This is a genomic window from Agromyces ramosus (assembly GCF_030817175.1).
In the GTDB taxonomy this organism is placed as follows: Bacteria; Actinomycetota; Actinomycetes; order Actinomycetales; family Microbacteriaceae; genus Agromyces; species Agromyces ramosus_A.
On record NZ_JAUSYY010000001.1, the window covers coordinates 2,315,464 to 2,372,457 of the forward strand.

At 70.4% G+C, this 56,994-nt stretch carries 50 protein-coding genes, 3 tRNA genes and 2 pseudogenes (2 of these 55 cut by a window edge); 45 read left to right on the top strand and 10 right to left on the bottom strand.

Going from position 1 to position 56,994, the window contains the following annotated elements; all coding sequences use genetic code 11:
* The 5 genes and pseudogenes from QFZ26_RS10880 to QFZ26_RS10905 form a co-directional block, all read left to right on the top strand.
* Positions 1-1,136, top strand: the 3' portion of a protein-coding gene (locus QFZ26_RS10880) for a CpaF family protein (RefSeq protein ID WP_307041977.1). The gene continues 430 nt to the left of window position 1, outside the view; the window shows 1,136 of its 1,566 coding nt (coding positions 431-1,566); its start codon lies off the left edge, out of view; its stop codon occupies positions 1,134-1,136.
* Complete coding sequence (locus tag QFZ26_RS10885) at positions 1,133-2,089, top strand: type II secretion system F family protein (RefSeq protein ID WP_307041979.1); 957 nt, start codon at positions 1,133-1,135, stop codon at positions 2,087-2,089. Before QFZ26_RS10880 ends, QFZ26_RS10885 begins: the two co-directional genes overlap by 4 nt.
* A gap of 15 nt (positions 2,090-2,104) precedes the next feature.
* Entirely contained in the window at positions 2,105-2,977 is an 873-nt protein-coding gene (locus QFZ26_RS10890) for a type II secretion system F family protein (RefSeq protein WP_307041981.1), read from the top strand.
* 78 nt (positions 2,978-3,055) lie between these two features.
* Positions 3,056-4,070: pseudogene (locus tag QFZ26_RS10895) on the top strand (alpha/beta hydrolase).
* A 184-nt stretch (positions 4,071-4,254) separates the two neighbouring features.
* Positions 4,255-5,277 (top strand): hypothetical protein, encoded by a 1,023-nt coding sequence (locus QFZ26_RS10905; RefSeq protein ID WP_307041987.1) that lies wholly within the window; start codon positions 4,255-4,257, stop codon positions 5,275-5,277.
* Positions 5,278-5,405: 128 nt separating this feature from the next.
* Here QFZ26_RS10905 and QFZ26_RS10910 read toward each other — a convergent pair whose 3' ends face one another.
* The 3 genes from QFZ26_RS10910 to QFZ26_RS10920 form a co-directional block, all read right to left on the bottom strand.
* Positions 5,406-6,107, bottom strand: a complete 702-nt coding sequence (locus tag QFZ26_RS10910; protein ID WP_307041989.1) for an NUDIX domain-containing protein — start codon at positions 6,105-6,107, stop codon at positions 5,406-5,408.
* A gap of 5 nt (positions 6,108-6,112) precedes the next feature.
* Entirely contained in the window at positions 6,113-6,601 is a 489-nt protein-coding gene (locus tag QFZ26_RS10915) for a YajQ family cyclic di-GMP-binding protein (RefSeq protein ID WP_307041991.1), read from the bottom strand.
* Between the two features lie 64 nt (positions 6,602-6,665).
* A complete protein-coding gene (locus tag QFZ26_RS10920) occupies positions 6,666-7,682 on the bottom strand; it encodes a LacI family DNA-binding transcriptional regulator (protein ID WP_307041993.1) in 1,017 nt (338 codons plus the stop codon).
* Positions 7,683-7,898: 216 nt separating this feature from the next.
* On the opposite strand from QFZ26_RS10920, the gene QFZ26_RS10925 reads away from it, so the two are divergent.
* The 6 genes from QFZ26_RS10925 to QFZ26_RS10950 all read left to right on the top strand — a co-directional run bounded on the left by QFZ26_RS10925 (position 7,899) and on the right by QFZ26_RS10950 (position 13,040).
* On the top strand, positions 7,899-8,063 hold the full coding sequence (locus QFZ26_RS10925; RefSeq protein ID WP_307041994.1) for a hypothetical protein: 165 nt from the start codon (positions 7,899-7,901) through the stop codon (positions 8,061-8,063).
* Positions 8,064-8,067: 4 nt separating this feature from the next.
* Complete coding sequence (locus QFZ26_RS10930) at positions 8,068-8,649, top strand: PH domain-containing protein (RefSeq protein WP_307041995.1); 582 nt, start codon at positions 8,068-8,070, stop codon at positions 8,647-8,649.
* A gap of 111 nt (positions 8,650-8,760) precedes the next feature.
* A tRNA-Tyr gene (locus QFZ26_RS10935) sits at positions 8,761-8,842 on the top strand.
* A gap of 115 nt (positions 8,843-8,957) precedes the next feature.
* Positions 8,958-9,857, top strand: a complete 900-nt coding sequence (locus QFZ26_RS10940) for an inositol monophosphatase family protein (RefSeq protein WP_307041997.1) — start codon at positions 8,958-8,960, stop codon at positions 9,855-9,857.
* Between the two features lie 154 nt (positions 9,858-10,011).
* The gene (locus QFZ26_RS10945; protein WP_307041999.1) at positions 10,012-11,865 is read left to right on the top strand and encodes a M23 family metallopeptidase; all 1,854 of its coding nucleotides are present in this window, start codon (positions 10,012-10,014) and stop codon (positions 11,863-11,865) included.
* 209 nt (positions 11,866-12,074) lie between these two features.
* Positions 12,075-13,040 (top strand): endonuclease domain-containing protein, encoded by a 966-nt coding sequence (locus QFZ26_RS10950; protein WP_307042001.1) that lies wholly within the window; start codon positions 12,075-12,077, stop codon positions 13,038-13,040.
* 94 nt (positions 13,041-13,134) lie between these two features.
* Here QFZ26_RS10950 and QFZ26_RS10955 read toward each other — a convergent pair whose 3' ends face one another.
* Complete coding sequence (locus QFZ26_RS10955) at positions 13,135-14,817, bottom strand: glycoside hydrolase family 13 protein (protein WP_307042002.1); 1,683 nt, start codon at positions 14,815-14,817, stop codon at positions 13,135-13,137.
* A 270-nt stretch (positions 14,818-15,087) separates the two neighbouring features.
* On the opposite strand from QFZ26_RS10955, the gene QFZ26_RS10960 reads away from it, so the two are divergent.
* The 4 genes from QFZ26_RS10960 (at position 15,088) to QFZ26_RS10975 (ending at position 20,927) form a co-directional block, all read left to right on the top strand.
* On the top strand, positions 15,088-16,320 hold the full coding sequence (locus QFZ26_RS10960) for a sugar ABC transporter substrate-binding protein (RefSeq protein ID WP_307042004.1): 1,233 nt from the start codon (positions 15,088-15,090) through the stop codon (positions 16,318-16,320).
* A 77-nt stretch (positions 16,321-16,397) separates the two neighbouring features.
* Positions 16,398-18,017 carry an ABC transporter permease subunit gene (locus tag QFZ26_RS10965; RefSeq protein ID WP_307042006.1) on the top strand — a complete coding sequence of 540 codons (1,620 nt, stop codon included), beginning with the start codon at positions 16,398-16,400 and terminating at the stop codon, positions 18,015-18,017.
* A gap of 125 nt (positions 18,018-18,142) precedes the next feature.
* Positions 18,143-19,012 carry a sugar ABC transporter permease gene (locus tag QFZ26_RS10970; RefSeq protein ID WP_307045045.1) on the top strand — a complete coding sequence of 290 codons (870 nt, stop codon included), beginning with the start codon at positions 18,143-18,145 and terminating at the stop codon, positions 19,010-19,012.
* 37 nt (positions 19,013-19,049) lie between these two features.
* On the top strand, positions 19,050-20,927 hold the full coding sequence (locus QFZ26_RS10975; RefSeq protein ID WP_307042008.1) for a glycoside hydrolase family 13 protein: 1,878 nt from the start codon (positions 19,050-19,052) through the stop codon (positions 20,925-20,927).
* 305 nt (positions 20,928-21,232) lie between these two features.
* Here QFZ26_RS10975 and QFZ26_RS10980 read toward each other — a convergent pair whose 3' ends face one another.
* Both QFZ26_RS10980 and QFZ26_RS10985 read right to left on the bottom strand, forming a co-directional pair.
* Entirely contained in the window at positions 21,233-21,517 is a 285-nt protein-coding gene (locus QFZ26_RS10980; protein ID WP_307042009.1) for a PAAR domain-containing protein, read from the bottom strand.
* A 46-nt stretch (positions 21,518-21,563) separates the two neighbouring features.
* Positions 21,564-22,838 carry a COG1470 family protein gene (locus tag QFZ26_RS10985; RefSeq protein ID WP_307042011.1) on the bottom strand — a complete coding sequence of 425 codons (1,275 nt, stop codon included), beginning with the start codon at positions 22,836-22,838 and terminating at the stop codon, positions 21,564-21,566.
* 192 nt (positions 22,839-23,030) lie between these two features.
* On the opposite strand from QFZ26_RS10985, the gene QFZ26_RS10990 reads away from it, so the two are divergent.
* The 9 genes and pseudogenes from QFZ26_RS10990 (at position 23,031) to QFZ26_RS11025 (ending at position 32,937) form a co-directional block, all read left to right on the top strand.
* Positions 23,031-23,654 carry a response regulator transcription factor gene (locus QFZ26_RS10990; RefSeq protein WP_307042013.1) on the top strand — a complete coding sequence of 208 codons (624 nt, stop codon included), beginning with the start codon at positions 23,031-23,033 and terminating at the stop codon, positions 23,652-23,654.
* A 120-nt stretch (positions 23,655-23,774) separates the two neighbouring features.
* The gene (locus tag QFZ26_RS10995; RefSeq protein ID WP_307042015.1) at positions 23,775-26,030 is read left to right on the top strand and encodes a hypothetical protein; all 2,256 of its coding nucleotides are present in this window, start codon (positions 23,775-23,777) and stop codon (positions 26,028-26,030) included.
* Positions 26,027-26,665 (top strand): DUF4255 domain-containing protein, encoded by a 639-nt coding sequence (locus QFZ26_RS11000; protein WP_307042017.1) that lies wholly within the window; start codon positions 26,027-26,029, stop codon positions 26,663-26,665. The genes QFZ26_RS10995 and QFZ26_RS11000 overlap by 4 nt, the downstream gene beginning before the upstream one ends.
* Before the next feature lies 1 nt (position 26,666).
* Positions 26,667-27,213 (top strand): annotated as a pseudogene (locus QFZ26_RS18885) (ATP-binding protein); the annotation flags it as partial.
* Between the two features lie 879 nt (positions 27,214-28,092).
* Entirely contained in the window at positions 28,093-28,719 is a 627-nt protein-coding gene (locus QFZ26_RS18890; RefSeq protein ID WP_373460758.1) for an ATP-binding protein, read from the top strand.
* Between the two features lie 123 nt (positions 28,720-28,842).
* A complete protein-coding gene (locus QFZ26_RS11010) occupies positions 28,843-29,580 on the top strand; it encodes an eCIS core domain-containing protein (protein WP_307042021.1) in 738 nt (245 codons plus the stop codon).
* A 98-nt stretch (positions 29,581-29,678) separates the two neighbouring features.
* Positions 29,679-31,991 carry an SH3 domain-containing protein gene (locus QFZ26_RS11015; protein WP_307042024.1) on the top strand — a complete coding sequence of 771 codons (2,313 nt, stop codon included), beginning with the start codon at positions 29,679-29,681 and terminating at the stop codon, positions 31,989-31,991.
* 54 nt (positions 31,992-32,045) lie between these two features.
* Entirely contained in the window at positions 32,046-32,261 is a 216-nt protein-coding gene (locus tag QFZ26_RS11020) for a hypothetical protein (protein ID WP_307042026.1), read from the top strand.
* A gap of 520 nt (positions 32,262-32,781) precedes the next feature.
* Positions 32,782-32,937 (top strand): hypothetical protein, encoded by a 156-nt coding sequence (locus QFZ26_RS11025; RefSeq protein ID WP_307042028.1) that lies wholly within the window; start codon positions 32,782-32,784, stop codon positions 32,935-32,937.
* Between the two features lie 688 nt (positions 32,938-33,625).
* Here the strand turns inward: QFZ26_RS11025 and QFZ26_RS11030 are convergent.
* Together QFZ26_RS11030 and arfB are read right to left on the bottom strand one after the other, a co-directional pair.
* The gene (locus tag QFZ26_RS11030) at positions 33,626-34,114 is read right to left on the bottom strand and encodes a hypothetical protein (RefSeq protein ID WP_307042029.1); all 489 of its coding nucleotides are present in this window, start codon (positions 34,112-34,114) and stop codon (positions 33,626-33,628) included.
* A 432-nt stretch (positions 34,115-34,546) separates the two neighbouring features.
* Complete coding sequence (arfB, locus tag QFZ26_RS11035) at positions 34,547-34,984, bottom strand: alternative ribosome rescue aminoacyl-tRNA hydrolase ArfB (RefSeq protein WP_307042031.1); 438 nt, start codon at positions 34,982-34,984, stop codon at positions 34,547-34,549.
* Between the two features lie 144 nt (positions 34,985-35,128).
* On the opposite strand from arfB, the gene QFZ26_RS11040 reads away from it, so the two are divergent.
* Positions 35,129-37,030 carry a CocE/NonD family hydrolase gene (locus QFZ26_RS11040; protein WP_307042033.1) on the top strand — a complete coding sequence of 634 codons (1,902 nt, stop codon included), beginning with the start codon at positions 35,129-35,131 and terminating at the stop codon, positions 37,028-37,030.
* 104 nt (positions 37,031-37,134) lie between these two features.
* On the opposite strand, the gene QFZ26_RS11045 is transcribed toward QFZ26_RS11040, so the two are convergent.
* Positions 37,135-37,806: a hypothetical protein gene (locus QFZ26_RS11045; RefSeq protein WP_307042035.1), complete on the bottom strand. Its 672-nt coding sequence runs from the start codon at positions 37,804-37,806 to the stop codon at positions 37,135-37,137.
* A gap of 147 nt (positions 37,807-37,953) precedes the next feature.
* On the opposite strand from QFZ26_RS11045, the gene QFZ26_RS11050 reads away from it, so the two are divergent.
* The 15 genes from QFZ26_RS11050 to QFZ26_RS11120 all read left to right on the top strand — a co-directional run bounded on the left by QFZ26_RS11050 (position 37,954) and on the right by QFZ26_RS11120 (position 52,245).
* A complete protein-coding gene (locus tag QFZ26_RS11050) occupies positions 37,954-38,232 on the top strand; it encodes a hypothetical protein (RefSeq protein ID WP_307042037.1) in 279 nt (92 codons plus the stop codon).
* Between the two features lie 121 nt (positions 38,233-38,353).
* Positions 38,354-39,001: a LysE family translocator gene (locus QFZ26_RS11055; protein WP_307042039.1), complete on the top strand. Its 648-nt coding sequence runs from the start codon at positions 38,354-38,356 to the stop codon at positions 38,999-39,001.
* A 107-nt stretch (positions 39,002-39,108) separates the two neighbouring features.
* On the top strand, positions 39,109-39,975 hold the full coding sequence (locus tag QFZ26_RS11060) for an AraC family transcriptional regulator (RefSeq protein WP_307042040.1): 867 nt from the start codon (positions 39,109-39,111) through the stop codon (positions 39,973-39,975).
* 141 nt (positions 39,976-40,116) lie between these two features.
* Entirely contained in the window at positions 40,117-41,673 is a 1,557-nt protein-coding gene (locus QFZ26_RS11065) for a phage tail sheath family protein (RefSeq protein WP_307042042.1), read from the top strand.
* A gap of 48 nt (positions 41,674-41,721) precedes the next feature.
* A complete protein-coding gene (locus QFZ26_RS11070) occupies positions 41,722-42,165 on the top strand; it encodes a phage tail protein (RefSeq protein WP_307042044.1) in 444 nt (147 codons plus the stop codon).
* A complete protein-coding gene (locus QFZ26_RS11075; protein WP_307042045.1) occupies positions 42,165-42,596 on the top strand; it encodes a hypothetical protein in 432 nt (143 codons plus the stop codon). Before QFZ26_RS11070 ends, QFZ26_RS11075 begins: the two co-directional genes overlap by 1 nt.
* Positions 42,593-42,751 carry a DUF6760 family protein gene (locus QFZ26_RS11080; protein WP_307042048.1) on the top strand — a complete coding sequence of 53 codons (159 nt, stop codon included), beginning with the start codon at positions 42,593-42,595 and terminating at the stop codon, positions 42,749-42,751. The genes QFZ26_RS11075 and QFZ26_RS11080 overlap by 4 nt, the downstream gene beginning before the upstream one ends.
* Before the next feature lie 3 nt (positions 42,752-42,754).
* Entirely contained in the window at positions 42,755-44,890 is a 2,136-nt protein-coding gene (locus tag QFZ26_RS11085; protein ID WP_307042050.1) for a hypothetical protein, read from the top strand.
* Between the two features lie 20 nt (positions 44,891-44,910).
* A complete protein-coding gene (locus QFZ26_RS11090; RefSeq protein WP_307042052.1) occupies positions 44,911-45,354 on the top strand; it encodes a phage tail protein in 444 nt (147 codons plus the stop codon).
* Positions 45,355-45,364: 10 nt separating this feature from the next.
* On the top strand, positions 45,365-46,126 hold the full coding sequence (locus tag QFZ26_RS11095; protein WP_307042053.1) for a CIS tube protein: 762 nt from the start codon (positions 45,365-45,367) through the stop codon (positions 46,124-46,126).
* Positions 46,113-47,966 (top strand): VgrG-related protein, encoded by a 1,854-nt coding sequence (locus QFZ26_RS11100; protein ID WP_307042055.1) that lies wholly within the window; start codon positions 46,113-46,115, stop codon positions 47,964-47,966. The genes QFZ26_RS11095 and QFZ26_RS11100 overlap by 14 nt, the downstream gene beginning before the upstream one ends.
* Positions 47,967-47,977: 11 nt before the next feature.
* A complete protein-coding gene (locus QFZ26_RS11105; RefSeq protein WP_307042058.1) occupies positions 47,978-48,391 on the top strand; it encodes a GPW/gp25 family protein in 414 nt (137 codons plus the stop codon).
* Entirely contained in the window at positions 48,388-50,337 is a 1,950-nt protein-coding gene (locus tag QFZ26_RS11110) for a putative baseplate assembly protein (RefSeq protein WP_307042060.1), read from the top strand. Before QFZ26_RS11105 ends, QFZ26_RS11110 begins: the two co-directional genes overlap by 4 nt.
* A gap of 10 nt (positions 50,338-50,347) precedes the next feature.
* Entirely contained in the window at positions 50,348-50,899 is a 552-nt protein-coding gene (locus QFZ26_RS11115; protein ID WP_307042062.1) for a phage tail protein I, read from the top strand.
* Complete coding sequence (locus tag QFZ26_RS11120) at positions 50,896-52,245, top strand: NADase-type glycan-binding domain-containing protein (protein ID WP_307042064.1); 1,350 nt, start codon at positions 50,896-50,898, stop codon at positions 52,243-52,245. Before QFZ26_RS11115 ends, QFZ26_RS11120 begins: the two co-directional genes overlap by 4 nt.
* Before the next feature lie 159 nt (positions 52,246-52,404).
* Here QFZ26_RS11120 and QFZ26_RS11125 read toward each other — a convergent pair whose 3' ends face one another.
* A complete protein-coding gene (locus tag QFZ26_RS11125) occupies positions 52,405-54,903 on the bottom strand; it encodes a BTAD domain-containing putative transcriptional regulator (protein ID WP_307042066.1) in 2,499 nt (832 codons plus the stop codon).
* A 191-nt stretch (positions 54,904-55,094) separates the two neighbouring features.
* Here QFZ26_RS11125 and QFZ26_RS11130 point away from each other — a divergent pair.
* The 5 genes from QFZ26_RS11130 to QFZ26_RS11150 form a co-directional block, all read left to right on the top strand.
* Positions 55,095-55,166: transfer RNA gene (locus tag QFZ26_RS11130), tRNA-Thr, on the top strand.
* A 34-nt stretch (positions 55,167-55,200) separates the two neighbouring features.
* Positions 55,201-55,274: transfer RNA gene (locus tag QFZ26_RS11135), tRNA-Met, on the top strand.
* Between the two features lie 107 nt (positions 55,275-55,381).
* On the top strand, positions 55,382-55,888 hold the full coding sequence (locus QFZ26_RS11140; protein WP_307042068.1) for a class I SAM-dependent methyltransferase: 507 nt from the start codon (positions 55,382-55,384) through the stop codon (positions 55,886-55,888).
* Entirely contained in the window at positions 55,846-56,937 is a 1,092-nt protein-coding gene (locus QFZ26_RS11145; RefSeq protein ID WP_307042070.1) for a sensor histidine kinase, read from the top strand. The genes QFZ26_RS11140 and QFZ26_RS11145 overlap by 43 nt, the downstream gene beginning before the upstream one ends.
* Positions 56,934-56,994 carry the beginning of a response regulator transcription factor gene (locus QFZ26_RS11150; protein WP_307042072.1) on the top strand. It continues 578 nt past the right edge of the window, so the window shows 61 of its 639 coding nt (coding positions 1-61); its start codon is at positions 56,934-56,936; the stop codon falls past the right edge of the window. The genes QFZ26_RS11145 and QFZ26_RS11150 overlap by 4 nt, the downstream gene beginning before the upstream one ends.

Below are 56,994 nucleotides of genomic sequence, written 5' to 3' on the forward strand. Positions count from 1 at the left end.
CCACTGAGCGCACTCGACTGATCGAGGACATCGGCGCCGACGTGCTGGGCTACGGGCCGCTCGAGACGCTCCTCCACGATTCGAGCGTGAGCGAGATCATGGTGAATCGATACGACCGGATCTACGTCGAGCGCAACGGTCGACTGCAGGAGACGTCGCACCGATTCACCGGTGAGGCCCAGTTGAGGCGGGTCATCGAGCGCATCGTCGCCCGGGTCGGCCGGCGCATCGACGAATCGTCGCCACTCGTCGACGCGCGCCTCGACGACGGCTCACGTGTCAACGCCATCATCCCGCCGCTCGCGGTCGACGGCTCCTCCATGACCATCCGGAAATTCGCGGGCACGCCGTATACGAGTGCCGATCTCATCGAGTTCGGCACGTTCACTCCAGACGTCAGCGTGGTGCTCGACGCAGCGGTGCGCGCGAAGCTCAACATCCTCGTCTCCGGCGGCACGGGCACCGGCAAGACCACCATGCTCAACGTGCTGTCCGCGTTCATTCCGGGTGACGAACGCATCGTCACCATCGAGGACGCCGTCGAGCTGCAGTTGCAGCAGGCACATGTCGTTCGCCTCGAATCCCGCCCGCCGAACATCGAAGGACGCGGCGAGATCACGATCCGCGAACTGGTTCGCAACTCGCTGCGCATGCGGCCCGATCGCATCGTCGTCGGGGAGGTGCGCGGCCCTGAGTCCCTCGACATGCTGCAGGCGATGAACACCGGCCACGAGGGTTCCATCTCGACACTGCACGCCAACTCCCCGCGCGACGCGGTGTCGCGCATGGAGACACTCGTGCTGATGGCCGGAATGGACCTGCCGTTGCGCGCGATCCGCGAGCAGATCGCCTCGGCGATCGACCTGATCGTGCAGATCACCCGCCATAAGGACGGAGTGCGGCGCGTCACGCACATCACCGAAGTGCACGGCATGGAGGGCGACATCATCACCCTCCAGGACGCCTTCGCGTTCGATCACTCGGCGGGATACGACGCGGACGGCCGCCTGCTCGGTCGGATCGTGCCGACCGGCGTGCGGCCGCGGTTCGCCGAACGCGTCGCCGACTACGGCATCCCACTGCCCGCCTCACTGTTCCAACCGGGACCGCCGGCGATGCTCGGAGAGATACGGTGAACCCGGTCACACTCGTGGGCGGTATCGCGATCGCGCTGCTCGCGCTGCTCGTGTTCATCTTCCTCGTCGTGGCCCCACCGGCCCCGCGAGTCGCCCGCGATCGCCGGTTGGCGCCGGGCGTCGAACATATCTCGACCCTGTCGAGGGTCACCGGCAAGACCACGGCGGCGATCGAGTCTGCGACGGCGAAGCGTACGAGGCGCCTGTTCGGTCCGAGGGAACTCGAGTTGGCCGGGATCAAGACCGAGCCGTCTGGCTTCGTCATCCTCGTGGCGTCGGCCGCCTGCGTGCTCGCACTCATCGGCGCGGTGATCGGCTTCGCCAACGGGACTTCGTTCGTCTGGGCGATACTGCTCGCGCTGCTCGCGCCGGTGGGCGCCAAGTTCGTCGTGTCCGGCCGAACCTCGAGACGGAGGGCCAGGTTCCGCGACCAGATCGACGATACGGTGCAGATGATGGCCGGGAGCCTCCGTGCCGGGCATGGGCTCAGCCGCACCGTGGGCGCTGTAGCAAGCGAGGCCGAATCGCCGACGAGCGAGGAGCTCGCCCGGGTCGTGAACGAGGTGCGCCTCGGCCGCAGCCTCGCCGAATCCCTTTCCGTCACCGCCCAGCGCATGCAGAGCGAAGACTTCGAATGGGTCGCGCAGGCGGTCGCGATCAACCAGGAGACCGGCGGCAACCTCGCCGAGGTGCTCGATCAGGTCGGCAAGACCATCCGGGATCGCAATGAGATCCGTCGGCAAGTGAAGGCGCTCAGCGCCGAGGGGCGTCTCTCGGCGATCGTGCTCATCGCCCTGCCGATCGTCGTCTTCCTCTTCCTCATCATCGTGCAACCGACGTACTTCAATGCGTTCTTCAGCACGGTGGTCGGCGTGGTCGCGTTGATCCTCGCGGGGGTACTGCTCATCGTCGGGTCGATCTGGACCCTGCTGACGGTGCGAGTGAAGTTCTGAGATGGAGGTTCCACTGTGCTCATCAACATCGTGATCGGCGTGACCGCGCTCGCCCTCGGCGCCTTCGTGTTCCTGCTCTTCCCCGGCCGGCGCGTCGTCGCGGAACCCGCCGCAGAGGAACCGGCGCTCGGCGCCGTGCACCAGCAGACATCGCTCTCCGCGTCGCTCGTCGCGGCAGCGCCTCGCGGATATGTCCACTGGATCGAGAAGCAGCTCGTCTACGCGGGTCGCCCGTCCGGCTGGTCGCTCAACGGGCTGGTCGTCTGGAAGATCATGCTCGCGACCGCCGGGGTGCTCTTCGGGCTCATGTTCGTGTACAGCGGCGGGCCCGAACCGTGGAAGGTGCTGCTGGCAGTCGGAGCTGCCCTCATGCTGTTCTTCCTCCCCGATGTGCTGATCAACAGCCGTGCCCACGACCGGCAGCAAGCGATCCAGCGCTCGCTGCCCGACGTGCTCGACCAGATGACGATCGCCGTCGAGGCCGGGCTCGGATTCGACGCCGCGATGGCGAAGGCCGCCCGCAACGGCACCGGCCCCCTCGCCGAAGAGCTCATTCGAGTACTGCAGGACATGTCGATCGGCCGCACCCGTCGTGATTCGTTCATGGAACTGGAACGTCGCACGAAGATCGACGATCTGCGCCGCTTCATCCGGGCGGTCATCCAGGCCGATCAATACGGTGTCGCAATCGGCGACGTCCTGCGGGTGCAGGCGGGTGAGATGCGGCTGAAGCGGCGCCAACGTGCCGAAGAGCAGGCGATGAAGGTCAGCGTGAAGATCCTCTTCCCACTCATCTTCTGCCTCCTGCCGGTGCTCTTCATCGTGCTGCTGACCCCCGCCGCGATCGGCATGATGAGCTCCTTCAGCGGCGGCACCATCGGAGGGTAGTCGGGGAGTCCGGGACCGCCCATGGCGTGCCTCGATAGGCTGGCCACGCCATGAGGCGAGCACCGGGGAGGCAACGTGGTGGGGGATGCACGCACCGAACGCTGGCACCCCGACGTGCTCGGCGAGCGGTTCGAGCAACTGACCCTCCCGCTCGGCAGCGACGACGAGGGCGAACTCGTCGCGACGCTCGTGCGGCACCGGCCGGCGTGGCAGCTGCGGCTCACGCCGGGCGCGGCATCCGGAGCCGACGTGCTCTACGTGCACGGCTGGAGCGACTACTTCTTCAATCGAGGGCTCGCCGAGTTCTGGTCGAACGCGGGCGCGCGATTCTTCGCGCTCGACCTGCGCAAGTACGGGCGCAGCCTGCGACCCGGCCAGACGCCCGGGTACATCACCGACCTGGCCGACTACGACTCCGACATCGAGGCGGCGCTCAGTGCGATGGGGCACGGGCGATCGACGGATGCCGCCGGCGCGACATCCGGTCGCCCGCTGATCCTGCTCGGCCACTCGACCGGCGGGCTCACGCTGAGCCTCTGGGCGGCCCGGAACCCCGGGCGCGCAGCCGCGCTCGTGCTGAACAGCCCGTGGCTGGAGTTCCAGGCGAGCCGCATCGCTCGCGAGGCGCTCACACCGGTGATCAGTTGGGGCGCCAAGGTGAACCCCATGGGGCCGATGCCGAGCGTCGACCTCGGTTTCTACACGCGCACCGTCGCGAAGGAGCACGGCGGCGAGTGGGAGTACTCCCACGAGTGGCGGCCCGAACGCGGCTTCGCGATCTTCCCGGCCTGGCTGACCGCGATCCTCGCCGGGCATGCGACGGTCGCGGCGGGAATCGACGTCGGGGCCCCCGGTGCTCACGGTCTTGTCGGCGCGGTCGACGATCACGCCGCGGTGGGATGACTCGATGCTCTCGTCCGACATCGTGCTCGTCGTCGACGACATCGCCGAGCGAGTCCTGAAGCTCGGGCCGGAGGTATCAGTGGCGCGCGTCAACGGCGCGCTGCACGACGTCTTCCTCTCACGGCAGCCCGCGAGGGCGGCCGCCTATGCGGCGATCACGCGCTGGTTGCGAGGGTACGCCCCGAGCTGAGCGACCGCGGAGGGCATGTCGCCCGCGCCCGCGCGGAGTGAGTAGCGGGGGGCGGAGGCAACGGATTCGGTGGCTCCGCGCGAGGACGTGCACTCCTCCTCGACAGGGCGGATCTTGGCGCGTCCGCAATCGGCTCCGGCAACGGCATCGCACCGCCACGCGTGCAGCCCACAGGCTCATGAGCATGCCGCACCCATTTCCCGCTGACGCCCACGGCCTGATCCTCTTCGCGAACGTGCGCGACCTCGGCCGTCAGTCCGAGCTGTATGCCGCCGTTGCGGCGGGCGTGATCGAACGCGTGCGTCGCGGCGTCTACCGCGAGGTCGCCGGGCCGGCCGTCGACAGCGACCCGGGCGAATCTTTCGCCGAGCGCCACCGAGGTGCCTATCTCGCCACGATGCGGTCGCCCGTCTTCACGAGCTACTCGGCGGCTGCGATCTTCGGCCTTCCGATCATCGGACACTGGCCCGACGACGTCTACGTGATGTCGCGCGACCGGCACGGCAGTCGCCGGCCGGGCGTGATCTCGATCGCACGCACCCGCGAACACAACTTCGTCGCCATCAATGGGTGCGCGGTGACATCCGTCGAGTTCACCCTGCTGCAAATGGCGCGTCACGCACCGCTCGTCGCGGCGTTGACGGCGACGGATGCCGCATTGCACGTGCCGCGGTTCGGCACTGGCGGGGCGCTCACCACGCACGAGCTGCTGCGTGCCGAACATGAGCGGCTGAAGCCGTACCCCGGTAGTCGCCGCGCCGACGCCGTGCTGCGACGCGCCACGACGCTCGCCGACACGCCGTTGGAGACGGGGAGCCGGCTCCTCATCGAGGAACTCGGCTTCGCTCAGCCCCAACTCCAGCACGAGCTGTGGCTACCCGAGCTCGGAAAGCGGGCGTTCCTCGACTTCTACTGGCCCGAGGTCGACGCCGGCGCAGAAGCCGACGGCAGGGGCAAGTATCGCGGTGCCGCATCACGACTCCGCGCTTCCGGCGGGAGAGACGAGCGTGGCGCGGCGGCGGCAGCAGCTGCCGGCCGCGCCGCCGACATCGTCATCGCCGAGAAGGATCGCGAGAACGCGATTCGTCGACAGGTGGCCAGCTTCGATCGGTGGGACTGGGGCGAGATGGGCAGGAGACATCCGGTCGAGCAGCGCCTTCGCGCGATGGGTGTGCCGGTCATTCGGCGACCGTTCATCATCAGCTGATCCCAGGCCTCGCTCGAGCACCGCAGTGGAGGTCGTGCGTCGCGCCGGAGTGAGCGAATGTGCTCACTCCAGCGGAACGCGGTTGCTCCAGCGCGAGCGAACGGGCGGGCGGGCGGGCGATCAGCGGATCAGCCCAGCGGATGCCTCGGCGCGAACGGACCGCGCAGCGCCGCCCACTGCAGCAGCATGATCGTCTTCGCGTCGACGATGTCGCGGCCGATGCCGTCGAGCGCCCCGTCGAAGGGCAGCTCGAGCACCTCGATGTCTTCGCCCTCATGCGCGAGACCGCCGCCCGCGCCCGAGCGGGTGGCGCGGCTATAGGGCGCGGCGAAGAAGTGCAGCCGCTCGGTCACCGAGCCGGGGCTCATGTACGCGTCGAAGACGTGCTCGACCTCGCCGACCGCGTGACCGGTCTCCTCCTCGGCCTCACGGCGGATCGCCGTCTCGGGGTCGTCTTCGTCGAGCAGGCCCGCCGCGGTCTCGATGAGCAGGCCGTCGGGGTGCTCGTTCACGTACGCCGGGAACCGGAACTGGCGGGTGAGCAGCACGGTGCGCGCCTCGAGGTCGTAGAGCAGGATGCATGCCCCGTCGCCACGGTCGTAGGTCTCACGCTCTTCGGTGGTCCACCGGCCGTCGCGATGCTGGAAGTCGAACGTCGTCGTTCGCGTGACGTACCAGTTCGACGTGAGCACCCGCACGTCGCGCACGCGTACGCGCGGATTGCGATCGAGGTCGCGCCCCACGAGATCGAGGCCGGTGCGGCCGCGTCGGTCGGGCACGTCGACGCCGGGCTGCGGCACCCGCTCGCCCGTGATGTCAGCCTGCGGCATGCGGCTCAGCGGAAGTTCACGAACTGCAGGGCGACCTCGAGGTCTTTGCCCTTCAGCAGCGCCATCGTGGCCTGCAGGTCGTCGCGGCTCTTCGATGAGACGCGCAGTTCGTCGCCCTGGATCTGGCTCTTCACGCTCTTGGGCGCCTCGTCGCGGATGATCTTGTTGATCTTCTTCGCGTTCTCGGAGTCGATGCCGGCCTTCATGGAGGTCTCGATGCGGAACTCCTTGCCCGAGGCGTAGGGCTCGCCCGCGTCGAGCGACCGCAGCGAGATGCCGCGCTTGATGAGCTTCGCCTCGTAGACCTCGAGGATCGCCTTCGCGCGCTCTTCGCTGTTGGCCTTGATGAGCACCTTCTCGCCGGACTGCTCGATCGATGCGCCCACGTTCTTGAAGTCGTAGCGCTGGGCGACCTCTTTCTGCGCCTGGTGGAGGGCGTTGTCGGCCTCCATCTGGTCGACCTTGGAAACGATGTCGAACGTCGAATCTGCCATTCCGACAGTGTACCGAGCGGATGCTCCGGCCAGCAGTGTCGGCAGCGAGCCCGCCGCCCGTACGCTAGGGCGCGGGGCGGGCGGTGCTCGAGCGCACGCGCAACTCGTACGGCAGCGGGGTGGCGGCGGGCGCAGGGGCATCCGCGTCGGGCTCGAGCTGCTCCATCAGGATCTCGACCGCCTGCTCTCCTTGCACGCGAGGAAACTGCGCCACGGTGGAGAGGCCGAAGAAGTCGGCGAGGTCATGGTCGTCGATGCCGATGACCGAGACGTCGCGGGGCACGACGAGTCCGAGGTCGCGGGCGGCGAGGATCGAGCCGAAGGCCATCTCATCGGATGCCGCGAAGATCGCCGTGGGGCGGTTGTGCGGTGCACCGAGCAGCTGCTTCGTCGCGTGGTAGCCGCCCGCGATCGTGAAGTCGGCGGGAGCGAAGAGCCGCTGGTCGACCTCGAGCCCGGCGTCACGGAGCGCGCCTTCGTAGCCGATGCGGCGGTGCGTCGGCAGGTGGAAGTCGACGTCGAACTCGAGGTCGCCGCCGATGTGGGCGATGCGCGTGTGACCGAGGCCGATGAGGTGCTCGGTCGCGAGCCGGGCGACGGCGACGTCGTCGATCGTGAGGGTGCGCACTCCGGGGATCGGTCCGCCGACGCCGACGAGCGGCTTGCCGAGGTCGTGCAGTCGGGCGACCTCGGGCTCAGTGAGCTCGAGGGAGACCGCGATCACCGCGTCGACGCGCTGGCGCAAGAGGAAGTGCTCGAACACGCTCGAACGCTCTTGACCGTCGCCCGAGAGGTTGTAGAGGGTGAGGTCGTAGCCGCTGCGGAGCAGCGCCTGTTGCGCGCCCTCGAGCACCGAGGAGAAGAACCACCGGTTCAGGAACGGGATGACCACGCCGATGTTGCGCGTGCGGCCGGAGGCAAGGCTCGATGCGTTCGACGAGACGACGTAGCCGAGCCGGGCGGCCGCCTCGAGCACCTTCGCCTTGGACGCGGGCGAGACGTGGCCGCGGCCGCTGAGCGCGCGCGACACCGTCGCGGTGGAGACCCCCGCGAGCTTCGCGACCTCTTCGATGCCGGCCATGTGCCCCTCGTTTTCCCCGGCATCGCCGCGTCAGAGGAATCCTACCGCTCGGGCCCCGGCGCGGGCCCGAGCTCGGCCCGAGCGGTTCCGGCTCGCGTTGACGCCGCGCCGCGTGGCGCATTGCCTCATTCAGGGAGGTGCTGTAGAAATGGCCGAGTCTGGGCGCTCTCATCGAGGCGCGCACCCCCAGTTCGCCGCCTCGAAGGGAGCCTGCCCATGAAGTGGGTCAAACCGCTCGCCGTCGGCATCGTCGTGCTGTTCGCGCTGTTCTTCATGATCAGCCGTCCTGAGGACGCCGCCAACGCCGTGCAGGGCGCGGTCGACGCGGTGGCCACGGCCGGAGCGGCGATGGGCAGGTTCTTCACCTCGCTCGCCTCGTGACGCCATGAGCATCTTCGGGTTCGACCCCAGGGTCGAGCGCCACCTGATCGCCGACGAGGGCGAGGTGATCATCGACGAGGTGCGCAAGCACTGGGCGGCCACCGTCGGCCCGATGCTCGAGATGGCCGCCGCGATTCCCGTGCTGCTGCTGCTCGCCTGGCTGCCGAGCGGCGCCTACTGGCTTCCGCTGTTCCTCGCCCTGTTCCTCGTGCTGCACGGCATGTGGCGCATGCTCGCCGTGCAGATGGACCGCTTCGTCGTCACCAACATGCGGGTGTTCCGGGTGCATGGCATCCTGTCGCAGCGCATCGCCACGATGCCCATCGCGCGAATCCTCGACATCTCGGTGTACAAGCCGCTCATCGGCCGCGTCTTCGGCTACGGGCACTTCATCTTCGAATCGGCCGCGCAAGACCAGGGCCTGCGCGAGATCAGGTTCGTCGGCTCGCCGAACGAGCGCGGTGCGACGATCCAGCGGGTCATCCAGCGCTCGGGACTGCGCGGGCCGGCGCGGGCCGCACGCCCGGCGCCCACCGACTTCGACCCGAACGAGACGGCCGAGATGCCGTGGTGGCGCGCGGGTTGAGCCCGCAGCATCCGTCAATCTCCCGCGGGCGTGCGCTGATTTCTCGACACGCCATTCCATGGGTATCCTTGACAGGCCCCCGGTTGTGTGCAGAACGTGGTCGGGTGCGATGGCGAGTTACCCAAGCGGCCAAAGGGATCTGACTGTAAATCAGACTGCTCAGCATTCGGGGGTTCGAATCCCTCACTCGCCACGTATGAAGCCCCGGTTCGCCGGGGCTTTCGTCGTCTCCGGGGCTTTCGTCGTCGCCGGTGCTTTCGTCGTCTCCGGGGCGGGCGCGCGACGGGGCGGGGCGTAGCGTTATGGGAATGAGCGAGCGCGAGGCATCCGTCGAGAACCAGTCAGTCGCAGCGTCGGGTGGGGCTGAGGCATCCGGAACCACCGTCGGCCCCGAGGCATCCGCCGCACCGGCCGCCCTGCTGCAACTGGCCCGCCGCATCGCCGTGCAGGCTGCCGAGTTCGCGCTCGCAGCGCGCCGGGTCGGCGTGGCGGTCGCCGCGACCAAGTCGACGCCGACCGACATCGTCACCGCGACCGATCGGGAGACCGAGACGCTCATCCGCTCGCTGATCCTCGCCGCGCGCCCCGACGACGGCATCATCGGCGAAGAGGACATCGCGCACGTCGGCACGAGCGGACTCGACTGGGTCGTCGACCCCATCGACGGCACCGTGAACTTCCTCTACGGGATCCCGGCGTGGTCGGTCAGCATCGCCGTCGTCGAGGGCACCCCCGAGCCCGGCGGCTGGACCACGCTCGCCGGCGTCGTCGCGAACCCCGTGACAGGCGAGGTGTTCGAGGCCACCGCGGGAGGAGGGGCGCGACTCGGTGAGCTCTCGCTCGCGGTCAACACCGGCGTCGCACTGAGCCAGGCGCTCGTCGGTACCGGGTTCTCGTACTCGGCCGAGCGGCGGCGCGAGCAGGCGCAGGTGCTGCTCGAGCTGCTGCCGCGCGTACGCGACCTGCGCCGCGCGGGCTCGGCGGCGCTCGACCTCTGCGCGGTCGCCGCCGGACGGCTCGACGCCTTCTACGAGCGGGGCCTGAACCCGTGGGACCACGCTGCCGGCGCGCTCATCGCCCGCGAGGCGGGTGCCCGCGTCGGCGGGCTCGGCGGCGGGCCAGAGAGCTTCGAGCTCCTCGTCGCCGCGGCGCCGGCACTGTACGCGGAACTGGCGACTGCGCTCATCGACGCGGGCGTCGACGCGTGACCGGTTCGGGCCGATCTGCCCGGTACGAGCTGCCAGCCCGTACGGATGCCGCGGTCAGGGCATGTCCAGACTTCCGGGAATCTCCGTCTCACTTGGCACGGTCAGACGAGAACGGCTAGTCTTTACCAATCCGTTATCTCGGCGAAGTGCTGGGATGACCACCTCGATCCTCTTCCCGCCGCCCAAGCCGAGAGTTCTCCTCCACGTGCTCGAGTCCCCCCTCGTGCCCGACGGTTCAACGCCAGGCACCCAGGCTTCCCTGCCGCCCGAACGACCCCTCACCCGGCGTGAGCTGCGCGAGGCAGAGGCAACTGAAGCTCGACGCGCAGAACTCGCGAACGGTGCGGTAGCGGATGCCGCGGCGCAGCCGCCGGTGCATCAGCCCCCGTTCGAGGCATCCGCCCGGCGCCCTGCAACGCAGCCGAGCTTCGACGATCTCTTCGGCCCCAGGGGCGGGGCCGCGGCCGTGTATCCGCCGCCTCCGTCGCAGACGCACCAGGCCGCTCGGCCCGTTCACCAGCCGGCGCAGCCCTCGTATTCTTCCCAGGCCTCGCAGCCCTCGCAGCCCTCGTCTCCCTCGCATCCTGAAGCTCTCGCGATCGATGCCCTCCGGCCCCGCCGTGGCACCGCCCGCCCGCCCGTTCCCTCCGTTGAGGCCGAGCCGATCGACCATCACGTCGACCGCGACTCGGCCTTCGGTGCATCCGGCGCCCGGAGCGCGGCATCGACCGGATTCGACGACCTGTTCGCCGGACTCGGCGACGCCGCCGGCACCGAAGAGGTGACTCGCGGCGATCGCGCGACTCGAGGCGTTCGCGGTGCGAAGCCCACCAGGGCCGAGCGCAAAGCTGCGAAGTCCACCGGCCCGAAGCGAAGCGGCAACGCAACCGTGCCGCCTTCCCCCCGCGCAACCGCGCCTGGCGTGCTGCCCATCGGTGCTGCAACCGACGACTTCGCGGCGCTCATCGCCGCCGCAGCCGGCGCCGGTGCGGCTGCCTCGCCGGCTCCGACCGACGCGCCGGCCCCGCCGCGCTTCGACGCGCGACCCGCGGCTGCGGAGCTGCTTTCGCCGGCTTCCGGCGCGGGCGCCCTCCCGGCGTCCATCGCCGCCGCGCGGTCCACCGCCGCCGCCACCGCCAGCGCGGGCGCAGCCGCGCTTCCTCCCGCCGACGGCCGCGCCTCACGGCGCGCGTCGCACGCACCGCACTCGCGGCGGGCATCCGACTCGGCCTCACGCCCGGCATCCGCCTCGGCCTCACGCCCGGCATCCGTCACCGCACCTCGTACTGCGCAGCGCCGCTCCCGCGCCTCGACTCGGGTCGCGAGCATCGTGGCCATGAGTTTCGCCGCGCTGCTCGCCGTTGCGACATCCGTGCCCTCGCTCTCGCTGCTCTCGCCCGAAGACGTGCAGGCGATGGCGCTCGAGAGCACGAACCCGGGCATTCAAGGCGGCCAGCGCGTCGAGATCACCGGCGGCGTGCTCGCACAAGACGTCGCGCGCGAGGGCTACGCGACGCAGACCATCGACGAGTACGCGCGGGCCGCCGGCATCCGCCCGGAGGCGACCTTCACGAACAACCCGGCTGGCACGATCCAGTGGCCGTTCGCGGTCGGCGTGCACATCGGCGACCGCTTCGGCTACCGCGATTGCTCCGGATGCTCGAGCGACCACGGCGGGCAGGACTTCAACCCGGGGCTCGGCGCCGAGATCCAGGCGATCGCCGATGGCACCGTCTCGAACTCGACCGACTCGGGCGGCTCGCTCGGCGTGGTCATGATGATCGACCATGTCATCGACGGCCAGGTCGTGACGAGCGTGTACGCGCACATGGAGTACGACTCGCGGCGCTTCGAGGTCGGCGACACCGTCGCGGTCGGCGACGTCATCGGCTCGACCGGCGACACCGGCATGTCGACCGGCCCGCACCTCCACTTCGAGATCCGCCTCGGCGGCATCAACGGCACCAAGGTCGACCCGCTCGAGTGGTTGTACGCCAACACGAACTAGCGCGGCATCCGCTCGGCCGGCGGCGTACCGTCCGGGCCCCCGGTGCCGTCTCAGGAAAAGTGTGCGCACAGGCCGCCACAGCGGCGTGCGGGTCCCAATCTCCTGAATTGGCGGACCGACTGCTCCTCGACAGACGTTGATGCAGAGCAGTTGAGCGCTGTCGCGGGCGGATGCCCGCCCACCGATGTGACATCGGTGAGGCTCTCCGAATGTCGTCCTCGCACACGTCCCTGCTTGCGCTCGCCAATCGACATGGAGGGGCACTCTCGCTCCACGCATGCCGACACGCGGGCTTCTCGGCATCCGAGCTCGCCTCTGCAGTGGAGCAGGGGAGCCTGATTCGAGTGCGCCGTGGCTGGTTTGCGACCGAAGATGCGCCAAGTGATGTCATTCGTGCGGTTCGAGTCGGTGGAGCTCTCACCGCCGCATCGTCGGCGCGGTTGAGCGGCGTCTGGTTGCTCGAGGACGAGCTGCTGCATGTTCGCGTTCTGCCGAACGCGTCTCGACTCCGTTCGCCAGATGACCCCTCGGTCCTGCTCGAACGCGAGGAGCACCGCGTCTGTCTGCACTATCGCTCGGCAGGTCCGACACCGACGGATGCCTGGGCTCAAGAAGCGGCGCGCGACGGGCTCGCGGGCAGTATCGCGGAGATGTTCCGGTGCGCCGGGACGGTCCCTGCGATGGTGGCGCTGGAGTCCGCGCTCAACCGCGATCTCTTGTCGATGCAGTTGATCGAACTCATCCGTGGTCTGACGCCCGCCTGGGCACACCGCCCGCTCGAACTCGTGTCGCCCGACAGCGACTCGGGTCTGGAAACGATCGCGCGGCTACTGCTGCACCGGCACCGCGTCAGGGTGCAGACGCAGGTCTGGATGGCTGGTGTGCGCCGAGTCGACTTGCTCATCGGCGACCGGCTGATCCTCAAGCTCGATGGGCGCTCCTTTCACTCAGGAGGGGACTTCGAGCGCGACCGCGCGCAAGACCTTGAACTCGCGTTGCGCGGGTATCTCGTCGTGCGACTCTCCTACCGCATGGTGACCGCCGACTGGGACCGCACGCACCGCGCAGTTGTCGAGCTGGTCAGGCGCGGCCTGCACCGCTGGGGACGGCCGGCCCGCGAAGGCGCGTCCCTCCGCCTTGCCAACTCAGGAGATTGGGCGATGAGTGCGCTCTGAGGCGCGGGCGGCGCCCAGTTTCCTGCGCAAGAGAACGGAGGCGGGCGGATGCCGCGGCATCCGTCGCCCGTGAGGAGCGGATGCCGGACAGCGACTACGCGGCGAGCCAGACGGTCGTGTCGGCGGGCAGCGAGCGCCCGGTGAGCGCCTCGCTCGCGAGGAGCACGTCGCCGGCGGGCAGCTCGACGGGCGTGTCGCCCGTGTTCGCCACGACGATGACGGCGCCGTTGCGCAGCGCGACCACGGAGTCGGGGTAACCCGGCAGCCACTCGAGCGTGCCCGATCCGAGGTCGTGCTCGCGACGGAGTGCGAGGGCGGCACGGTAGAGCTCGAGCGTCGACCCCTCGACCCCGCGCTGGCGGTCGCGCGCGAGCTCGGCCCACTGTGCGGGCTGCGGCAGCCACGAGGCATCCGTCGGTCCGAAGCCGTAGGACGGCGCCGAGCCCTCCCAGGGCAGCGGCACGCGGCATCCGTCGCGGCCGTAGCGCTCGCCGTTCGTGCGGAACCAGGTGGGGTCTTCGCGAGCCTCGTCGGGCAGATCGATGACCTCGGGGAGGCCGAGCTCTTCGCCCTGGTAGAGGTACGAGGAGCCGGGCAGGGCGAGCATGAGCGAGGTCGCCGCACGTGCGCGGCGCAGGCCGGGCTCGTATGCGGGCAGGCCCTTCGAGCGAGCGCCGAGGCCGTGTCCCTGCGGGTTCGCCTCGGTCACCGAGAGGCGGGTCGCGTGGCGCACGACGTCGTGGTTGGAGAGCACCCACGTGGAGGGGGCGCCCACGGCGCCGAACGCGTCGAGCGACGCGTCGATGACCTTGCGGAGGGCCGGGCCGTTCCACGGCGTCTCGAGGTAGGCGAAGTTGAACGCCTGGTGCATCTCGTCGGGCCGCACCCACTTGGCGACGCGGGGGAGCGGGTCGACCCACGCCTCGGCGGCGAGGATTCGCTCGCCGGGGTACTCGTCGAGCAGCTTGCGCCAGTCGCGGTAGATGTCGTGCACGCCGTCTTGACCCCAGTAGGGCGCGCTGTCGCCGGGCTCGGTCGAGATCTCGGGTTCGAGGGCGACGCCGGATGCCGCGGACGCGCCGCCGCCCATGCTGCCGCCCTCGGCGGGCGGCGTGTAGTCGGGCAGCCCGTCGGCCTTGATCATGCCGTGCGCGACGTCGACGCGGAAGCCGTCGACTCCACGGTCGAGCCAGAAGCGCAGGATGCGGCGGAACTCCTCGCGCACGTCTTCGTTGGTCCAGTCGAAGTCGGGCTGCGAGCTGTCGAACAGGTGGAGGTACCACTGGCCGGGCGTGCCGTCGGGCTCGACGACGCGGGTCCACGCGGGGCCCCCGAAGACGGACTCCCAGTTGTTCGGCGGCTCGTCGCCGGCCGGGCCGCGGCCGTCGCGGAAGAGGTAGCGTGCGCGCTCGGCACTGCCGGCCGGCGCCGCGAGGGCGGCCTGGAACCACTCGTGCTCGTCGGACGAGTGGTTCGGCACGAGGTCGATGATGACGCGGATGCCACGAGCGCGGGCCTCGGCGACCATGTCGTCGAAGTCGGCGAGCGTGCCGAAGCGGGGGTCCACGTCGCAGTAGTCGGCGACGTCGTAGCCGGCGTCGCGCTGGGGCGAGGTGTAGAACGGGGAGAGCCAGATGGCGTCGATGCCGAGGTACTGGAGTTCTTCGAGGCGCGAGGTGATGCCGGCGAGATCGCCCATGCCGTCACCGTTCGCATCGGCGAACGACCGGGGGTAGATCTGGTAGATCGCGGCGGTGCGCCACCATTCGGAAGTCATGTCGGAAACTGTACGACATCTGGGCACCTGATGGAAACGCTTGCAGTATCCGCCCGTCACATCTTGGTTACAAACCTGTATCGATACGCGCTAGGCGGTTTGGTAATGGGCGTAACGCAGGGTATACCTGTAATCGCTTGCACATCGCGAGCATTCCATACGGAAGAACGGCCTTTCGAGCACGGTGCGGTTCCGCAAGTCGGAACGGGGAACACAGCTCCCTCACCAGGCGAAGGCGCCGAACTCACGCACACTGAGAAGGGCACACCAATGAGGGTGAACACGAAGAGCCTCCTCGCTGCCGGGGCCGTCGCGGTTGTCGCGACGCTCGGCCTCGCGAGCTGCTCCGCCGGCGACAGCGGCTCCGAGGGCGAAGCCTCGGCCAGCAGCACGCTGACGGTCTGGGTCGACGCCGAGCGCGTCGACGCGGTCCAGGGCGCAGCAGACGCCTACTCCGAGAAGACCGGAGTCAAGGTCGACATCGTCGGCAAGAGCGTCGACGACATCAAGGACGACTTCATCCAGCAGGTTCCGACCGGCAAGGGCCCCGACATCACGATGGGCGCCCACGACTGGCTCGGAGAGCTGTCGACCAACGGTGTCGTCGCTCCCATCGAGCTCGGCGACTCCGCCGGTGACTACCTCCCCGTCGCGGTCGACGCGTCGACCTACGAGGGCACCGTCTACATGCTCCCCTACGCGGTCGAGAACATCGCCGTGCTCCGCAACGCCGACCTCGTTCCCGAGGCCGCCACGAGCTTCGACGACATGATCGCCAAGGGCCAGGCCGCCGGCCTCACCCACCCGTTCGTGGTGGAGCAGGGCGCCGAGGGCAACCCGTACCACCTGTACCCGTTCCAGACCGCGTTCGGCGCGCCCGTCTTCGGCAGCGGTGCTGAGGGCTACGACCCGACCGACCTGCAGCTCGGCAACTCGGGCGGCGAGCAGTTCGCCGCGTGGCTCGGCAGCCAGGGCAAGAACGGCACCGGCGCCTTCAACACCGACATCGACGGCGAGATCGCCAAGCAGGCGTTCCTCGACGGCACCGCCGCCTTCTGGCTCACCGGCCCGTGGAACGTGGGCGCTGCACTCGACGGCGGCATCAACGTCGCGATCGACAGCGTTCCGAGCCCGACCGCAGAGGTCGCCTCGCCGTTCGCCGGCGTGAAGGGCTTCTTCGTCTCGGCCGAGTCGAAGAACCAGGTCGCCGCGAACGACTTCCTCGTCAACTACATCGGCACCGAAGACGTGCAGCTCGAGCTCTTCGAGGCGGGCAACGTCCTCCCCGCGCTCTCGGCTGCCGCTGAGGCCGCATCGAGCGACCCGATCGTCGCCGGCTTCGCCGCCGTCGGCGCCGAGGCCGTGCCGATGCCCGCCATCCCGGCAATGGGCTCCGTCTGGCAGTACTGGGGCATCGCCGAGGCCGACATCATCAACGGTGCCGACCCCGTCGCGACCTGGCAGAAGCTGGCCGCCGACGTGCAGACCGCGATCACCAAGTAACGACCGATTGCTCCGGGTCGGATGCCACTGCGGCATCCGGCCCGGAGCACTCACGTTCCACGAGAAGAGCGAGCAGGATGACCACCACGATCGACGACGAGGTCGCAGCAGGGGCCCCGAAGAAGCCCACGAAGCGACAGCGCCGGGCCGCAGGCATCGCCGAAGCGGCATCCGGCGGCGTGAAGATGCTCCTGCTCAAGATCCTCATGCTCGGCATCGTCGACGCGATCGCCGTCTTCGGGATCTTCATCCTCGTCGGGGGCGGGCAGTGGCTCGTCGCGACGGCCGTCGCCGTGGTGGCCGCGCTCGTCAACTGGATCTACTTCTCCCGCACCAAGCTCCCGGGCAAGTACCTCACGCCCGGCGTGATCTTCCTCGTCATCTTCCAGGTGTTCGTGCTCGTCTACACGGGCTACATCGCCTTCACGAACTACGGCACCGGCCACAACGGCTCGAAGGAGCAGGCGGTCTCGTCGCTCATGAGCTCGGCGCTCGAGCGCGTCGAGGACTCGCCGACCTACGCGGTCACCGTCGTCGACCAGCTCGGCACCCTCGGCCTGCTCGTCACCGACCCCGAGGGTGAGGCGAGCGTCGGCACGAACACCCAGCCCCTCGACGAGGTCGACGCCGAGATGGAGGGCGGCAAGGCCGTCGCCATCGACGGCTGGACCACCCTCAGCTTCGCCGACGTGCTCGCCCGCACCGACGAGATCACCGAGCTCGCGGTGCCGTTCTCCGACGACCCGAACGACGGCGCGATCCGCACGCCCGACGGCTCGAACGGATACCTCTACCTCTCGAACCTCGAGTACGACGAGGCCGCGGGCACGATGACCGACCTCCGGACCGGCACGGTGTACTCCGATATCGGCACCGGCGCCTTCACCTCCGAAGACGGTGAGGAGCTGCTGCCCGGCTGGCAGATCGTCGTCGGCTTCGACAACTTCGTGCGTGCCGTCACCGACGAGCGCCTCGCCGGCCCGCTCCTCTACGTCACCCTGTGGACGTTCCTCTTCGCCTTCGTGTCGGTGGCGTCGACGTTCTTCCTGGGGCTCTTCCTCGCGATCGTCTTCAACGACATGCGGATGCGCGGACGCAAGTACTACCGCGTGCTCATGATCCTCCCCTACGCCGTCCCGTCGTTCCTGTCCGCCCTCATCTGGGCGGGCATGATGAACGAGAGCTTCGGCTTCATCAACCAGGTGCTGCTCGGCGGGGCGGAGATCCCGTGGCTGACCGATCCCGTGCTGGCCAAGGTCTCGGTGCTCATCGTGAACCTGTGGCTCGGGTTCCCGTACATGTTCCTCGTGTGCACCGGCGCGTTGCAGTCGATCCCCGACGAACTGCAGGAGGCGGCCACCGTCGACGGGGCGAGACCCTGGGCGGTCTTCCGATTGATCAAGCTGCCGCTGCTGCTCGTGAGCGTCGCGCCGCTGCTCATCGCGTCGTTCGCGTTCAACTTCAACAACTTCAACGTGATCTACATGCTCACCGACGGCGGGCCGCGCGACTCCAACGCCCCGATTCCCGTGGGCTTCACCGACATCCTGATCACGATGGTCTACAAGGTCGCGTTCACCGGCCAGTCGCGTGACTACGGACTCGCGAGCGCGTACTCGATCATCATCTTCATCGTCGTGGCCGTGATCTCGATCATCGCGTTCCGACGCACCAAGTCCCTCGAGGAGCTGAACTGATGGCCACGCAGCAGCCCGTTCCCGGGACCCCGACCGGACTCATCGCGGGTGAGATCGACGAGTTCGCGGATGCCTCGACGCGCGCGAGCGCGACCGTCGCCGATGGCGCCGGCCCGCGTCCGGACATGCCGCGCCGTCCGTTCAACTTCGGCCGCTGGTTCCGGGCGACCGGATGGCGCCACATCGTGGGCGTCGTCATGATCGTGTTCTCCCTGTTCCCGATCGTGTTCGTCGTGTCGTCGTCGCTCAACCCGCGTGGCACGCTCACCGGCTCGAACGCCCTGTTCTCGCAGATCGGGCTCGAGAGCTACGTGCGGATCCTCTCCGATCCGCAGATCCCGTTCTCGACGTGGTTCGCGAACACGCTCATCATCGCGAGCATCACGGCGGTCGGCACCGTGTTCCTCGGTGCGCTCGCCGCGTACTCCTTCTCGCGCATGCGATTCACGGGCCGGCGCTTCGGGCTCATCTCGATCGTCGTCGTGCAGATGTTCCCGCAGCTGCTCGCCGTGGTCGCGATCTTCCTGCTCATGAGCGCGATCGGCGATTGGTTCCCGGCCATCGGCCTGAACACCCACATCGGCCTGATCATGGTCTACCTCGGGGGTGCACTCGGCGTGAACACGTACCTCATGTACGGCTTCTTCAACACGGTGCCCGCCTCGATCGACGAGGCGGCGAAGATCGACGGGGCGGGCCACGCGCGCATCTTCTTCACGATCATCCTGCGCCTCGCAGCCCCCATCCTCGCCGTCGTGGCGCTGCTCTCGTTCATCGGGTCGGTCAACGAGTTCGTCGTGGCATCCGTGCTGCTCATCGACAACGAGAACCAGACCCTCGCCGTGGGCCTCACGAAGCTCGTGGCGAACCCGCGCTACGCCGACTGGAGCGCCTTCTCGGCCGGCGCCGTGATCGCCGCGCTGCCGGTGGTCGCGCTGTTCCTGTTCCTGCAGAAGTACATCGTCGGTGGGCTGACTGCCGGCGCCGTGAAGTAGGGCCGCCACCGTCGGTGGACGATGAGAGGGTGAGGCCATGCCCTCGCGATTGACGCCGCACCACGATGGATCCCCCCTGTACGTCTCGACGCAGGCGCCCGAGCTCGGTGAGGTCGTGCGGGTGCGGCTTCGCGTTCCGGGCGACTTCGGCCCGCTCGCGTGGGTCGGCACGCGGTCGAACCCGAACCGGGAGCCGCGGTTCGACGAGGCATCCGTCATCGCCGCCGCCGATGGGTGGCAGTGGTGGGAGGCATCCGTCGAGGTCGAGAACCCCGTGCACGGCTACCGGTGGCTGCTCGTCGGTGTCGACGGCCGGCAGCACTGGCTGAACCAGCTCGGCCTGTTCACGACCGAGGTGCGCGACCACGACGACTTCCGGCTCGTCGCGCACGAGCCCGCGCCCGCGTGGGCGGCGTCGAGCATCCTGTACCAGGTGTTCCCCGACCGGTTCGCGCGGTCGGCGGCCGCAGGCTCGCGCCCGGCGCCCGAGTGGGCGATCCCGGCCGAGTGGAGCGACCCGCTCGACCCCGTGCCCCCCGCGCGCTCGACGCAGTTCTTCGGCGGCGACCTCGACGGCGTGCGCGAGCACCTCGACCACCTCGAGTCGTTCGGCGTCAACCTGCTGTACCTCACGCCCATGTTCCCGGCGCGCTCGAACCATCGCTACGACGCGTCGACGTTCGACGTGGTCGACCCGCTGCTCGGTGGCGATGAGGCGCTCGTGCGACTCGTCGAGGCGGCGCACGCCCGCGGCATCCGCGTCATCGGCGACCTCACCTCGAACCACTCGGGCGACGCGCACGAGTGGTTCCGCACGGCACAGGCCGACCCCGACTCGGTCGAGCGCGGCTTCTACTACTTCCGCGACGAGGCGCAGGGCGGCGGCTACGAGTCGTGGCTCGGCGTGCCGAGCCTGCCGAAGTTCGACTGGAGCTCGGCCGAGCTGCGCCGTCGCTTCATCGAGGGGCGCGACTCGGTCGTGGCGAGGTTCCTCGCGCCGCCGTTCAACCTCGACGGCTGGCGCATCGATGTCGCGAACATGACGGGCCGGCTCGGTGCCGAAGACCTGAACGCCGAGGTGCGACAGACCATCAGGCGCACGATGCTCGACGTCAACCCCGACACGATCCTGCTCGGCGAGTCGACGAACGACGCGGCGAGCGATGTGCAGGGCGACGCATGGCACGGCGCGATGACCTACACGCCGTTCACCCGGCCGCTCTGGAGCTGGCTGCTCGAACCCGGCAGTCCCGCCGGCGGCGGCATCGGCTTCCCGCTGGCCGCCGTGCCGAGCTACGACGGCCATGAATTCCTCGAGACGCACCTGCGGTTCGCGGCCGGGTTCCCCTGGCGCACCCGGCTCGCCACCATGAACGCACTCGACACGCACGACACTCCCCGCTTCGGCACGCACGCCCGACCGGGCACCCTCCCCGTGGCGCTCGGGCTCGCGGTGACGCTGCCTGGCATTCCAGTGGTGTGGGCGGGCGACGAGTTCGGGCTCACGGGGGTCGACGGCGAGGCGTCGCGCACGCCGATCCCGTGGGGGAGCGAGACCGCGTCCGAGGTCGCGCCCGTGCTCGACACGTACCGCGAGCTGCTCGGGCTGCGCCGCGCGCACCCGGTGCTCGCGACCGGCGGCCTGCGATGGCTCGCGGTGGGCGACGACGCGATCGCGTTCGTACGGGAGTCCGCCGACGAGCAGCTGCTCGTGTTCGCGGCGCGGGCGGCTGCGACGCTCGAGCTGCCCGCCGCCGCGATCGCGATGACGGATGCCGCGGCGCGCCTCACGGGCGACGCCGAGCTCGAGGCATCCGGCGATCTCCTGCGGTTGTCGTCGGGTGCGCCCGCGTTCGCGGTGTGGCGACTCGCCGGCGTCGCCGCTCCTGCCTGGTCGGGGCCGGCGCCCGCCTGACGGCCTGCGGCGAGGCATCCGCTGGCCCTCGTGCCGGATGGCGCGGAAGCGCCCTGCCCCTCGCGGGGGGTGTTGCCCAGCTCGGCTGATGCGGCCGGGTCGTCGTCCAACGGGGCATTCGCCTGCGGTCTGCAGGAAAAGAGGCGACAGACCGCTCCTGGTGAGGGTCAGTCGCCTATTTTCCTGAGTTGCTCGGGTGCGACGCGTGCTCGCGACAACCGCTCGCCGCTTGCGCAGGATGGGGGCCGCCATGCTGCAGGAGCGGTGTGTCGGCGCTCATCCTGCGGGAGCCGCGAGGGCGAGCGCTAGCCGCCGATGATCACGGTGGGCGCGCCCGGGCCCGGCGCGATCGGGGCGCCGTGCAGCGTGAGGTCGCCGACCCGCGCGGCGGGGAATCCGCCGATCAGCACGGTCATGCTGCCCTGCGCGATGCCGTTCGGCGCGGGTGAGACGCAGACGATGCCGCCCGGCATCGCGTTCGCGACCGCGGCGGGCATGTTCAGGATGAGCACCGTCGGCACCGCGGCCACCGGGGTTATCGGGCCGCCCACGTGGGGCACCACTCCGTCGACGAGGGCGCAGAGCGCCACATCGCCTGCGCGAAGGGCCGGGTCCCGTGGGCATGGGATGCCGCCGTCAGCCGGTCGTCACGACGGAGCCGGAGATGAGCACCGAGTCCGCACAGCTCGTGGGCGGCGGAGCGCTGCCACCGGGCAGGCCCGCCTCCTGGCAGAGGAGGTTCGCGAACAGCTCGTCGCCCTCTCGCAGTACGACCGGCGTCACGAAGTGGAAGTCGAGGTCGCGGGAGTTCTCGAGGCCGATGGTCACGATCGGCGCCGTGAGGTCCGCGTTCTCGAGGGTGAGGCTGCCGAAGTCGCCCTGCGGGTTGCTGAAGACCACGTCGGTGATGCGCAGCACCGAGTTCGGGGGCACCACGAAGCGGTCGCTCTCATCGGTGCCGCCACCCGGGCCGGCCGACACCGCCAACCGGATGTCGACGTCGGCCGTCGTCACCACCGGGGCGACCGGCTCGACCGGGGGCGGCGTCTGGCCCACCGCGGTGAGTGCCTCGTTCGCCGCCTCGGCGGCCTTGTCGGCCTGGGCGGCCGCCTCATCGGCCTGCTGCTGCGCCTCGGCGAGGGGCTCGGCGACGGCGTCGCGGGCGGCCGACTCGATCGCGGGCTTCAACAGGAGGAACCACAGCGCGAGGAGGAGCAGCAGGAGCGCGAACAGTCCGATGAGCGCCTTCCAGACCCATCGCGGGATGACGAGCTCCTGGGTGTAGGTGCCCGGCAGTACGATCGGCTCGGCACCTTCGGGCACGACCGAGACGCTGTACGAGTGGGTGACCGGCTTGCCCCGCCAGAGGCGCCTGCGCGGCCGGAGGTCGACATCGACGAAGAGCGCATGCCCGGGATCGACCAGCACATCGGGTGTCGGGGTCGAGAGGCCGAGCGCATCCGACGACATTCCGGCGATCGCCGCCATGACCGGCACGTTGCCGCGATTGTCGACGGCGACCCGCACGCGTGCCCGTCCTCGTCCGCGCGCGATGCGCGGCTGGAGCTCGGCCGTCGTCGTCGTGAAGGGGAGGATCGTGAGCGTCGTCTCGGCGACGGTCATGGCATCCGGTTGCTCGCTGCCCTGTGCCCTGATGCCGAGCGGCACCTCGCCGGTGATCGAGTCGGAGGTGCGCGGCGCGAGCACGGTCACGGTCGCCGTCTCTGACTTGCCCGGGTAGATCGTGAGCTGTGCCGGCTCGATCGTCGCCCACGGCGCGGCCGGACCGACCGCGCTGAGGGTGAACGACTCCACGAGCAGCGTGTCGTTCAGCACCGACACGGTGAAGACGACGGGGGTACCCGGCTCGACCGGCGCGGACGTCTGGTCGATGGTCGCAGTGGTGGCCATGCCGACAACGTACGAGGGCCCGGGGCGAGCCGGCCCGACCGCGCGGCCCGCCGACCGTGCACGGATCTTGCCCGTTGAGGGTGCGTTGAGTGCGCGAAGAGTGCACGGGAGCAGACTGTGGATCAACCCTCCCTGCGGACCCCCTGCGGAACCGAACCGAACATGTCTGCACGATTCATCTGGAGGAATCCCATGTCCCGAACGACGGTGCGCGTCTACGCGCGCGACCCGATCTCCGAGGCCGGCGTCTCGAGCGCGCTGCGACCGAGGCCGGAGGTCCGCGTCGTCGGCGTCGACGAGGAGGAGGCACCCGACGTGGTGCTCGTGATCGTCGACGCCGTCGACGACGAGGCCTTGAACACCCTGCGGTTCCTGCGCCGGAACGGCGATTCGCGCGTCATCCTCATCGCCTCGCGACTCGACGACAAGGACCTCGTGCGCGCCGTCGAGAGCGGGGTCGTCGGGCTGATCCGGCGATCGGATGCCACGACCGACCGCCTGCTGTCGGTGATCACCTCGGCGGCCGCCGGCGAGGGCACCGTGCCCCCCGATTTGCTCGGCCGGTTGCTCGACCAGGTCGGTCGCCTGCAGCGCACCGTGCTCGACCCGCGTGGCATCACCTTCACGGGGCTCGCCTCGCGCGAGGTCGAGGTGCTGAAGCTCGTCGCCGAGGGCTGGGACACCGCGCAGATCGCCACGAAGCTCGCCTACTCCGAGCGCACCGTGAAGAACGTGCTGCACGACGTGACCACGCGGCTGCAGCTGCGCAACCGCTCGCATGCGGTCGCGTATGCGATGCGCGAGGGCCTCATCTGAGCGGATGCCGCACGGCGGGCGTGCCCGTCGGGGCATCCGCCGCTGCACGAAACACTGCCCGCCGCCCGGCGCTCGCGCACGGGCCGCACTCGCACAGTGGAGCTGAGCCGAAGGAGCAGCGTGAACACACGGGCGATTCTCTCGCGCGGGATCGCGGCGGTCGCGGTCGCCGCGCTCGCCGTGACGACCGCGCTCGCCGGAGCGACGCCCGCCGTGGCCGACCACCAGCCTGGCCGGGAGTTCCCTGTGCACGTCGAGCTCGTGGGCGCGGTGGTGCCGGGCGGTCAGGTGACCGCGACGTTCGAGGTGGAGCACGCGGCAGTGCCAGGTGCGACCGCCCGAGACTCGACCTTCGTGCTCGCCGTCGCAGTCGACCAGCCCGGATACCTCGCGTACTCGAGCTCGACGTGCCCGTCATGGCAGGGCGTGTTCGTCGGCGACACTTGCCTGATCCCCGACCTCGACGCTCTCGGTACCGACGCGAGCTTCGAGGTCACCTACAACGTGGTCGTCCCGACGGTCCTGCAACCGCGCTTGTACTACTTCGGCGAGGTGACGGGGGAGGTGGTGCAGGGGTTCGTCAGCGATCCGGACGGGCAGATCGCGGTGCCGATTCCCGAGGCGGAGCGCGGCAGCGACGCGGCCCCGGCGGTTCTCGACGTGCAGGTCTTCGACATCGGGGTCAACGTGGAGCCCGACTACGGATTCCCCGGTGGTCCGCAGGCGACCGCGACGATCACGGTCGAGCACACGGGCGAGCTGCCGCCGTTCGTGGCCGTCGAGCTGGACCTCGGCATCACCTGGTCGCCGCTCCTCACGCTCGTGGAGGATCCGGCCACCGTCACTCCGTGCGTGGGTGGCCTCGTGGCCGGGGTCTGCACGCTCGCGGGCATGCTCGACGAGGACATCCCGCCCGGCGGGGTCACGATCACCTTGAATTTCGCGATACCCGAAACCGACACCGGCGTGGGCTGGGTGGAGGCCGAGGGCCTCGGGGGCCAGTATCAGCCACCTCCTCCACCGGTGATCGGCTTCGCTGCGGTCGACGCGGGTGCCGGCGATATCGTGCTCGCGGCCGACCCGGGCTGGGAGGACTTGCCACCCGAGTGGCTCGACAGCGACAGCGACAGCATGCTCATCGATGACGCGCTCGTGATTCTCGACGTCGAACTCGATCGCGACATGTCATGGCCGGGCGGGCCGGCGGTGACGGCGACGGTGCACGTCACGCAGATGCCGCGGCCCGACTTCGAGTTCGGCGACATCTGGGACGACCTCACGGTCGGCTTCGTGCTCACTTGGCCCGACTTCCTCACGGCGGCAGGACCGCCCGCGGAATGCACCGAACTCGACGGCGACGTGTGTCTCCTCGAGCTCGAACCGGGCGTGACGCTCGATGTCGTGTTCCCCTTCGAATCGCCGTCGGCCGGCGTGGGCACGGGCGACATCGCGGCCGAGGCGGAGCGACTCATCGACGGTCCGATCAACGACGGCACCGCGCTTCCGACCGAGTGGGTCGTGCCCGACGCGGAGCCGTTCACGGTGCAGGATGCCTCGGTCACGGTCGATCTCGTCCTCGACCGGGCCGAGGGCTACGCCGGCGGCAAGCAGCTCACCGCGACGACGACGGTGACGCACGTGGCGGCCACGCCCGTTGAGGACGCCGCCGACGGTGCGTTCCCGGACCTCACCGCCGAGCTGCGGTTCGACTGGCCGGGTTTCCTCACGATGACGACCGACAGCGGTTGCGACAGTTTCGACGTCGTCTCCCGAGTGTGCGTCGTCGACGGACTCGATGCGGTCGGGGCATCCGTCGTCATCACGATGACCTTCGCCATGCCGGGTGTCAGCACTCCGGCCGCGCCCGCGACCGAGGTCCCGCCGCGAACCGGTGACGTGATCGTCGACGGCGTGAAGCTCTCGTTCACACCGCCATCGCCCGCGCCAGTGCCGGGCGGGCCACCGCCGCCTGCGGCATCCGACGACCCGATATCACTTCCCACCGCGTGGCTCGGCGGCGACCGCGAACCCTTCACGGTGTACCAGCCCGCGGTGCGGGTCAGCCCCGGGATCGCGAAGCCGGGTGACGCCGTCGCCGTCTTCGTGAAGTACCTGCCGCCGGGTGAGCAGCTCGAGCTCTCATGGCAGATGGTGCACCCGCCGACCGCGGTGCCGGTTGCTGGCGTGTTCAGGGTGGACGCGGGCGCGACGGTCGACCGCTGGCCGATCCTGATCCTGCGGAACGAGAACCCGGGCCAGCGGGTGCTCGTCGTGCACAGCGTGAACGGGCTGTTCGGGGACATTCGTGCCCTGATCCCACTGCTGGTGGTGCCACGCACCGCCATGGCCCCCGACTTCATCGGGAGGGGCGGATGATCGGCGAGATCGACGACGCCATCAGGGCGCTCGTGCGGGAGTCCGACGGCATCGCCGCGGATGTCGACGTCGCGCTCGACGCGCCGACGACCGAGTGGGCGGCCCGGCGCAACGCGCCGACGGTCGACCTGTTCCTCTACGACATCCGCGAGGACACGAGGCGGCGCGAGTACGGGTTCTCGGAGCAGCGCAACGACCGCGGCATCATCACGCACCGGGTGCCCTCGCCGCGGTACTTCAAGCTCTCGTACCTCGTGACCGCGTGGACGCAACGACCCGACGACGAGCACCGCCTGCTCGACGCGCTGCTGCGCTGCTTCATCCGCTTCGACGCGATCCCCGACTCGTTCGTCATCGACACCCTCGCCGAGACCGGCCTGCCGTGCTCGCTGACGGTGGCGCAGCCGCCGCCGGAGGATCGGGCGTTCGCGGATGTCTGGTCATCGCTCGGCGGCGAGCTGAAGCCGTCGCTCGACGTCGTGATCTCGGCGCCGCTGACGCGCGGACTCAGCTACGAGGCCGGGCCGCCCGTCACCGCGGGCGTCGCCGCCGACGTCGAGGCTCTCGGGTTCGGCAGCAGCGAACGGTCGCTCGGCATGCGCGAGTCGCGCGAGTCGTCAGGGTCGGAGGAGTGAGATGGTCGACGACCCGAGCATCGTGCACCTGCTGGGGCGGGTCGGCGCGATCGAGGACCGCATCCGCCGCCTCGTCTCGGTGCGCCGCGCGGCCGATCCGCAGCCCGACGACCCCTTCCGCGGGCTCTACCTCAGCGACGAGATGGTCGATCGGCTGCTCGCGGGTGTACCGGGGATTCCGGACTGGTCGGATGCCTCGGCGCGCCTCGCGGCGTGCGAGCTGAGCGCCGACCTGGCCGAGGCTGCGGGGCATCCGTTGCGCCTTCGCCGCCTTGCCGACGCGTTCGGGCTGAGCTCCGTCGACCTCGACCTGCTCGTGATCGCGCTCGCCGCGGATCTCGACCCGCGGTTCGAGCGGTTCTTCGGCTACCTCAAACGACGACGTGGGGCGTCGGCGGCCGTCAGTCGCCCTCGCCCTCGAGCTCTGCGGCGTGCCGCTCACCTCGGCGGCCGACCGTTCGCGACTCATCTCGGGGCCGCTCGTCACCGGGGGACTCCTCATCGTCGACGACGACGAGCGTCCGCTCCCGGGGCGTGCGGTTCGCGTCCCGGACCGGGTCGTCGGGCACCTCCTCGGCGACGACACCCCCGATCGCGCGCTCGAGGGCGTGCTGCGGGAGCCGTCGGCGGTCGACTGGGGCGACGAGCGGCCCGTTCGCCAGGCGCTCGGCTCCGGCATCCGGCTGATGTACCTGCGCGAGCCCGCGACCGGCTCGGGGGAGGCGATCGCGGTGCGGGGCATCCACGCCCACGGCCTCGGGGCGCTGCACCTCGACCTCGCCCGGCTCGGGTCGCACCCCGAGGCGATCCCGCTCGCGCGGCTGGCGACTCGCGAGGCGCGGCTGCGCGGCTTCGGGCTCATCGCCTCGCCCGTCACGAAGGACGTGAGCGCCGCGCTCATCGAGGCGATCACGGAGTCCTCGCAGCCGACCGTCTTCGTGGGCGACTCGACGTGGGATCCGGAGTGGTGCCGCCGCCTGCCCGCGCTCGCGGAGGTGGAGGCGACGACGACCGAGGAGCGCTCGCAGCTCTGGCGCCGCTCGCTCGGGACGGCCGCCGAGGGGCTCGACGTGGCGGAGGCGACGGGGCAGTTCCGGCTGCGCCCCGAGCAGGTGCAGCGTGCCGCGGCGACCGCCCGCACCCAGGCCGCGCTCACCGCGTCGGGCGCGATCACCGCCGAGCATCTCGCGGTGGGTGCCCGGGCCGAGAACGCATCAGCCCTCGATCGGCTCGCGAGACGGGTGTCGCCGCGCGTCGGCTGGGACGACCTCGTGCTGCCACCGGGTCCGTTGAACGCGCTGCGCGAGATCGAGGTGCGCGCCCGCCACCGCGAGCAGGTGCTCGGCGACTGGGAGATGCGGCCCGGCGGCGGCCGCGGTCACGGCGTCGTCGCGCTCTTCGCGGGCGACTCGGGCACCGGCAAGACGATGTCGGCCGAGGTCGTCGCCGGAGGGCTCGGACTCGACCTGTACGTCGTCGACCTCTCGACGGTCGTCGACAAGTACATCGGCGAGACCGAGAAGAACCTCGAGCGCATCTTCCGCGCCGCGGCAGGGACGAACGCCGTGCTGCTCTTCGACGAGGCCGACGCGGTGTTCGGCAAGCGCTCGGAGGTGAAGGACTCGCACGACCGGTACGCGAACGTCGAGAGCGCCTACCTCCTGCAGCGCATGGAGACCTTCGACGGCCTGGCGATCCTGGCGACGAACCTGCGCGCGAACATCGACGAGGCGTTCACCCGCCGCCTCGACGTCATCGTCGACTTCCCGATGCCGGATGCCGCGCAGCGAACCCGGCTCTGGGACCGCAGCCTCGGCCGTCATCTGCGGCGGGCCGAGGACCTCGACCTGGAATTCCTCGGGCGTTCGTTCGAGCTCGCCGGCGGAGGCATCCGCTCGGCTGCCGTGACCGCCGCGTACCTCGCCGCCTCCGATCACGGCACCGTGCTCATGCGGCACCTCGTGATCGCGGTGCATCGCGAGTACCGCAAGCTCGGCCGGCTCCTCGTCGAGAGCGAGTTCGGCCGGTACTGGCCGGAGGTGGTGAGCGCATGAGCGGCGGTACGGACCTGCGGGCGGTTGCGCGATCGCGCACGACCTGCGGCCCGATCGGGCAGGAACCGGGTGGAACGGCCCGCCGCGCGGTGGAATGGAAGCGGTCGATCGTGGAGGTGGACCATGCACGCACATGACCTGGACGGCGTCGATATCGAGACGGCGCGCCGCGGATCCGATGGCGCACGCGAGGCGGAGACGCGAATCGAGTCGCACGGCATCGCCGAGCGGCGCCCCGACGTGCTCGGCCCGGCGGGCCTGCTGCGGTTGCAGCGCGATGCCGGCAACGGCGCGGTGTCCGAGCTCGTCGAGGAGCAGCAGCGTTCGCCCGTGCTCGACGTCGTGTCGTCGGGCGGATCGCCGCTCGAGCCGGCGGTTCGCACCGACATGGAGTCGCGCCTCGGCCACCACTTCAGCGACGTGAAGGTGCACACGGATGCCTCGGCGCATGCCTCGGCGAAGGCGGTCGGCGCGCACGCCTACACGGTCGGCAACAACGTGGTCTTCCAGCGTGACGCGTACGACCCGGGCTCGCTCGCCGGGCGCACGACGATCGCGCACGAGCTGACGCACGTGGTGCAGCAGCGCTCAGGCCCCGTCGACGGCACGCCCGCCGGTGGCGGCGTGAGCGTGAGCAACCCCGGTGACCGCTTCGAGCGGGCCGCCGCCGACAACGCGGCCCGGGTGATGAGCGACCCGGCGCCGGTGCAGCGCGATGCCGACGAGGCATCCGGCAGCGCTTCCGGCGGTGCAGCCGGCGGACTCGCCGTGCAGCGCGAGGAGGCCGAGGAGGACGAGACCGTGCAGGGGCTGTTCGTGCAGCGGGAGGGTGAGGAAGAGGAAGAGGAGAGTCCCGCGTGATGCCGCTCGCGGCGCGCGAACGGGACTCGCCTGCGCGCCGCGCAACGGTGGGGCGCGACGCCCGCCCGCCCCGCGCTCCGTCCACCCTCTCCGCTCGCATGCTCGCCCTGCAGCGGGTGGCCGGCAATCGCGCCGTCGCATCGCTCGTGCAGCGCCAGGTTGCGCCGCCGGTCGTGGCTCCGCCGGTGGTCGCCCCGCCCGGCGTCGCGCCGGCGACTCCCTTCCGGGACCCGGCCACCCTCACGACCCTCACCCTCGGCGCGCTCGACGACTACGCGCGCGAGCGCCCCGACTGGATGACCGACACAAAGCTGCCGGAGGCGACCCGCACGCAGCTGATGGCGCTGCTGCGCTGGGCCCGTGGGGGCTCCCCGCCGCCGCTCGACCCGTGCCGCGGGTTCACGGTGAGCGACCTGATCGCGCAGACCGCGCCGGCACGCCACGACCTCGAGGTGTTCGCCCGCGCCTCGCAGCAGGACGACTCCGCGGTGCCACCCGACGGCATCACCGATCTCGCCGAGGCCACCACGCTCGGCACCACGATCCGCGAGCTCGAAGCGCGGTTGCCGCGCGCCGACCTGCACCGCGGGCTCGGCCAGAACGACGAGGCGAAGGCGGAGCTGGCCGAGCTGGCGTCGAGCGGACTCGCTGTAGCCATGGGCGACTACTTCCGCCGTGCGCACGCTTACCTCGAAGCCGACAATGGGGGCGACTCGGCCTCGTATCGCCGCGTGCACGGAACGGTCGATCCGCTCAGCTACCTCGGCCGCGTCGACGACGTGCGCAACTTCCACCGGTTCCAGCCCGCGCTGCTCGAGCAGCTCATCACGAACCGGGGCGATCGCCGCAGACGGCTGCCACTCGTCGTCATCCTGCACACCGGCACCGACCACAACGCCGCGTTCCATGACGATTCGGGGCTGACCGCGGTCGTGAAGAACCCGCTCAACCTGACCCTCATGATCGAGGGTGCGACGACGATCGAGGCGGCCGGAGGACGCGTGTCCGCGCTCGCTCGCGCCTACGGCCAAGGACGGCGGATCCAGCAGGTGATGCTCGCCGGACACGGCGGCCCGACGAGCATCGACATCGCAGGGCGACCGGATGCCGCGCAATCACTCGACTCGTCGGGTGCACCCGGCAGCGCCGGACGGCGGCGTACCGAGCGGTTCCTTCGCCAGCTCGTCGCCGTGATGGTGCCCGGCCCCGACGCGCGGATCGTGCTGAACGCCTGCCTGACCGCGGCCGAGCCCGTCTCTGACTCGCTGCCGGCCAATCCCGCCCTCGCCCGCGCGGCGATCCTGCATCGCCTGACGACCGACCCGAGCATCGCGACGCTCATCCGGAACACCGCCGGCGGCCGAACCGTCGAGGGGAACGTGGCATCCGTCGGGGCCGGCACCTACATCGACCCGGCGACGGGGGTGCTGCACCAGGAGATCACCGGCGACGAGGCGGCGACCTCGAGCAACCCCGCCGACTACGTCGAACGGGGGCACGAGCCGGAGGGCGCCGCCCGGTCGCTCGTGGTGCTGTGGGCACGCGACCCCGCGGCGGCGACCGCCGCCATCGCCGCACGCCGCGGCCACGGCTTCACCTCGTGGGGCGACAAGGTGATCACCGAGATCTTCGCGGTCTTCGAATCGACGAGCGACATCGCCGCCCTCTCGCGGATCGCCGAGCGATCGGCCCGCGGGCTCAGCGAATTCGACAACCCGTCGCACCAGACGCCCGGCGAGATCGGCGGGCTGCAGCAGGACGACCCGAGCGAGTCGATGCTCGCCGCCCGGGTGCGCGCGTTCTCACCCGACACGGGCAAGATCGCCCTCGACCAGGTGCGCCTGCCCAAGGACGGGTCGCGGGTCGCCACCCTGCACACGCTGATCGGCGCCCAGACCTCGCTCGACCCGATTCGCCATCACCTGTCGAAGCCGTGGCTCGCGGTGCGCATCGCCGACCTGCTGCCCCTGGCGCAGGCGCCGACGCCGACGCGCGCCCACATCATGATCGGCGGCGCGACGTGGCTGCACGCCCACACCGACGCGTTCTTCAGGGCGAACGCCGGTGCCGCGACGAGGCTCACCCCGCCGGCCGGCTCGACGATCGACGACCTGACCGACAACGACCCGTCGGAGCGGGTGATCCTCGAGCACCTCGGCATCGTGCGCGCGGCACCGGCCGGTGGCGGCGGCGGCGCGGCCGGCCCGACGGTCGAGTCGATCTCCCGCGTCGGGCGTACGACCGATTGGCTGAACGTGCGCTCGGCCCCCGACCTCTCCGCCGGCCGCATCGACGTGCTCCGTCGCGGCGCACGCATCGACATCGTCGGCCAGAGCGGCCGCTGGTACGCGATCTTCCACGGGAACCAGATGCTCTTCGTCGTGAAGCGGTACGTACGGCTCATCGGCTGAGGTCGTTCGGGCTCCCCGGGTCTTGCGGGCAGCGGCCTCGATAGTGTGCATCACATGGCAAAGGACATCACGCTCTACATCGGCAGCACGGCCCCGAACTACGCGAAGTACCGCTTCAAGGATGCCCACGAGTGGGAGGGTGTCCGGTCGCAGATCATCACTGCGATGAACATGGGCAAGGGAACGATCGAGATCGACCGCAAGGGAGACAAGGTCGTCTACGTGTACAGCCCGTTCCTCGCGGTGAGTTGGGTCGAAACCGGCGTCTAGTCGCATGCGGATTCGTCGCACCTTGGGTCGAGGGCGATCTTCCGTCGAGCGCCCTGGTCCACTCCGGTGCCCAGTACGTGCACGGTTTCGACCTCGTGGGTGACTGGGCGGGCCGAGTTTGGAATGCACCCTCGATCAGCGACGACTACGTGAGGGACCGGCTCGAGCTGGAGTGATGGCGTGATCGCGTGCGTGATCAGCCAGGACTGCCGCCTCATATTCGGCGGATGGATCGTGGACGGCAAGCTGGCCTACTGGGCGCGTCGCTCGCCTTCATGGTCACGGACTCCGCGCCGAGCCCCCAGCCGGGCTACCCAGTAGACCCCCCAGATCACAAGCGCAAGGATCGCCACCACGCTCAGGATGATGAGCAAGTGCCAGCCGAGGAAACCAGAGACCATGCCGCCATTCTGTACCCTCCGGCGTCTTTCCCTCCCCAGAACGACTGAGAGCGTTCGTAAGAAGGATCCCTCAGCGCTCACATGCCCCGGCCGAGTTGATTGCCCGGTAGCGTCCTCGCATGGATATTCTCTTCGCCGGCCTCGTCGTCGTCTTCGTGCTCGCGACCATCAGCGTGACGGGCATGCTCCGCGCGATCCGGATTGCAGCCGAGCGAACGGCCGCCGCGACCGAGTCCCTCCTCGAACTCGAGCGTTCGCGACAACTGCACTCCTGAAGCGGTATCCGTGAGCGGACCCAGTTGAGAGCTCCGCATTGTTGCTAGCGTCGCTGGCGAATGAATGCCGCTGACCTTGCGACGAGATCAGATCGCGCCGCAATAGGCAAGCCAAGGCGTAATCGAACAGGGAGGCGGCCGGCCGATTCTCCGTGTGGAGAAACTGCTCCGGTAGTGACGGGCATGAGGTCGGATACCCTTTCGCCATGATTACACCCGGTGCAAGAACAGCGTGGCTCTTGATCTCGGTCATTGCGGCCATCGTCGCGATTGCCGCACTCGCCTTCGCTCTGGTTTTCGCGAGGCCCATAATCGCAGTGATCGTGGGAACCCCGGCGGTGCTGTGCTGGGCCGCGTACTTCTCCTTTTTTCGCTCGCCCCGGCAATCTCAAGAGTGAACAAGCATCCTTGGGTTTGGGGAACGCCCGCTGCACGATGCGTGGTACGCCGGTCAATGGCTGAAGGTCCCAGCCCTCCGAAGCGAGCCGAAGCGCGATCCCGTTCCGATGGCCGAGGCCGGTGACGAACGCAAGCGGTGAGGTCGCTGGAACAGTCTGACCCAGAGCATCGGTCGTACGCTGAGGAATCGAGAGCGCAGCCCAGTCTTTTCGAAGGGGTCACAAGCATCGTTTCTAACGCTGACCGTGTTCGAGGTCGTGCCACGCCCACCGAATGACGAGGGATCAATCTACCCAGTCTTGACCGAGATGTTCTCGGTCAGGTCCGTGTAGACGTCGGTGGGCAGGGGGGTGCCATCGGGGTGCACGTGGTACTCATGGGAGCCCGGGCCGCCCTTCGCCGCGACCCAGCCGCCGCCGCTGCAAGCCGCCGACACACCATCGTCCCCGGGACCATCAACGAGCAGGCAGACGACCATCCCATCGGTGCCCCTCGCGAGGTAGAGGCGGTCGCCCTCGTACTCGGTGGCGAAGCGAAGGCTGTCGACGTCGACGCCGTGGAGCTCCTGATCGGCAAGATCGGACGGAGGCGCGTCCGCCGGCTCCGCCTCCCGGTCGAAGATCGCGTAGTGCTCACCGAAGGTGCAGCCGCTGAGCAGCACCACGATCGCGATCGATGCCGATGACGCCAAGAGCGCCCATGCGCGCTGCCGACGAGTAGCCCGCCGCCCGCGTCGGCGGCTCATCACCGTGGTCGACTTGTCCTGCTGTCCGCTCACGCGGCCTCCTCGTCGCCGTGGAGCCGCAGCGAGGTCGCCGTCGGTACTCCGTGCAAGGCACATGCTGGCGGGAAACGTCCAACGGGGCAAGGACCACCGACGAGTCATGCCGCGGCCCAAGGACAGAGGTCGACCTGGAGGCGACGAACTCGTCGCTCGGCTTCGTTCGGCCTGGTCCGATGCTCAACACGATGTCACGTCGCGATATGCGGAACTTCGACGTCCCCGCTGTCGCGCAGCACCAGGCGCAAACCGACGACAGTTCTCGCAGCGGCCGCATCGTCAGCTCTCAGAGACACAACCGTGCGATCTGGGTCGAACTCGATCAGGAGCAAGACCGCCTCATGGGAGCACCATATTCGACGAGCGTGATACGGGCGAAGCCCGCTCAGGTCGATGGCATCCTCTCGTCGAGGAGTGCCACCTCGGCGATCAGTCGTGAGGTGGGCGACGCAGTCGCTTGACGTCGGTGCGCCGCTTCTTCGCTTCCAAGCGCCGTTCCTCGGCACCGCGACTCGGTCTCGTCGCTCGTCGTGACGGTGATGGCGGCCGCAGGGCGTCGGCCACGACGGCGGCGAGCCGTGCGCGCGCAGCATTTCTGTTGTGCAATTGCGAGCGGTGCTCGGACGCCGTGATCGTCAGTACTCCGTCGGCAAGGCGACTGCTCAGACGCTCGAGGAGTCGCTCCCGCTGGAGCGGAGAGAGGACGGCCGAGCCTGCAACATCCCACACGAGTTCCGCCCGGGAGTCGGCAGTGTTCACACCTTGCCCGCCTGGACCGGATGACCGCGAGAACCGCCAAGACAGCTCAGACTCGGGGATCGTGAGTGTCCGGTCGACCAGAAGACCGGGACGGTGGGCAGCGGGCATGGATCCATCATCCTCTTACGACGATTGTTGACCAATCTCGCCGGATTGTTGACCAATCTGCTCGAGCACCATAGGTTCCTTACTGACCGCGCAGATCCCGGAATCCACCGGAGCGGGGCGTTGTCCTCGGACGGAAGGACCCCAGTGAAATCCAGAATTCTCGCCTTTGCAGGCTCGGTGGCCATCGCGGCACCGCTGGCACTCGGCGCGGCGGGGGCGGCCAGCGCGGCCCCGACCGACAACCCACCGGTCACGCTCGTCGACAACGCCACTGCCCCGATCTACGACTACGCCGGCGCCATTCGGGAGACGGTGTGGGTCACCACCCCCGACCTCGACGGTGACGGTGTCGACGAGCGGATCGCAACCGACATCATCCGGCCCCGCGAGCTCGACGGCAACGCCCGGGTCCCGATCATCATGGACGCCAGCCCCTACTACCTGAGCTCCGGACGGGGGAACGAGGCGGAGCGCAAGGTCTATGACGCCGACGGCAACCTCGTCAAGTTCCCGCTCTACTACGACAACTACTTCGTCCCCCGGGGCTACGCATTCGTCGCCGTCGACATGGCCGGCACCGCCCGTTCGACCGGCTGCACCGACGAGGGCGGCCGGTCCGACATCGAGTCGGTCAAGGCCGTCGTCGAGTGGCTGGACGGCAAGGGGGTCGCCTATGACGCGAGCGGCTCGGTCGTCAGCGCAGACTGGAGCAACGGCAAGACCGGCATGATCGGAAAGTCCTATGACGGGACGTTGGCCAACGGTGTCGCTGCCACTGGCGTCGACGGCTTGAAGACGATCGTGCCGATCAGCGCGATCAGCTCGTGGTACGACTACAACCGCTGGCAGGGCGCGGTGAAGTCCATCAACTACCCGAGCAGCCTGTCCCGGTCGGTCGCGTCCAATCGGACTATCGAGACCGACTGCTCGGCGCGGCTGAACTGGATGAACGCCAACGACGGTGATGAGACCGGTGCCTACACCGACTTCTGGGCCGAGCGCGACTACCGTGAGGGCACGTACTACGACGTGTCCAAGGTCAAGGCCAGCGTGTTCATCATGCACGGACTGCAGGACAACAACGTCAAGACGATGAATGCCTCGAAGTGGTGGGATGACCTCGGCGAGCAGGGCGTCCTCCGCAAGATGTGGCTCACCCGCCTGGGGCACGTGGACCCCTTCGACTCCGAGCGCGCCCTGTGGGTCGAAACCCTCCACCGATGGTTCGACCACGAGCTCATGGACATCGACAACGGCATCGACCATGAGCCCGCCGTGAGCGTCGAGACCGCGCCGAACCAGTGGGAGCAGTCGCAGAGCTGGCCGATCTCGTCGGCCCGAACCCAGACGCTGAACCTGCACTCCGACGGCACGCTGATGCTTGGCAGGCAGGACCGCTCCACCGCCAGCTACATCAACTCCACGGCGCTGAGCGAGGCGAACGCAGTCAGGATCGGCGACAACCCCAACCGGCTGCAGTTCCTCACGGGCACGACCAAGCACGACGTCCGGATCTCGGGCACGCCGACCCTCGACCTCGACGTCACGCACACCGCCCCGGTCGGGCAGGTGTCGGTCATGCTCGTCGACTACGGCGTGATGGATCGCATCAGCGCGTCTGGTGACGGTGCGCAAACGCTGAGCACGGAGTCCTGCTGGGGCCCGGCGACCGCAACCGACGACGCCTGCTACAACGAGGTCGGCAAGCGCATCGCGAGCACCGAACTGCAGGTGCTCGCCCGGGGCTGGGCCCGCCTTGACGGGGCCGGCAACCACAAGGTCACCGTCGAGCTGGCTGCCAACGACGTCGTCGTGCCAGCAGGTCACCAGCTCGGCCTCGTGGTTAGCGGCAGCCGTAACGGTGTCCTGGCCGTCGACACCGCGGCGACCACCTACACGGTCAGCCTGAGCGGTTCGAAGCTGAACCTTCCTGTCTCGGGTCCGATGGCCGGCTTCGGCCCGGGTCACCTGACCGCGAAGGACACCGAGCACCTGAGCCCGGGTACCCTGCCCAACCTCGACGAAACGGTGTGGCCCGGCAACTGACACTGGCGGGCAGGCGCCCCGCCACGCGCCCGGCGACCGGGCACCGCTCAGCGAGTTCAGCGGCATACGGCCAGTTCCGTATGCCGCTGGGCTCGCTGCCGACTTCAGACACGCAGGGCGGCGGGGACATCCGCCGCCTCACCCGACGCGCCCACAAAGCGCGCCGTGTCCGACACGGCGGCGGTGAGCAGGGCGACGAGTCGATCGTCGGGATCCCCGACGCACGCCCGCGCGATCCCATCGACGGCGCCGGTCACGATGTCCCGGCACTGCCGCACGGTCATGCCCGGGCGGCCCGGGCCGACTTCCTCGATGAACTGGACGGCCCAGGCATCGGCGGCGGGGGCGGCGCGGAGGGCGGCCTCTGCGAGTTCGCGCGCGTGCACGGAGAGCTCGTCTTCGCGTTCCGCGAGGACCGTGAGGGCGACGCGGAGCCCCACAGCCTGCGAACGCTGGCGTTCCTCAGCGGCGAGAGGGAGGGCCGCGTCGGCGGCTCGCACGGCGAGCAGGACGTCGAGCCGCGGGTCGTCGCTCGTGAGGCCGATGACCGTCGGGATGAGCGGTGCGAGTCGGGCGCGACCGGCATCGCTCGTCAGGTCGTTCACCATCCGTGCGAGATGTGCGAGGGTGCCCTGGGTGCATGCGGGGTGGTCGCTCCAGCGCTCGCCCGCGAGGTACGACGCGAACTCCATGAAGCAGGCCCCGCGGCGTGGCGAGCGGTGCCGGCCGGGGGACAGAATCGGCATGACGTCTGGGTACGCCATCGCGTCGCGCATGGAACCTCCTCGCTCCTTCCACTTTGCGCCTGCCGCAGCCGCGATTCAAGTACCACGGCCGGATGTCCCTGAGACGCGCAACGGGGGCCTCTCCGCGATGCACGTTCCGATATCGTTGGTCCGCATCACGACCCGGAGGAGCAGCGCATGAAGATCGGCCTCGCAGCGATCATCATCGGGGCAGGGGCCCTCGCCGTTCTCGGGCTCGTCCTCATGCTGCTTCCGGGTCCGACTGATTCGTTCGGATGGTTCGCATATCAACCGGTGGGTGACTTCGGCTTCGTCGGCGGCGCGCCGCTCGTGCCCGCCTCGCGCCTCTGGGGCCTCGGTGTGCTTGCCGTTGCGGCAGCCATCGGCGCCTTCGTGGCGGGGTGGGTCCTCGGGAAGGGGCGGGGACGCCAAGAGCGCGAGCCGCGCTCGTCGTAGACCGCGAACCCGGCAACGACGCACGATCGGGGCAGTCGTCGAACGCACCTGGCTGGTCTACGGTGGAGAGACTGCGCGTCAACGGAGATGCCCGCTTCATCCGTCGCACGAAGGGGCCATCTTGATCTCGCTTGCCGCTGCCTTGGGCATCGCCCTGGTCGAGCTGGGGATGGCCCTCACCCCCGGGCCCAACATGGTCTACCTGGTGTCGCGCAGTGTGAGCCAGGGGTGGCGCGCCGGCATGGTGTCGATGGCCGGCACCGCAGTGGGGTTCGTGGTCTACATGACGATGGCGAACCTCGGGCTCGCCGCGGTGTTCATCGTGGTTCCCTGGCTCTACACCGCGCTCAAGGTGGCCGGTGCGATCTACTTGCTGTGGCTGGCGTACAAGACCCTCCGCCCGGGCGGCATGGCGCTGTTCGAGACCCGCGACCTTCCCCGAGATTCCGCCGGCAAGCTCTTTCGCATGGGGCTCGTGACGAACCTGCTGAATCCGAAGGCGGCGCTCATGTACCTGGCGCTGATCCCCCAGTTCGTGGATCAAGCCGCCGGCAACGTGGTCGCCCAGGGGTTCCAGCTGGGAGCCATCCAGATCGTCGTGGCCATGCTCGTGAATGGCGCGATCATCCTCGCTGCGGGGTCGATCGCGGTCTTTCTGCAGCGGAAGCCCACGTGGATCCGCTGGCAGCGGTGGGTCACCGGGACCCTTCTCGGCGCGGTGGGCGTGAAGCTGGCACTTGATGCGCCGGCGCCCCCGGCGGCCGCGTAGCTGCCGAGGAGGCCGGCGCGCCCGAACTGCAATGCGATTGAATCGGACCGCGATAGTCGGGTCCGGGCGGTGGTGGATGAGCAGGCTTGAGTTCGGAAGGGGGAACCGTGATCGCAGTTCTCAACCGGCTCGTCGAGTTCCTCGAGGGGCACCTCACCGAGGAGATCGACATCGCCGGCCTGTCGAGCAGTCTCGGCACGACGGAGTACCACCTCCGCCGGATGTTCTCGTCGCTGGCCGGCATGCCGTTGTCCGAGTACATCCGGCGACGCCGCATGGCCGTCGCCGCGGCCGACGTCCTCGGTGACGGTGACCTGTTGGGAATTGCGGTGCGGTACGGCTACGGCTCCACCGAGGCGTTCAGCCGAGCGTTCCGATCGGTGCACGGCGTCAGCCCTGGTGACGTGCGCCGAAACGGCGGTCCCCTTCGTACGCAACCGCAGCTCAGGTTCCGCCTGACCGTAGAAGGGAACACCACCATGGACACCCGCATCGCCGATCGACCGACGTTCCGGCTCGTCGGCCATTCGACCCGCGTGCCGCTCATCCACCACGGCGCCAATCCCCACATCGAGGCCCACATCGCCTCGCTGCCTCACGCCGAGCACGTTCGCCTCAAGGGATTGAGCGACACCGAGCCGGCCGGACTCCTCCAGGTGAGTGCCGACGTCGACCCCGACTACACGGAGGGCAGCGAGCTGACCTATCTCCACGGCGTCGCCGTCACCGAGTCGACGCCGGTGCCAGACGACCTCGACGCGATCGAGGTTCCGGCCGGCGCCTGGGCGGTGTTCCACACGTCGGGCCCGTACCCGGCGGTCTTGCAGTCCACGTGGGCCGCGACCGCCACCGACTGGTTCCCCTCCAATCCCTGGCGGCTGAGGCCGGGCCCCTCGATCGTGGCCGTGCTCGACCGCGCCGCCGACTTCAGCACGGCGACCTGCGAGCTGTGGCTCCCGGTGGAACGCAGCTAGCCACCGCCGGGCCGGCGACCGCGGGGCTGCACCTGCCCGATCGCGCACGCCACGCTACCCGCCCGCACGCACCGAAAGACTGCGCGGCGAGGCATCCGCTCGCCGACGCTGGAAGCACGCAATCCAGCGAAGGAGTCCGGGATGCCCACCTACCTTTCACCCGGTGTGTACGTGCAGGAGATCGACGCGGCGACGCGGCCGATCGAAGGCGTCGGCACCGCGGTCGCCGCATTCATCGGCATAGCGCCGAAGGGGCCGGAGAACACGCCGACGCTCGTCTCGAACTGGACCCAGTTCGTCGACCAGTTCGGCGGGCTGTATCCGGGCGCCTACCTCGCGTACTCGGTCTACGGGTACTTCCTCAACGGCGGCGGCAACTGCTACGTCGTGCGCATCGGCACCGCGGCCGTGAGCGGCCGGAGCCTCAAGCGCGACCAGAAGCAGCTCGCGGGCGGTCCGCAGACGGCGAAGATCGGTCCGTACGTCTTCACGGCGAAGAACGCGTCGCCGAACGCGAAGCCGATCAAGGTCGAGATCGACGACCCGGGTGGCGAGTCGCCCGAGGAGGGCGCCTTCAAGGTCGCCATCACGATCGAGGGAAAGGCACCCGAGGTCTTCGACAACGTGTCGCCGAAGGCGAGCAGTCCCACGTACATCGCCACCAAGCTCGCCGAGTCCAAGCTCGTGACGGTCACGGTCGACGAGGCGGCCGGGGCCGTGAAGCCGCGCAACGGCTCGTTCGACCTCGTGGTTCCGGAGCCCGTGGAAGAGCCGATCGTGCTCGACAACATCGGGGCGGCGAACTACATCGGCAGCCCAGCCGACCGCACCGGGTTCAGCGGCCTCGAGGAGATCGAGGACGTCACGATGGTGGCGGTGCCCGACCTCATGGCCGCCTTCGAACAGGGCGCCGTCGACCTCGAGACGGTCAAGGCCGTGCAGCTCGCGGTCATCGCGCACTGCGAGCTCATGGGTGATCGTGTCGCGATCCTCGACCCGCCGCCGCAGCTCTCCGCGCAGGAGGCGGGGGAGTGGCGCCGCACCGGCGCCGGCTACGACTCGAAGTTCGCGACCCTCTACTACCCGTGGATCAAGGTGCTCGACCCCGTGTCGGGAACGAACCGGTTCATGCCGCCGTCGGGGCACATCGCCGGCGTGTGGGCGCGCAACGACAACGAGCGTGGCGTGCACAAGGCTCCCGCGAACGAGGTCATCCGCGGCGTCGTCGAGCTGCAGACGCAGCTCACCCGCATCGAGCAGGAGACCCTCAATCCGATCGGTGTGAACGCCCTGCGCACGTTCCCGGGGCGCGGCATCCGCGTCTGGGGTGCCCGCACGCTCTCGAGCGATCCGGCCTGGCGTTACGTCAACATCCGGCGGCTGTTCAACTACCTCGAGAAGTCGATCCTCAACGCGACGCAGTTCGCCGTGTTCGAACCGAACGACCCGGCGCTCTGGGGCAAGCTCAGCCGTTCGATCTCGAGCTTCCTCATCGGCGAGTGGCGCAAGGGCGCCCTCTTCGGCCGCACGCCCGACGAGGCCTTCTACGTGAAGTGCGACGCCGAGACGAACCCGGCCGACGTGATCGACTCGGGCCAGGTGGTCTGCCAGATCGGCGTCGCCCCGGTGAAGCCGGCCGAGTTCGTGGTGTTCCAGCTCTCGCAGTTCTCGGGAGGCACGAGCCTCGTCAGCGAATAGCGAACCCACCACCACCGAGCCGCAGGGCACCCATACGAGGAGGACATCATGCCACTGGATCCATTCGACTCAGCACCGGCGAACGCGTTCATCGTCACGATCGACGGCATCGAGATCCCGAAGGTCGTCGAGGTCTCGGGGCTGAAGAACGAGGTCGACAAGATCGAGCTCAAGCAGCAGACGAGCGACGGCAAGTACATCGTGCGCCAGCTGATCGGGCGCGCCAAGCCGGGGGAGTTCACCGTCACGCGCGGCCTCACCGACTCGAAGACCGTCACCGACTGGCTGAAGGTCGTCATGGAGGGCGACGTCGCCGGAGCGCGCAAGACCGCGTCGGTGGCGCTGCTCGACTACAAGGGCGAGACCATCAAGACGTACGAGTTCATGAACTGCTGGGTGCGCAGCGTCGAGCTGAACTCGCTGAAGGCGGGCGCGGCCGAGCAGGCCACCGAGAAGTTCGTCGTCTGCTTCGACGAGTCGACGGTGAAGTGATGCAGCGCGTCATCGCCACCCGCGCGAGCTCCGACGCGCCCGGGCAGGGCGATGACGGCGCGATGCGCACGGAGTTCGCGTTCGAGCTGCCGCGCGGCTACCTCGGTCCCGACGGCACGGTGCATCGCCGCGGCGTCATGCGGCTCGCGACGGCGCGCGACGAGCTGCTGCCGCTCTACGACGCGCGGGTGCAGGAGAACGCCGCCTACACGACCGTCGTGCTGCTCGGCCGGGTGATCACCTCGCTCGGCACGCTCGGCTCGGTCGACGGCTCGGTGATCGAGAACATGTTCGCGTCGGATGTCGCGTTCCTGCAGGACTTCTACCGCCGGATCAACGCCGAGGGGCACACCCGCATCGCGGTGACGTGCCCCGAGTGCTCGCACCGGTTCACGGCCGATCTCGCGGGCGGGCGCCTGGGGGAATCATGACGTACGCGGCCGACCGAATCCATGAGGAGGTCGCGTACGTCGCCTATCACTTCCACTGGTCGCTCGACGACATCCTCGACATGGAGCACGCGGAGCGACTCCGCTACGTGCACGAGATCGCCGCGATCAACACCCGGTTGTCCGAAGGGGGCTGAGCCGTGCGGTGGCCCTGGCAACGACCCGAGCGGCCGGTGACGGATGCCCCGGCGCCGACGCGGCCCGCGGGCTGGGCGTTCCTCCCGCCGCTGCAACGGCAGGTGGCGGATGCCCCGCCGGCGACGCTGCGTCCGGCCTTCGTGTCGACGCTGCCGACGCGCGCGGTGCCCGCGTCGCTCGGATCGATGGGCCACCTCGTCGACGACACGGCGCCGTCGGGCACGGTCGCGGTCGACGACCGCACGCTCGGCATTCCCGTGCAGCGCGCCGTCGCGACCGACCTGACGCTGTTGCCGCGCCCCGTGACCGCTGCGCCGGTTCGCCCGGTCGCCCAGCGTGTCGACGACTCCGCATCGCTCGACTCGCCCGTTGCGTCGCCGATGGCCGATCCCGAGGTCGAGGCGGTTCCGGATGCCACCGCGCCCGCGCTCGCCGCAGAACCCGCCGAGTCGGTGCCGACGCTCGCGGACGGGCTGCCGACCGCGGCGGATCCCGCGTCGCCGAGGCGCAGCGCGTCGGCTGCCCCGCCATCCTCATCGCTGCCTCCAGGCGCACCGTCGACGACGCCGCAGCGTGACGCGCCGGCGCCGTTCGTGCGCCCGACGTTGCAGCGCTCCTCCGCGGACTCGCCGCCGATCGCCCGAGCGGCGGCGTCGCCATCCGTCACGCTCGCGTCGTCGCCGAGCTCGATTCGCCGGCCGGGCCTCGGGGCGCCGCTCCCGCCGCGGTCCCTGCAGCGGTCGACCGAGGTTCCCTCGGCGGCCGGAGCGGCCGTCGGGCCGTCGGTCGGCCCGCGCGAGGCGGCACGTCGCGAGCCGACTCCCGCGGATTCGTCGCGCGAGCCGGAGCACCCCGCCGACTCGGCGGCCGCGCCCGAGCAGACCGTCGAGTCGCCGGCGGGGTCGGTGCAGCGCGAGCGCGAGGAGCCGGGGCGGGCGCCCCTCCTCGGTACGTCGCCACTCGAGTCGCCGCTCGGATCCGCGGCGGAGGCGCCGTTCGGCGATCATGCGCGCGATGGCGGGCGTCCGGAGTCGTCGGGCTCGCACCCGCAGGCCGGCCCGGCCCCGGTGCCGCCCGCACCCGCGCTCCCGGTCGCCGTGCAGCGCGCTCTCGACGGCGACACTCGCGCCGACACCGACGTGGTCGACGCGTACGCGCAGACCGAGGCGGCGGACAGCGGCCCCGACGTGGTCGTCGACACCACGACGGCCGCATCCGCCGCATCCGCCGGCCCGACGAGCACCGGCGGCAGTGATCGGTCGACGGGGCTGCCGGGACTCTCGTCGTCCTCGCCCGTGCAGCGAACGGTGCCGCTCTTCGGCGTGCAACGGCTCACGCCGTCGATCAGCGCGCCGTCGCACGTCCCTGCGCGGCGGGTCGTGGTGGCCCGTGCCCTTGCGCCCGAACCGCCGCCGGTCGCCGCGCACGCCCCTGCCTGGAACGCGTCGGGCGCCGCCCGCACGTCGTCGTCGACGGCAGGGGCAGCGGGCGACGCGAACACCGCGACCGGGTGGACGCAGGCCGCGCCCGACACGACGTCGGCCGCGCACACCGGCGCCGGCGCGGATCTCAGCCTCGGATGGCCGCCGGCCGAGGCATCCGTCTCCCGTCTCGTCGAGGCGCCGAGCATCGGCCGCGGCGACCCGGAGCCTCCGGCCGGCTTGGCGAGCACGCAGCGTCGAGGTGCCGTCGCAGCCCTGCAGCGTGCGGAGTCGACCGCGCCGGTCGGGTCGCTCGCATCCAGGTCGTCGGCCACCACGACCGCGGCATCCGACGCCGCGATGCCCGTCGTGTCGAGGCAGCGCGTCGAGCAGGCGGCGCTCCCGCGGATGCCGCTCGCCGCCGCGTCACCCGGCATGGACGTCGTGCAGCGCGCGATCGACGCGACGGTGCAGCGTGCCGAGACGGCGACCCCCGTCTCCGAGGCGCCGGTGGAACCCGCCGAGCCCGAGGCATCCGTCGCCGAACCGGGCAGCACGGGCGGGGCGCACACCTCGGTGGCGCCCGCACCGCCCGCGCCCGCCGGCGAGAACGTCGAGCAGCTCGCGCGCAAGCTCTACGGCCCGCTCGTGCGCCGGATCAAGGCCGAACTGCTGCTCGATCGTGAACGCCGCGGCATCCGGATCGATGGAATCTGAACTGCGAAGGGGGACCGGACATGCTCACCGACACCGAGATCGCCGTCAGCGTGCACTACCTCGTGCACCTCGACGACGAGGCGCTCGGCGACTTCGCGAGCTGCGAGGGGCTCGGCGTGGAGGTCGTGCTCGAAACGCGTGAGGAGGGCGGCAACAACGGATTCGTCTGGCAGTTCCCGACCCGCCTGAAGTACCCGAACATCAAGCTCTCGCGGCCGGTGGCGAAGGAGACGGCCGACAAGATCCTGAACTGGGTGGTCGCCGCCGCGTCGGGAACGACCCGCGGCACCGGCCACATCAAGGCGATGACGGCCGCCGGCGAGACCGTCGCGGTCTACGACCTGCACGACGTCGTGCCGGTGCGGTGGACCGGGCCGTCGTTCACGCCCGACCAGCCGAAGGTGCTCACCGAGACGCTCGAGATCGCGCACCACGGCTTCGTGAAGACCGGCAGCGAGTACTGAGGCGATCACGATGCCCATCACCTCCACCGCCTCCGACACGACGAAGCTCGTGCACGCCGCCATCGAGGTGCACGAGCCCGGCGAGAAGCCCGGCAAGGCCGGCGCGCTCCTCGAGACGATCGAGTTCCAGCTGAACCCGAAGGAGCTCACCGTCGCGAAGTCCGCGAAGTGGGAGAGCAAGAACCAGAAGAAGGCCGAGTCGGCGCCGCCCGCGAGCTACCAGGGTCCCGATCCGCAGAAGATGACCGTCGAGATGTACTTCGACGAGACGCGCAGCCACGACGGCAGCGTCGTCGCGCGGGTCGAGGCGCTGCTCGCGACGACCGCGCCCACGGCGAAGTCGACGAGCACCAAGAAGCCCTCGGCGCCCTGGGTCGTGTTCAAGTGGGGACTCTTCACGGGATTCACCGGGTACGTCAAGAGCGTCTCGGCGAAGTACACGCTGTTCTCGCCCGACGGCACCCCGCTCCGCGCCGTGTGCACCGTCGCGCTCGAGGAGCTCGCGAGCGAACAGGGCAAGCAGAACCCCACCTCGGGCGGCCTGCAGCCGCGCAACGCGCACACCCTGAGCGAGGGCGACACCCTGCCCGCGATCGCCTACCGCGAATACGGCAACGCCGCACTCTGGCGATCGCTCGCCGAGGTCAACGGCGTCGACGATCCGTTGCGGCTGCGGCCCGGCGACACGATCCTGATCCCGGCCCCCGACGAGCTCGCCGACGCGAACGGCCGCGAGCTCGCCCGCAAGGAGGTGGCCCGTGCCCTCAACTGAGACCTACACGAGCCTCCTGCTCGTCGCCGTGAACGGCAGCCCGCTGGCCCCCGAGGTGGCGGGGCTGCTCGAGCGCAGCCGGGTCACGGATGCCGCGAACCTGCCCGACTCGTTCGAGCTCGAGTTCGTCGACGCCGCCGGCATCGTGCTCGAACGGGGCGGGTTCAGCATCGGGGCATCCGTCACCCTCAGCGTCTCGGAGAACGGCACGCAGGGTCCGCAGAAGCTCCTCGACGCCGAGGTCACGGCGCTCGACCGGGAGGACGTCGGCGGGGAGCTGCGCACCCGGGTGCGCGGGCTCGACCGCTCGCACCGGCTGTTCCGCGGGCGGCGGGTCGCCGCCTACCTCGACAGCACTCCCTCGGACATCGTCAGGACCGTGGCCCAGCGGGCGAGCATCAGGGTGAGCCGCGTCGAGGCGCCGTCGCAGATCATGAAGCAGGTCACGCAGGACAACGTGAGCGACTGGGCGTTCCTCAAGCGCCTCGCCGATGCGAACGGCTGCGTCTTCTCACTCGGCGAGCAGGGCCTCGACTTCGGGCCGCCGACGGAGGCGTCGACCGCCGCCGGCCAGGGCGGCGCCCGAGACGACCCCGTCGTCATCGAGCACGGACGCAACACCCTCTACCTGCACGCCACGGTCACGAGCGCCGAGCAGGTCGCCGAGGTGGAGGTGCGCGGCTGGGACGTCGCCCAGAAGGCCAAGGTCGTCTCGGTGGCCCCGGCGAAGACCCTCACCGCGCAGCTGCCGGAGACCGACCCCGTGAAGGTCGCCGGCGCGTTCCCGAGCCCGCGCTACGTGAGCCCGACCGGAACCGGCACGCAGCAGTCACAGGACGACCGCGCCACGTCGCTCGCGGGGCGCATCGCCGGCGGCTTCGCCGAGATCGAGGCGCAGCTGCTCGGCAACTCCCGCATCCGCTCGGGCACCGCGGTGCGACTCTCGGGGTTCGGCACGCCGTTCGACGGTCGCTACACGGTCACCGAGTCGAAGCACGACTTCAGCAGCGAGCAGGGGTACACGACGAGCGTGACCGTCAGCGACGCATCCGACCGCTCGCTCTTCGGCCTCGGAACCGGGCCGCACGCCGCGCACCGGGCACCGCCCATGGAGGGCGTCGCTGTCGCGATCGTCAGCGACATCGACGCGTCGCAGGATGCCCAGCATCGTGAGGGTCGGGTGCGGCTCGCGTTCCCCTGGCTGTCGGACGACTACGTGAGCGGCTGGGCGCGGGTCGTGCAGCTCGGCGCGGGAGCCGAGCGGGGCACCGTCGTGATGCCCGAGGTCGGCGACGAGGTGCTCGTCGCGTTCGAAGGCGGGCAGTTCGACCGGCCCTACGTGCTCGGCGGCCTCTACAACGGCAAGGACCAGCCGAAGGGCGGCTGGCCGCAGTTCATCGAGAACGGCGAGGTCGTGCGCCGCAGCTTCACCTCGCGCACCGGGATGGTCGTCGAGTTCCTCGAGAAATCCGGCGAGGAGCTGCTGCGGGTCTCGACGAACGAGGGCGCACAGCACGTCACGCTCACCCAGAACGGCGACAAGGGCATCCAGATCATCGCCGAAGGACCCGTCGCCGTCACCGCGAAGCGCGACGCCACGATCACGACCGAGGCCAACGCCACGATCGCCGCCGACCAGGGCACGCTCAAGCTGCAGGCGATGAAGATCGAGCTCGCCGCGACGAGCGACCTCACGATCTCCGGAGCGAACGTCAAGGTCTCGGGCGACCTGGGCGTCGACGTGGCGGGGGCGAACGTCGCCGTCAAGGGCACCGCGAGCGCCGAGCTCTCGTCGTCGGGCATGGCGGTCGTCAAGGGCAGTCTCGTGAAGATCAACTGAGGAGTGAGCGGATGTCACAGGAGTTCGTCGGGCGAGGCTGGTCGTTCCCCGTGCGCGCGGACGCGACCGGCCGAATCGCGCTGTCCTCCGACGAGCACGAGATCGAGGAGAGCATCCGGCTCATCCTCGCGACGGCGCCCGGCGAACGGCCGATGCGGCCCGAGTTCGGGTGCGCCGTGCACGACTACGTGTTCGCACCGGCGGATGCCACGACGGCGGGCGCCATCGGCGACGCCGTGCGCACCTCGCTGCGGTTCTGGGAGCCGCGCATCGACGTGACCGGCGTCGCCGTGACCTTCGACGCGGTCGACGAGGGGATCCTGCTCATCGACGTCGGCTACCGCATCCGCGGCGGCAACGACCCGCGCAACCTCGTCTTCCCGTTCTACGTGATCCCCAACCGCGAGCAGGAAGGAACACCATGACCCTCCCGGCCCCGAACCTCGACGATCGCCGATTCCAGGACCTCGTCGACGACGCGAAGCGCCTCGTCGCCCTGCGCTGCCCCGAGTGGTCGGATCACAACGTGTCCGACCCCGGCGTCACGCTCATCGAGACGTTCGCCTTCATGACCGACGAGCTCTTCTACCGGCTGAACCGGGTGCCCGACAAGCTCTACATCGCGTTCCTCGACCTCATCGGCACGACGCTCTACCCGCCGGCGGCCGCCACGACCGACGTGGTGCTGTGGCTCTCGGCGCCCCGCAAGGAGACCGTCGTGGTGCCCGACCGTACCGAGGTCGGCACACCGCGCACCGAGCAGACCGAATCGATCGTGTTCCAGACCACGGCCGAGCTCTCTATTCCGCCGCGCGAGCTCACCGTGATCGGCAGTCGATCGGGCGACGCCGAGCCGTATGTCCGCGGCGCGACGCTCGGCGACGACACCCTCGACACGTTCGCCGCCAAGCCGAAGATCGGCGACGAGTTCCTGCTCGGCCTCGACGACCAGGCCGCCGGGCTCGCGATCTCGCTGCGACTCGACTGCGCCGTGCGCGGCGTCGGCGTCAACCCGCTCGACCCGCCGATCGTCTGGGAGGCGTGGACGGCCGCAGGCTGGGTGGGCTGCGACCTCGTGGCCGACGGCACCGGCGGGCTCAATCGCCCCGGAGACGTCGTCGTCATCGTGCCCGGCGGGCACGTCGCATCCGTCATCGGCGACGAACGCGCCGGGTGGCTGCGCTGCCGCCTCGTCGAGCGCGAGGAGGGCGTGCCGACCTACACGGCGTCGCCGCTCGTGCGGGCCGCCTCGGCCGTGACCGTCGGCGGCGTCGCGCACGCCGTGCACGCGAGGACCGTCGACGACGAGATCCTCGGCCTGTCGGAGGGCGTGCCGGGGCAGACCTTCCCCCTCCAGGAGCACCCCGTCGTCGACGACGGCGAGCCGCTCGTCGTCGAGGTCGCGAGCGGCAGCGGTTGGGAGCCCTGGACCGAGGTCGACTCGTTCGCGGGATCCGACCAGGACGCGCGGGAGGTCACCGTCGACCGGGCTCGCGGCACCGTGACCTTCCCGCCCGCCGTGCGCGAGCGCGACGGGAGCCTCCGCCGCTACGGCGCCGTGCCGCCGAAGGGCGCACCGCTGCGGGTGCCGCAGTACCGCGTCGGCGGCGGCCGTCGCGGCAACGTCGCGGCCGGGGCGCTCTCGGTGCTGCGCTCGACGGTGCCGTTCGTGAGCAGCGCCGTGAACCGCGCCGCCGCCCGCGACGGCACCGACGGCGAGACGATCGACGAGGCGAAGCTGCGCGGGCCGCTCGCGCTGCGCACGCGTGACCGTGCGGTGACGCTCGAGGACTACGAGCAGCTCGCGAAGCGCGCGGCGCCGGGCATCGCGCGCGCCAACGCGGTGGCGCTGACCGGCAAGGGCGAGCAGCTCGGCGTGCGCCTGCTCGTCGTGCCGACCGTGGCCGTCGGACCGGGCGGCCGCGCCGCCTTCGCCGACCTCATCCCCGCCGAGGAGACGCTCGCGGCCATCGCCGAGGACCTCGACGCCCGCAGGCCCGCCGGGACCCGGCTCGCGATCGAGCCGCCCGACTACCAGGGCGTGACCGTCGTCGCGAAGCTCGCCGCCAAGCCGCGCGTCGCCGTCGAGTCGCTCCGCGAGGAGGCGCAGGCCGCCCTCTACCGCCACTTCGACCCGGTGCGCGGTGGCGCAGACGGCACCGGCTGGCCGTTCGGCCGACCCGTGCTCGCCGGCGAGGTGTACTCGGTGCTGCAGTCGCTCGCCGGCACCGAGATCGTCGACGAGGTGCTGCTGTTCGCGGCCGACCCCGTCACGGGCAAGCGCGGCGAGCCCGTGCAGCGCATCGACCTCGCCCCCAACTCGCTCGTGTTCAGCTTCGAGCACCGGGTGCGCGTCACGGCGGGAGTCTGAGATGCGCGGAATGGTTCCCGGCCTCACGAGCCCCGTGCCCCTCATCACGCGGCTCCCCGCGATCCTGCAGGAGGACGAGTTCCTGCAGCGCTTCCTGCCCGCGTTCGACGATGCGGTCGCCCCGGTGTACGCGGCGCTCGACAACCTCGCCGCCTACGTGACTCCCGAGTACGCGCCGTCCGACTTCGTCGACTGGCTCGCCGGATGGGTCGACATCGCGGTCGACGAGGAGTGGCCCGAAGCACAGCGACGGCGCATCATCGCCGACGCGGCGGCGCTGCACCGTCGCGCCGGCACGGTCGGCGGCATCCGCGACGCCGTGCAGCTCGCCGCCGGCCCCGACGCGGTCATCGACGTCGCCGAGTCGGGCGGGGTGTCGTGGTCGGCCACCCCCGGTGGCAGCCTTCCCGGTACAGCGGATGCCGCGGTGCGCATCTCGATCACTGTGCCCGACGGCGACGAGCCGTCGATCCGCCGCCGGCTCGAGCGCGTCGCGGCGGGCGTCGTGCCCGCGCACCTGCCCGTGGAGCTTCAGGTGGCCGTTCGGGGGAGGGCATCATGAGCGAGACCGTGCGCGGCACCGTGCGGTGCCCGGAATGCGGGGCGAAGAACGAGGCCGACGACGACTTCTGCGGCCAGTGCGGGGCGTACCTCGCGTGGGAGGCGACGGATGCCGCGGCATCCGTCGCGCCGGTTGCTGGCGCTTCGGCGTCGGCGGTTCCGGCGCCCGAGTCGGAGGTCGAGCCCGAGCCCGAGCCCGAGCCCGAGCCCGAGCCTGCACCGGATGCCGCGCCGACCGCTCCGCCCGCGGCCCCGACCCTCGCCGCAACGGTGGCGCCGCCCGCCCCTCACCGCGAGGCCCGCTGGTCAGTACGGCGCCCTCTGGGGCATCCAAAGGATGCAGAACTGGCCAGTAGACCGCACGAGCCTGCTGCTGAGGAGCCCGCGCCCGCGCCCGCGCCCGGGCCCGCGCCCGAGCCGCCCGAGCCAGAGCTCGTGCCGGAGCCCGAGCGCGTGTCCCAGCGGCCCGAGCCCGAGCCCGTGCCCGAGCGGCCCGCGCCCGAGCCCGTGCCGGAGCCCGTGGTCGACCCCGCGCTCGCACCCAAGCCGCCGCAGCACGCAGGCCCGGCCGCGAGGAAGCCCGTCGCCGTGGCACCGCGGCCGAAGCCTCGACCTACGACCACCGCGGAACGTCCGAAGCCCGGCGACCTCGTCTGCCCGCAGTGCGGCACGGGCAACTCGCCCGGACGCCACTTCTGCCGCCGCTGCGCCACCCCGCTCGGCGCCACGGCGAATCGGCGTCCGGTCAGTTCGGCGCAGCCCGCGGCCGGCGCCCGCCCGGTCGTGCGCACTCGACGCTTCCGCGCCTGGTGGGTGGTCATCCCGGCGATCGTGGCCGCGCTCGCCGTGGTCGCCTGGCTTGCTCGGGGACCGATCGGCGACTTCGCGCAGACGGTCGTCGACCGCATCGCGACCTCGACCGCGCGCAATCCCACGGGACTCACCGCGTCGACCGCAGCGGCAGGCCGGGGACCCGAGCTCGCGCACGACGGCTTCGCGAACCTCTCGTGGGCGCCCGCCGCACCGGGGCCCGCCGTGGGGGAGTTCCTCGAGGCCAGCTTCGCCGAGCCGTTCCGCCTCGTGGCGGTGCAGATCTCGCCGGGCGCCTCGACCGACCAGGCCGAGTTCCTCGCGCAGGGGCGACCCGACGACGTCCGCGTGTCCGCGATGACGTCGACCGGCACCGTCGTCGAGCGCACGGTCACGCTTGCCGATGAGCCCGGGGTGCAGCGCATCGACCTGGGCATCGACGACGTGGTGGCGGTGCGCCTCACGATCGAGTCGGCCAACGGCGCGACGGAGGCGACCCACGTCGCGATCGCCGAGGTCGAGTTCTTCGGTCGCTGACCGCCGACCGGGCCGCCCGCCGCGCCTTGCGCAGGAGATCGGGCGCCGTACCCACCTCACAGCGCGCTCAGCGCCCAATCTCCTGAGCGAGCAGCGCGGAGCGCCGGTGAGCGCCACCGGTCGAGGTGGCGGGGCGCCCGGGCGGGTGCGAACGCCCGCTCACTCCACGCCGAGCGCGACCCGCATGCGCCGGTACGAGTCCGACGCCCGCCGCGCCGCCACCACGTCGCCCGACTGCTCGTGCACCGTCACGAGCGTGCGCCACGACTCGTCGAGCCACGGGTCGATCTCGACCGCACGGCTCGCGGCGGCGACGGCAGCCCTCGGCGACCCGAGGTGCAGCTCGAGGTGCGCGAGCGAGGTCGCCGCCTCGGCGGCGCGGATGCGGTACCGCTCCCGAGCGCCGATCGCCCACTCCGCAGGGCCGTCCTCGGGGAGCACGTCGCCCAGGTACAGGTCGAGCGCGTGCCGCAGTCCGCTCGCGGTGGCCGCGGTGTCGCGGCGTGCCTTCGCCATCGCGGCGTCGGCGAGGCTCTCGTCGAAGTCGGCGAGGTCGCAGTCGCGCCGGTCGAGGAGCCCGAGACGATACGCCTCGCCGTCACGTTCGACGATCGAGCCCGCGGCAGCCGGCTCCTGCGCCGGCAGCACGCGCCGCAGGCTCGACACGCTCACGTGCAGCGCGTGCACGGCGGACTCGATGCCGAGGTCACCCCAGAGCACCTCCGCGATGATCTCGCGGTGCAGCGGCGAGCCGGCGTTCAGCGCGAGCATCCGCAACAGCGCCCGGGCCTGGGGGCGCACCGCCCTGAGGTCGACCTCCGAGCCGTCGACCTGCAGCCGGAACCCCCCGAAGCAGCCGACGGTCACATGCGGCCGACGGGTCGTGGCTCGCGCGGCAGCGATGGCCGGGCGCGAGGGTGCGGTCGTCGAGACGCGCGGGAGGTCGATCGGAAGCCGCGGCATCCCCGCCGCGAGCGCGACGCGCCTCGACGAGGCGAGACGGTCATGCGACCGGCCCGAGGCATCCGACAGTGCCTGCGCCGCGTCGAGCAGCGCGGCGGCCGCGCCGAGTCCCGTCGCGATCGACGCGGATTCCGCCGAGACGATGAGTTCGCGTGCGTGCGGCGAGCCGGCGATCGCTGCGATCAGGGCAGCGGATGCCTCGGCCCACGCCGCGACATCCGCAGCACCGAGGCGGCTCGCGCGATCGGCGAGCGCCGCCGCCTGCCCCGTCGTGGCGCGTCCGCCGCGCAGTCGCATCAGGTGGTCGATCCCGACGACGATCGCCGCGCCCGCCTCGTCGCCGCGCACCTCGCACTCCTCGACGACCGAGCGCACCGCGCGGTCGGGGCGAGCGGATGCCGCAGCGATCGCACCACGCGTGAGCCGGGCGAGCCGGGGCAGGCCGAGCGCGAGCGCGTCGCGTTCGAGTGCGGCGAGCGCATCGAGCGTGAGGTCGCGCGACGACAGGGGCGCGCGGATGACGAGGAGGGCGAGCCGGATCGCGGTGCGGCGCTCGGGATCGGCGGATCGCGCCGAGCGGTGCAGGAGCGGCACCGCGCCGACGACGTCGCCCGCGCGAAGGCGTCGCACGGCGTCGGCGAGCGGGTCGGCGTCGTGGCGCCGGGGGAGTCCGCTCGTGGCCGAGGCGGCCCACACGGCGGCCAGGGAGCCGGCGGACGGGGTGTCGGCGTTCGTCGCGGGCACTGCCGACGGGGCATCCGTCATCAGCTTCTCATCGGCACCGCACCGCGAACGCAAGTGGCGGCGCAACACCGGCGGGAGCACGCGGCGCCGGCCGAGCTCCACGGTGTGCGCGACGACGCCGGTGTCCAGAGCGGTGATGAGGGTGGTCGCAGCGTCGGAGCCGAGGAGCGAGGCGCATGGCGCGAGCTCGAACGTCGTGAAGACGCTCGCGCGCTCGAGGGAGGCGGCGACGGATGCCGGGAGCGCGCCGAGGTGCTCCTCCAGGAAGCCTGCCGCGAACCCGCACTCGAGGGCGGCATCGACGGCCGCGGCGAGGTCATCGGGGTCGGTGTGGAACCGGCCGGCGCGAACCGCGAGCAGGCGCACGAGGGCGGCCCAGCCCGCGGTCTCGCTCGCGACCCTCGAGGCGTGCTCGAGGCTGAGCGGGCATCCGCAGACGTCGTGGAAGACCTCGGCGATCTCGTCGATGCGCAGCGCGAGGTCGCGCGTCGTGATGACCTCGGCGTCGGGTGCCGCATGGGCGACGGCCACGCTCGGCGGAACGCGCGAGGCGACGACGAGGCGCGGCACCGCCGCGACATTCGCGACCAGTCGTTCGAGCACCGGCTCGGCCGCGCCGCCCATGAGATGGTGCGCGTCGTCGAGCACGAGGAGGGCGGGGCTCCTCGTCACGGCCTCGTCGAGGACCGCGTCGGCCACGGCCGGCACGGCGTGCTCCGCCCGGAGTTGCACGACGAGCCCGCCCCGGCTTGCGGATGCCTCGAGCCGACGCGCGAGCGTCGTCTTGCCTGCGCCGCACGCGCCCACGATGAACACGCGTGACGCGTCGAGCCGACGCGCGAGGCGCGACGGAACACGTGCGGGCGCGAGCCCGTCGACGCGTAGATCCTCGATGACGTGGTGCACCGTCGTGCCCCCCAGAAGACGGTCGTGCCGGTTCCCGACCGACACGAGTCACGATAGTCCTCGCGCGGAATCGCGCATATGCGGGCTAGCCCTGAATCCGGCCCGTGTACCCCGATTTGGGGTATCGACATCGGGGTGTGGGACTCGTCGCGCGCGGGTCCGAGCAACCTTTGGCGCCGGTTCGGACGACGGTCGGCGAAGTGATATCCTCGTACGGTTGCCGATTGCGGCAGCACGCCCCGATAGCTCAGTGGTAGAGCACTTCCATGGTAAGGAAGGGGTCGTCAGTTCAATCCTGACTCGGGGCTCTGGTTCTCTCGGCGTTTGCCGCGGGGCCTACCCGGCGGGGTAGCTCAGGTGGTTAGAGCACACGGCTCATAATCGTGGTGTCGCGGGTTCGAGTCCCGCCCTCGCTACTTCAAGAGATTCGCTTGCCAGATCAGTCGTTCCTCGGGCCAAAATGGATCGATGACCGGCAATTCCATGTTCTTCGTCCGTCCAGCGGCCACCGAGGCGAGTTCGCGTGCCTGAGCTTTCGACCCGCCTTCAGAATGTCGTCGACGCGCTGCCGCTCGCACCGGGCATGAGAGTGCTCGAAGTCGGTGGCGCCCCGGGCGCCGCGGCCCGTGCAGTTGCCGCGAAGGTCGGCCCCACCGGCCACGTGCTCGTGCTCGATCGCTCCCAGACGGGCATTGAACTCACCGAGCGAGCATGTCGCCGCGAGATGGATGCGGGAACGCTGTCGACCTTGTGCGAGCCCGTGGAAGCGTTCGAGCTGCCCGAGGGAGTGCCGCGCTTCGACCTCGCGTTCGCGTGTCGGGTCGGCGCGCTCGACGGACGCCACCCGAAGCTCTACAACGAGGCCATCGCGCGGCTGCGTCGCGCCATCGTCCCCGGTGGCGTGCTCTACGTCGACACGGGCAACCCGCTGACCCCGATCCCCCTGGGCTGGTTGACCCGGAACTCCACGTCCTCCAAGGTGGAACGGTGCAGTGGGCACTGGCCATCCTCACCGTCGTCGCGTACCTGACGCTGTCGATCGGGTCCGCGAGCTTCGAGCAGATCCTGCCGACGCTGGTGGTCGGTCTCATCTACTCCGCGCTCGCCGTCTTCGGGTTCCGCGTCGTCCAGGGACGCTCGGCCTGGTGGGCAGGGGGGTACGTCTGCGCGCAACTGGCGCTCGGCTTCGTGGTGTTCTGGCTCTCGGATGCCGCGGTGGGCGCCATCCTCCTCCTCGTGGTCCTCGTCTCGCAGGCCGTCCTGCTGCTGCCACTGCCGGCCGCAGTCGTCGTGGCTGCCGTCATCCCGCTCGCGCATGTCGGCATGCAGTGGCCGCATGTGCTCCGGGAGGGCCTCGGCACGCTCGCGGTCACGACCTTCACCGTCATCGTGACCGAGCTGCTCGTGCGCGAGCGCAAGGCCAGGGCCGACCTCGCCGAGGCGCACGAGCGGTTGCGCGGGTATGCCGCCCAAGCCGAGCAGTTGGCTACGATCCAGGAGCGCAACCGGCTCGCGCGCGACATCCATGACGGGGTGGGCCACCACCTGACCGTCGTGCAGATGCTGCTCGAGGCAGCACGCGCCGTCATCCGCACCGCCGACCCCGAGCGCCTCGACTCCATGCTGGCCAAGGCTCAGGCTCAATCAGGGCAGGCCCTCGCGGAGGTGCGGCGGTCGGTCGCCGCCCTTCGGGAACACCGGCCGGCCTTGACCGAGGCGCTCGCGACCCTCGCCGCGGAGGCGACCGTGGCGGGCGTTCCGACCGAGCTCGAGGTGCTCGGCACGCCGCGCGCGATCCGCGCGGACGTCGACGAGTCGCTCTTCCGTGCGGCTCAGGAGGGCCTCACGAACGTTCGGAAGCACGCGGATGCCACGACCACCGCCGTCGTCCTCGACTACCGTGACGAACACCACGTCAGGCTCGAGGTTCGCGACGACGGTCGGGGACTCCCCGAGCAGGCGGGTGCCGGCTTCGGGCTCACCGGCTTGCGCGAGCGCATGGCGAACCTCGGCGGCCGGATGTCGCTGGACCCGGCCGGCGCCACCGGGCTCACCCTCACCGTGGAGGTGCCGGGATGACGATCCGCGTGCTCATCGCCGACGACCAGGCGCTCTTCCGCGAGGCGCTCACGACCC

Bases quoted from the DNA above. Each gene is read 5' to 3' on its own strand.
- QFZ26_RS10905 (WP_307041987.1), top strand. From the start codon at position 4,255: ATGCCGCACCCATTTCCCGCTGACGCCCACGGCCTGATCCTCTTCGCG.
- QFZ26_RS10910 (WP_307041989.1), bottom strand. From the start codon at position 6,107: ATGCCGCAGGCTGACATCACGGGCGAGCGGGTGCCGCAGCCCGGCGTC.
- QFZ26_RS10915 (WP_307041991.1), bottom strand. From the start codon at position 6,601: ATGGCAGATTCGACGTTCGACATCGTTTCCAAGGTCGACCAGATGGAG.
- QFZ26_RS10920 (WP_307041993.1), bottom strand. From the start codon at position 7,682: ATGGCCGGCATCGAAGAGGTCGCGAAGCTCGCGGGGGTCTCCACCGCG.
- QFZ26_RS10925 (WP_307041994.1), top strand. From the start codon at position 7,899: ATGAAGTGGGTCAAACCGCTCGCCGTCGGCATCGTCGTGCTGTTCGCG.
- QFZ26_RS10930 (WP_307041995.1), top strand. From the start codon at position 8,068: ATGAGCATCTTCGGGTTCGACCCCAGGGTCGAGCGCCACCTGATCGCC.
- QFZ26_RS10940 (WP_307041997.1), top strand. From the start codon at position 8,958: ATGAGCGAGCGCGAGGCATCCGTCGAGAACCAGTCAGTCGCAGCGTCG.
- QFZ26_RS10945 (WP_307041999.1), top strand. From the start codon at position 10,012: ATGACCACCTCGATCCTCTTCCCGCCGCCCAAGCCGAGAGTTCTCCTC.
- QFZ26_RS10950 (WP_307042001.1), top strand. From the start codon at position 12,075: ATGTCGTCCTCGCACACGTCCCTGCTTGCGCTCGCCAATCGACATGGA.
- QFZ26_RS10955 (WP_307042002.1), bottom strand. From the start codon at position 14,817: ATGACTTCCGAATGGTGGCGCACCGCCGCGATCTACCAGATCTACCCC.
- QFZ26_RS10960 (WP_307042004.1), top strand. From the start codon at position 15,088: ATGAGGGTGAACACGAAGAGCCTCCTCGCTGCCGGGGCCGTCGCGGTT.
- QFZ26_RS10965 (WP_307042006.1), top strand. From the start codon at position 16,398: ATGACCACCACGATCGACGACGAGGTCGCAGCAGGGGCCCCGAAGAAG.
- QFZ26_RS10970 (WP_307045045.1), top strand. From the start codon at position 18,143: ATGCCGCGCCGTCCGTTCAACTTCGGCCGCTGGTTCCGGGCGACCGGA.
- QFZ26_RS10975 (WP_307042008.1), top strand. From the start codon at position 19,050: ATGCCCTCGCGATTGACGCCGCACCACGATGGATCCCCCCTGTACGTC.
- QFZ26_RS10985 (WP_307042011.1), bottom strand. From the start codon at position 22,838: ATGGCCACCACTGCGACCATCGACCAGACGTCCGCGCCGGTCGAGCCG.
- QFZ26_RS10990 (WP_307042013.1), top strand. From the start codon at position 23,031: ATGTCCCGAACGACGGTGCGCGTCTACGCGCGCGACCCGATCTCCGAG.
- QFZ26_RS11000 (WP_307042017.1), top strand. From the start codon at position 26,027: ATGATCGGCGAGATCGACGACGCCATCAGGGCGCTCGTGCGGGAGTCC.
- QFZ26_RS18890 (WP_373460758.1), top strand. From the start codon at position 28,093: ATGTCGGCCGAGGTCGTCGCCGGAGGGCTCGGACTCGACCTGTACGTC.
- QFZ26_RS11010 (WP_307042021.1), top strand. From the start codon at position 28,843: ATGCACGCACATGACCTGGACGGCGTCGATATCGAGACGGCGCGCCGC.
- QFZ26_RS11015 (WP_307042024.1), top strand. From the start codon at position 29,679: ATGCTCGCCCTGCAGCGGGTGGCCGGCAATCGCGCCGTCGCATCGCTC.
- QFZ26_RS11020 (WP_307042026.1), top strand. From the start codon at position 32,046: ATGGCAAAGGACATCACGCTCTACATCGGCAGCACGGCCCCGAACTAC.
- QFZ26_RS11025 (WP_307042028.1), top strand. From the start codon at position 32,782: ATGGATATTCTCTTCGCCGGCCTCGTCGTCGTCTTCGTGCTCGCGACC.
- arfB (WP_307042031.1), bottom strand. From the start codon at position 34,984: ATGCCCGCTGCCCACCGTCCCGGTCTTCTGGTCGACCGGACACTCACG.
- QFZ26_RS11045 (WP_307042035.1), bottom strand. From the start codon at position 37,806: ATGCGCGACGCGATGGCGTACCCAGACGTCATGCCGATTCTGTCCCCC.
- QFZ26_RS11050 (WP_307042037.1), top strand. From the start codon at position 37,954: ATGAAGATCGGCCTCGCAGCGATCATCATCGGGGCAGGGGCCCTCGCC.
- QFZ26_RS11065 (WP_307042042.1), top strand. From the start codon at position 40,117: ATGCCCACCTACCTTTCACCCGGTGTGTACGTGCAGGAGATCGACGCG.
- QFZ26_RS11070 (WP_307042044.1), top strand. From the start codon at position 41,722: ATGCCACTGGATCCATTCGACTCAGCACCGGCGAACGCGTTCATCGTC.
- QFZ26_RS11075 (WP_307042045.1), top strand. From the start codon at position 42,165: ATGCAGCGCGTCATCGCCACCCGCGCGAGCTCCGACGCGCCCGGGCAG.
- QFZ26_RS11080 (WP_307042048.1), top strand. From the start codon at position 42,593: ATGACGTACGCGGCCGACCGAATCCATGAGGAGGTCGCGTACGTCGCC.
- QFZ26_RS11090 (WP_307042052.1), top strand. From the start codon at position 44,911: ATGCTCACCGACACCGAGATCGCCGTCAGCGTGCACTACCTCGTGCAC.
- QFZ26_RS11095 (WP_307042053.1), top strand. From the start codon at position 45,365: ATGCCCATCACCTCCACCGCCTCCGACACGACGAAGCTCGTGCACGCC.
- QFZ26_RS11105 (WP_307042058.1), top strand. From the start codon at position 47,978: ATGTCACAGGAGTTCGTCGGGCGAGGCTGGTCGTTCCCCGTGCGCGCG.
- QFZ26_RS11110 (WP_307042060.1), top strand. From the start codon at position 48,388: ATGACCCTCCCGGCCCCGAACCTCGACGATCGCCGATTCCAGGACCTC.
- QFZ26_RS11115 (WP_307042062.1), top strand. From the start codon at position 50,348: ATGGTTCCCGGCCTCACGAGCCCCGTGCCCCTCATCACGCGGCTCCCC.
- QFZ26_RS11120 (WP_307042064.1), top strand. From the start codon at position 50,896: ATGAGCGAGACCGTGCGCGGCACCGTGCGGTGCCCGGAATGCGGGGCG.